47 protein-coding genes are annotated in these 53,575 nt (G+C 71.0%); 29 read left to right on the top strand and 18 right to left on the bottom strand.

Annotation, left to right across the window (positions count from 1 at the left end):
* Positions 1-252: 252 nt before the first annotated feature.
* The 3 genes from F6X51_RS08940 to F6X51_RS08930 form a co-directional block, all read right to left on the bottom strand.
* Entirely contained in the window at positions 253-1,722 is a 1,470-nt protein-coding gene (locus F6X51_RS08940; RefSeq protein WP_150962866.1) for an FAD-dependent monooxygenase, read from the bottom strand.
* A gap of 202 nt (positions 1,723-1,924) precedes the next feature.
* The gene (locus tag F6X51_RS08935; RefSeq protein WP_150962865.1) at positions 1,925-2,611 is read right to left on the bottom strand and encodes a phytochelatin synthase family protein; all 687 of its coding nucleotides are present in this window, start codon (positions 2,609-2,611) and stop codon (positions 1,925-1,927) included.
* A gap of 415 nt (positions 2,612-3,026) precedes the next feature.
* Positions 3,027-3,701, bottom strand: a complete 675-nt coding sequence (locus F6X51_RS08930) for a sensor histidine kinase (RefSeq protein ID WP_246696698.1) — start codon at positions 3,699-3,701, stop codon at positions 3,027-3,029.
* 565 nt (positions 3,702-4,266) lie between these two features.
* Between F6X51_RS08930 and F6X51_RS08925 the strand changes: the two genes are divergently transcribed.
* Positions 4,267-5,205, top strand: a complete 939-nt coding sequence (locus F6X51_RS08925; protein ID WP_150962864.1) for a calcium-binding protein — start codon at positions 4,267-4,269, stop codon at positions 5,203-5,205.
* A gap of 152 nt (positions 5,206-5,357) precedes the next feature.
* Here F6X51_RS08925 and F6X51_RS08920 read toward each other — a convergent pair whose 3' ends face one another.
* A complete protein-coding gene (locus F6X51_RS08920) occupies positions 5,358-6,179 on the bottom strand; it encodes a S1 family peptidase (RefSeq protein WP_407658485.1) in 822 nt (273 codons plus the stop codon).
* 392 nt (positions 6,180-6,571) lie between these two features.
* On the opposite strand from F6X51_RS08920, the gene F6X51_RS08915 reads away from it, so the two are divergent.
* From F6X51_RS08915 to F6X51_RS08850, 14 genes are all read left to right on the top strand, one after another.
* A complete protein-coding gene (locus F6X51_RS08915) occupies positions 6,572-8,455 on the top strand; it encodes a methanol/ethanol family PQQ-dependent dehydrogenase (RefSeq protein WP_150962863.1) in 1,884 nt (627 codons plus the stop codon).
* A gap of 198 nt (positions 8,456-8,653) precedes the next feature.
* A complete protein-coding gene (gene moxJ, locus F6X51_RS08910; RefSeq protein ID WP_150962862.1) occupies positions 8,654-9,583 on the top strand; it encodes a methanol oxidation system protein MoxJ in 930 nt (309 codons plus the stop codon).
* A gap of 79 nt (positions 9,584-9,662) precedes the next feature.
* Complete coding sequence (moxG, locus tag F6X51_RS08905; RefSeq protein WP_407658484.1) at positions 9,663-10,259, top strand: cytochrome c(L), periplasmic; 597 nt, start codon at positions 9,663-9,665, stop codon at positions 10,257-10,259.
* 86 nt (positions 10,260-10,345) lie between these two features.
* The gene (locus F6X51_RS08900; protein ID WP_150962860.1) at positions 10,346-10,636 is read left to right on the top strand and encodes a methanol dehydrogenase [cytochrome c] subunit; all 291 of its coding nucleotides are present in this window, start codon (positions 10,346-10,348) and stop codon (positions 10,634-10,636) included.
* A 151-nt stretch (positions 10,637-10,787) separates the two neighbouring features.
* Complete coding sequence (locus F6X51_RS08895; RefSeq protein ID WP_150962859.1) at positions 10,788-11,819, top strand: AAA family ATPase; 1,032 nt, start codon at positions 10,788-10,790, stop codon at positions 11,817-11,819.
* On the top strand, positions 11,816-12,673 hold the full coding sequence (locus tag F6X51_RS08890; protein WP_150962858.1) for a DUF58 domain-containing protein: 858 nt from the start codon (positions 11,816-11,818) through the stop codon (positions 12,671-12,673). The genes F6X51_RS08895 and F6X51_RS08890 overlap by 4 nt, the downstream gene beginning before the upstream one ends.
* Before the next feature lie 8 nt (positions 12,674-12,681).
* Positions 12,682-13,608, top strand: coding sequence for a nonribosomal peptide synthetase MxaA (locus F6X51_RS08885; protein WP_150962857.1), 927 nt, complete (start codon positions 12,682-12,684; stop codon positions 13,606-13,608).
* A 7-nt stretch (positions 13,609-13,615) separates the two neighbouring features.
* Positions 13,616-14,674, top strand: a complete 1,059-nt coding sequence (locus F6X51_RS08880) for a vWA domain-containing protein (RefSeq protein WP_150962856.1) — start codon at positions 13,616-13,618, stop codon at positions 14,672-14,674.
* Entirely contained in the window at positions 14,671-15,306 is a 636-nt protein-coding gene (locus F6X51_RS08875; protein ID WP_150962855.1) for an MxaK protein, read from the top strand. The genes F6X51_RS08880 and F6X51_RS08875 overlap by 4 nt, the downstream gene beginning before the upstream one ends.
* A 20-nt stretch (positions 15,307-15,326) precedes the next feature.
* Positions 15,327-16,319, top strand: a complete 993-nt coding sequence (locus F6X51_RS08870) for a VWA domain-containing protein (RefSeq protein ID WP_150962897.1) — start codon at positions 15,327-15,329, stop codon at positions 16,317-16,319.
* A gap of 3 nt (positions 16,320-16,322) precedes the next feature.
* Positions 16,323-16,856 carry an SRPBCC family protein gene (locus tag F6X51_RS08865; RefSeq protein WP_150962854.1) on the top strand — a complete coding sequence of 178 codons (534 nt, stop codon included), beginning with the start codon at positions 16,323-16,325 and terminating at the stop codon, positions 16,854-16,856.
* Positions 16,853-17,827, top strand: a complete 975-nt coding sequence (locus tag F6X51_RS08860; protein WP_150962853.1) for a YncE family protein — start codon at positions 16,853-16,855, stop codon at positions 17,825-17,827. The genes F6X51_RS08865 and F6X51_RS08860 overlap by 4 nt, the downstream gene beginning before the upstream one ends.
* A complete protein-coding gene (locus F6X51_RS08855; RefSeq protein ID WP_150962852.1) occupies positions 17,824-18,342 on the top strand; it encodes a hypothetical protein in 519 nt (172 codons plus the stop codon). The genes F6X51_RS08860 and F6X51_RS08855 overlap by 4 nt, the downstream gene beginning before the upstream one ends.
* Positions 18,339-19,094: a response regulator transcription factor gene (locus F6X51_RS08850; protein WP_246696697.1), complete on the top strand. Its 756-nt coding sequence runs from the start codon at positions 18,339-18,341 to the stop codon at positions 19,092-19,094. The genes F6X51_RS08855 and F6X51_RS08850 overlap by 4 nt, the downstream gene beginning before the upstream one ends.
* A 129-nt stretch (positions 19,095-19,223) precedes the next feature.
* Here the strand turns inward: F6X51_RS08850 and F6X51_RS08845 are convergent, their stop codons facing one another.
* The gene (locus tag F6X51_RS08845; protein WP_150962850.1) at positions 19,224-19,589 is read right to left on the bottom strand and encodes a hypothetical protein; all 366 of its coding nucleotides are present in this window, start codon (positions 19,587-19,589) and stop codon (positions 19,224-19,226) included.
* A 165-nt stretch (positions 19,590-19,754) separates the two neighbouring features.
* Here F6X51_RS08845 and F6X51_RS08840 point away from each other — a divergent pair, with 165 nt between their 5' ends.
* From F6X51_RS08840 to F6X51_RS08830, 3 genes are all read left to right on the top strand, one after another.
* Positions 19,755-20,054: a hypothetical protein gene (locus tag F6X51_RS08840; RefSeq protein ID WP_246696696.1), complete on the top strand. Its 300-nt coding sequence runs from the start codon at positions 19,755-19,757 to the stop codon at positions 20,052-20,054.
* Positions 20,055-20,839: 785 nt separating this feature from the next.
* Complete coding sequence (locus F6X51_RS08835) at positions 20,840-23,374, top strand: TonB-dependent receptor (RefSeq protein WP_150962849.1); 2,535 nt, start codon at positions 20,840-20,842, stop codon at positions 23,372-23,374.
* 477 nt (positions 23,375-23,851) lie between these two features.
* Complete coding sequence (locus F6X51_RS08830; RefSeq protein WP_150962848.1) at positions 23,852-24,304, top strand: cupredoxin domain-containing protein; 453 nt, start codon at positions 23,852-23,854, stop codon at positions 24,302-24,304.
* A gap of 19 nt (positions 24,305-24,323) precedes the next feature.
* Here F6X51_RS08830 and F6X51_RS08825 read toward each other — a convergent pair whose 3' ends face one another.
* Positions 24,324-25,085: an AraC family transcriptional regulator gene (locus F6X51_RS08825; protein WP_150962847.1), complete on the bottom strand. Its 762-nt coding sequence runs from the start codon at positions 25,083-25,085 to the stop codon at positions 24,324-24,326.
* A 105-nt stretch (positions 25,086-25,190) separates the two neighbouring features.
* Between F6X51_RS08825 and F6X51_RS08820 the strand changes: the two genes are divergently transcribed.
* The gene (locus tag F6X51_RS08820) at positions 25,191-26,387 is read left to right on the top strand and encodes an MFS transporter (protein ID WP_150962846.1); all 1,197 of its coding nucleotides are present in this window, start codon (positions 25,191-25,193) and stop codon (positions 26,385-26,387) included.
* A gap of 24 nt (positions 26,388-26,411) precedes the next feature.
* On the opposite strand, the gene F6X51_RS08815 is transcribed toward F6X51_RS08820, so the two are convergent.
* Positions 26,412-27,587, bottom strand: coding sequence for an alpha/beta hydrolase (locus F6X51_RS08815; protein WP_150962845.1), 1,176 nt, complete (start codon positions 27,585-27,587; stop codon positions 26,412-26,414).
* A 246-nt stretch (positions 27,588-27,833) separates the two neighbouring features.
* On the opposite strand from F6X51_RS08815, the gene F6X51_RS08810 reads away from it, so the two are divergent.
* Both F6X51_RS08810 and F6X51_RS08805 read left to right on the top strand, forming a co-directional pair.
* Positions 27,834-28,133, top strand: coding sequence for a DUF6356 family protein (locus F6X51_RS08810; protein WP_150962844.1), 300 nt, complete (start codon positions 27,834-27,836; stop codon positions 28,131-28,133).
* Positions 28,134-28,334: 201 nt separating this feature from the next.
* Entirely contained in the window at positions 28,335-29,024 is a 690-nt protein-coding gene (locus F6X51_RS08805; RefSeq protein ID WP_150962843.1) for a hypothetical protein, read from the top strand.
* A gap of 66 nt (positions 29,025-29,090) precedes the next feature.
* Here F6X51_RS08805 and F6X51_RS08800 read toward each other — a convergent pair whose 3' ends face one another.
* The 5 genes from F6X51_RS08800 to F6X51_RS08780 form a co-directional block, all read right to left on the bottom strand.
* Positions 29,091-29,390 carry a hypothetical protein gene (locus tag F6X51_RS08800; protein ID WP_150962842.1) on the bottom strand — a complete coding sequence of 100 codons (300 nt, stop codon included), beginning with the start codon at positions 29,388-29,390 and terminating at the stop codon, positions 29,091-29,093.
* Positions 29,391-29,492: 102 nt separating this feature from the next.
* Complete coding sequence (locus tag F6X51_RS08795; protein ID WP_150962841.1) at positions 29,493-31,862, bottom strand: hypothetical protein; 2,370 nt, start codon at positions 31,860-31,862, stop codon at positions 29,493-29,495.
* Between the two features lie 77 nt (positions 31,863-31,939).
* Complete coding sequence (locus F6X51_RS27780; RefSeq protein ID WP_191970047.1) at positions 31,940-32,362, bottom strand: hypothetical protein; 423 nt, start codon at positions 32,360-32,362, stop codon at positions 31,940-31,942.
* Positions 32,347-34,386, bottom strand: a complete 2,040-nt coding sequence (locus F6X51_RS08785; protein WP_210250293.1) for a peroxidase family protein — start codon at positions 34,384-34,386, stop codon at positions 32,347-32,349. The genes F6X51_RS27780 and F6X51_RS08785 overlap by 16 nt, the downstream gene beginning before the upstream one ends.
* Before the next feature lie 366 nt (positions 34,387-34,752).
* Positions 34,753-35,085 (bottom strand): hypothetical protein, encoded by a 333-nt coding sequence (locus tag F6X51_RS08780; protein WP_150962840.1) that lies wholly within the window; start codon positions 35,083-35,085, stop codon positions 34,753-34,755.
* A 429-nt stretch (positions 35,086-35,514) separates the two neighbouring features.
* Here F6X51_RS08780 and F6X51_RS08775 point away from each other — a divergent pair, with 429 nt between their 5' ends.
* From F6X51_RS08775 to sorB, 5 genes are all read left to right on the top strand, one after another.
* Positions 35,515-38,685 carry an ATP-binding protein gene (locus F6X51_RS08775; RefSeq protein ID WP_191970045.1) on the top strand — a complete coding sequence of 1,057 codons (3,171 nt, stop codon included), beginning with the start codon at positions 35,515-35,517 and terminating at the stop codon, positions 38,683-38,685.
* 84 nt (positions 38,686-38,769) lie between these two features.
* The gene (locus F6X51_RS08770) at positions 38,770-40,155 is read left to right on the top strand and encodes an oxidoreductase (protein WP_150962838.1); all 1,386 of its coding nucleotides are present in this window, start codon (positions 38,770-38,772) and stop codon (positions 40,153-40,155) included.
* A 197-nt stretch (positions 40,156-40,352) separates the two neighbouring features.
* A complete protein-coding gene (locus F6X51_RS08765) occupies positions 40,353-40,586 on the top strand; it encodes a tautomerase family protein (protein ID WP_150962837.1) in 234 nt (77 codons plus the stop codon).
* 281 nt (positions 40,587-40,867) lie between these two features.
* Positions 40,868-42,079 carry a SorA family sulfite dehydrogenase catalytic subunit gene (gene sorA / locus F6X51_RS08760; RefSeq protein ID WP_150962836.1) on the top strand — a complete coding sequence of 404 codons (1,212 nt, stop codon included), beginning with the start codon at positions 40,868-40,870 and terminating at the stop codon, positions 42,077-42,079.
* Positions 42,080-42,090: 11 nt separating this feature from the next.
* Positions 42,091-42,414, top strand: a complete 324-nt coding sequence (sorB, locus tag F6X51_RS08755; RefSeq protein ID WP_150962835.1) for a SorB family sulfite dehydrogenase c-type cytochrome subunit — start codon at positions 42,091-42,093, stop codon at positions 42,412-42,414.
* Here the strand turns inward: sorB and F6X51_RS08750 are convergent.
* From F6X51_RS08750 to F6X51_RS08725, 6 genes are all read right to left on the bottom strand, one after another.
* Positions 42,408-42,857: a DUF2147 domain-containing protein gene (locus tag F6X51_RS08750; protein ID WP_191970044.1), complete on the bottom strand. Its 450-nt coding sequence runs from the start codon at positions 42,855-42,857 to the stop codon at positions 42,408-42,410. The genes sorB and F6X51_RS08750 overlap by 7 nt on opposite strands.
* Before the next feature lie 76 nt (positions 42,858-42,933).
* The gene (locus F6X51_RS08745) at positions 42,934-46,038 is read right to left on the bottom strand and encodes an efflux RND transporter permease subunit (RefSeq protein ID WP_150962833.1); all 3,105 of its coding nucleotides are present in this window, start codon (positions 46,036-46,038) and stop codon (positions 42,934-42,936) included.
* Positions 46,039-46,082: 44 nt separating this feature from the next.
* Positions 46,083-47,318 carry an efflux RND transporter periplasmic adaptor subunit gene (locus F6X51_RS08740; RefSeq protein ID WP_150962832.1) on the bottom strand — a complete coding sequence of 412 codons (1,236 nt, stop codon included), beginning with the start codon at positions 47,316-47,318 and terminating at the stop codon, positions 46,083-46,085.
* A complete protein-coding gene (locus F6X51_RS08735) occupies positions 47,315-47,953 on the bottom strand; it encodes a TetR/AcrR family transcriptional regulator (protein ID WP_150962831.1) in 639 nt (212 codons plus the stop codon). Before F6X51_RS08735 ends, F6X51_RS08740 begins: the two co-directional genes overlap by 4 nt.
* Positions 47,950-48,258 (bottom strand): hypothetical protein, encoded by a 309-nt coding sequence (locus F6X51_RS08730; RefSeq protein ID WP_150962830.1) that lies wholly within the window; start codon positions 48,256-48,258, stop codon positions 47,950-47,952. Before F6X51_RS08730 ends, F6X51_RS08735 begins: the two co-directional genes overlap by 4 nt.
* Before the next feature lie 128 nt (positions 48,259-48,386).
* A complete protein-coding gene (locus F6X51_RS08725; protein ID WP_150962829.1) occupies positions 48,387-50,138 on the bottom strand; it encodes a sensor histidine kinase in 1,752 nt (583 codons plus the stop codon).
* A gap of 834 nt (positions 50,139-50,972) precedes the next feature.
* Here F6X51_RS08725 and F6X51_RS08720 point away from each other — a divergent pair.
* The 3 genes from F6X51_RS08720 to F6X51_RS08710 all read left to right on the top strand — a co-directional run bounded on the left by F6X51_RS08720 (position 50,973) and on the right by F6X51_RS08710 (position 52,893).
* Positions 50,973-51,692 carry a cytochrome c biogenesis CcdA family protein gene (locus F6X51_RS08720; RefSeq protein WP_150962828.1) on the top strand — a complete coding sequence of 240 codons (720 nt, stop codon included), beginning with the start codon at positions 50,973-50,975 and terminating at the stop codon, positions 51,690-51,692.
* Between the two features lie 160 nt (positions 51,693-51,852).
* Positions 51,853-52,302, top strand: coding sequence for a GNAT family N-acetyltransferase (locus F6X51_RS08715; RefSeq protein WP_150962827.1), 450 nt, complete (start codon positions 51,853-51,855; stop codon positions 52,300-52,302).
* A 9-nt stretch (positions 52,303-52,311) separates the two neighbouring features.
* The gene (locus tag F6X51_RS08710; RefSeq protein WP_210250292.1) at positions 52,312-52,893 is read left to right on the top strand and encodes a 3'-5' exonuclease; all 582 of its coding nucleotides are present in this window, start codon (positions 52,312-52,314) and stop codon (positions 52,891-52,893) included.
* The last annotated feature ends 682 nt before the right edge of the window (positions 52,894-53,575 follow it).

Genomic DNA, 53,575 nt, shown 5'->3' with positions numbered 1-53,575 from the left:
ACCCAGCTTGCGAAGGGGTCCCAATTGCACGCCGATCCGGGGTCCCGTTCCAAAGCTTTTTGACAGTCTTCCTGTCCGGCGGTGACCGGCCGAGTCCTCCCGGCGTGTCCTCCCGGCGTGTTCTCCCGCATTGCCCGCCCGTCGTGCCACCGCGGATTGCCGCCGCGGGGATGCGCGCGCCGGACCCGGTCCGATGGCGTCGCTCCCCGGATCCCCGGACACGCCCCGGGGCCGCGTGGTCCGGCGGAGGCTTCAGGGGCCGCCGGGCGCGAGGCCGCGCAGGTAGGTCTCCGCCTCGTCCCAGGCGGCGGCCTGCGCCGACAGGCCGCGATAGCCGTCGGGCCGGACGAGGAAGAGCCGCGACGGATCCGGGGAGGTCCGGGGATCGGGATCGAGGAGCCTGGGAAACCGCGCGGCGAGACCTGCGCCCCGCGCCCTGTCGGCGGCGTAGAGCAGGAAACGCGGCTCCCGGCCGGCCCCCGGGGGCGGACCGTCGTCGTCGCCGGGATCCCAGCGCGCGCCGGCGCCCGGCCCGCGCGAGAGCGGGCTCGCCGGATACGCGATCTCGGTCTCGCCCATCGTCGCCGCGATCTTGTCCCGCACCGCGTGGAAGCCGAGCAGGAAGCGGAGGGCAGCGTTGCGCGCCGCCTGCGCGGCCGGATGCGACAGGGTCGCCATGTCCGTCAGCCGGCCGGCATTGCGCAGCACCAGGTCGCCGACGGCGCTCCGTTCCGGGCCGTAGCTGTCGAGCAGGGTCGCGGCGGCCCCGCCGCGCGCGACCATCGCCAGCTTCCAGGCGAGGTTGATGGCGTCCTGCATGCCGGTGTTCATGCCCTGGCCGCCGGCGGGGCTGTGGATATGCGCCGCATCGCCCGCGAGGAAGACGCGCCCCCGGCTGTACTCGGCGACCTTGCGCTCGTTGATGCGGAAGTTCGTCAGCCAGACGGGGTCGCACGCCCGGAAGCCGCCGCCGGCGCGCTGCTCGATCAGGGCCTGCACGTCCGCCAGATTGGGCTCCGGCCGCGGCCGGGCCGGGTCCGACCGGCCCAGCGTCCCGATGATGCGCGCCCGCCCGCCCGGGATCGGGAAGATCACGAAGGGCCCCTCGCGGTGCAGGTAGGTGGCGATCTCGTCCGGCGGCGGTGCGCCCGCGCCCTCGAGGCGGACATCGGCGAGGAGCCAGTCGTCCCCCTGCGCCTCCCCGCGGAACGCGACGCCGAGCCCGTGCCGCACCGTGCTGTGCGCGCCGTCGCAGCCGAGCAGCCAGGGCGTGCTCACCGTCTCCTCGCGTCCGTCGGCGTGCCTGAGCCGCGCCTCGACGCCGTCCGCCGCCTCGGTGAAGCCCGTGAGTTCCACCTCCCGCTCGACCGAGACCCCGAACGTGCCGAGATGCGCGGCCAGGAGCCGCTCCGTGTCCCGCTGCGGGATCATCAGGGCGAAGTTGTAGGCGCTCGCGATGTCGTCGAAGCGCGGGCGTCCGAGGATTGCCCCGCCGCTGCGGATGGAGGCGCCCTGCGCCCGGAGCCCGGCCTCCAGGAACGCCCGCGTGCAGCCCATCCGGTCCATCAGCTCGAGGGTGCGGGACCAGACCACGAGCGCCTTCGAGGTCTCGGTGGCGCGGGGCGCGCGGTCGATCAGGCGAACGCCGATCCCGTAGCGCGCCAGCTCCGACGCCAGGGTCAGGCCGACCGGGCCCGCGCCGACGATGAGACTGTCCGTCATGACGGATCTCCCTCGATCCCGGCCACCGGGGCCGCGTCCGCCTCGCGCGGCGCGCGCCCACGCCCACGTCCACGCCCGCGCCGGCCGGGCGCCGTCCGGCCGACGAACTCTGCGCGCCGAAGGCGTGCGCGTCAAAGTCCCGGGGGACGAAGGCCGGCCCGTCGCAGGTCCGGGGGCCGGTCCGCCCGGCCGGGTCCCGGCGTCACTCGATCAGGAGGAGGCCCCGCCTCCGGTCGCCGTCGAGCGTGTTCATCGCCGCGTAGAGGCGCGATCGCTCGATCAGCCAGGGGCGATAGCGCTCGTTGACGTCGAGCACGAGGACGAGGTCGTCGGGCTCCAGATAGCCGCCGATCGGCGCGTGGTGGCCGGCCCCCGCGCCGAAGATCTCGGCTCGGCGGAAGTTCACGATGTAGCGCCGGTCCGCCCGGTTCGAGAGCCGCAGATGCGCGCGGAACTGCTCGGCCGTGAGGTCGCGCAGGACGCTCACGGACCGGCGGGTGCGCGCCCGGGCGATCTCGGCGAGTTCCTCGAGGGTGAGGCCGAGGATGCAGAAGCCGCTCCAGCACCGGCCCGTGCCGGCGAGCACCGCCGCCTCCGTCCCGGCCGGCTCGCCGAGGGACCGGAGCACGTTGGCGAGGCTCGCCGGGCCGCAGAGCGAAGGGTTCGACTGCCAGGTCACCCACCCGCCGAAGGCCGAGGCCGCCGGCAGGCGCCACGCCCGCTCCAGGGCGGCAGGCTCGCGGATGACGGCGCGCGCGATCGCCTCCGTCGGGACCGCGTGCCGGGCCGCGACCAGCGCCCCCGCGGCCGCGAGCCCGACGAGGCCCGCAGCCGCGCCGAGAACGATCCCACCGAGACCGATCCCACCGGGACCGCGCGTGCGTCTCATGCCTGGCCCCGGGCCGGAGGCGGCGTCAGGGCCCGAGATGACCCCGGACACGGGGCTCCGGCAAGCCCCGCCCGGGGGGCGGTGCGCGCCCGGACGGTTCAGGCGCCGGGCCCACGCGCCGCGGCGGCCCGGCGTGCAGCGACGGCCTTCAGGGTCGTGGATTCTCCGTGCGGGCATGCGGGAGGGGTTCCGCCGCAGGCGGGGCCTCCCGACCGAGGCGGACAGGGTTGGCCCGCGTTGCGCGGAGGCGCGCGGGTTCCCCAGCCCCAAGGCCCCGGGCAAGCGTCCCGGCGATCGACGGGCCTCAGCAGGATCGCGCCTCTCGGCCGATCGGAGAAGCGCAGCGTTCCGATCGCTGCGATGCGGTCTTCTGCTCGATCGAGGACGACCGGCCCGTAGGCCAGCCGGCGCCGGGTCAGCCCGCGCCTTCCTGCGACGCGCGCGGCACGGTCACGGAGAACATCGAGCCGACACCCTCGCGCGAGCGGACCGTGATGGCGTGCTGCAGCACCTGCGCGGTCTGCCGCACGATCGTCAGACCGAGGCCGAGCCCAGGCTGCTGCGCGTGTTCCCGGCCGGCACGGTCGAAGGCGTCGAACATGGTCGCGAGCCGCGATGCGGGGATGCCGTCGCCGCGGTCATGGACTTCGATCGCAACCTGCCGGCCGACGCGGCGGCAGCCGACCAGAACCGTGCCGCCGCGGCGCGAATACTTGATCGCGTTCCCCACCAAATTGCGCAGAATGGTCATCAGCAGGGCAGGATCGCTCACGACGGCCAGGCTCGACCGCCGGAAGCGAAGGGTGATGCCGTAGGATTTCGCGTAGCCCTGCCAGTGGCTTGCCAGCTCCGCGAGGAGCGGATCCAGAAGCATGGTCCGGTGCGTGACGCTCGGCCCGTCGAGGAGTTGCGACGAGCGGGCGAGGTCGTCGAGTTCCGATCCGAGCCGGTGGAGCGCGCCTGCCGCGATGTCGAGGCGGGCCGCGACCTCGGGATCGCGGCTCCTCTGAAGGGCGCGCTCGATCGCCCACATGGCGACGTGGAGCGGTTGCTTGAGGTCGTGGCCCGCGACCGCAAGCAGCCGCGACATCGCTGCGCAAGCGCTCTCGGCTGCCGTTCCCGCGGAGATCGAGAGGGACGGGCCCTCGACGGACATGGCCTGAAGCATCTGCTGTCCTCGACCTTCTGAGACAACCTGAAAAATTGATTCTCGAAGGCAGGCTCAACCATGCCGCGTCGCGGGCCGAAGCGTAACTATACGGAGGTTTAGCGACATATCTCTGAAGTGGTAGTTTCCCGGAAGTAACGTCCCTCCGGGCCTGACAGCGGCCGGGCAACGGCTTCGTTCCAGACGGTGGCGTCGCGCCCGCGCTTCGGAGTCCGAACCCGTCGATGACGGGCATGGTCACGCCTGACGGCGGGGGTGAAGTCTCAGTCCTGACGATCGATTTCGGAAAACGTTCGCCGGAGACAGCGCGCATGCCGCGGCGGCGCCCTGCTCCCGAGACTCAGGCCGGCCGAGCGGGCCAGGCCGGATTTTCCAGGTAGATCGGGATTATCTGGCAAAATCAGCTGGGGAGTTTGCGCACTTAACACCGCGCTGATCTGAAACTACCTTGCTACTTTGAATTGCAATAAAGTTTGCAGGTAGAGCGATGGACGAGATCATCCAAGGCACGCCCGGATCAGACCTGTTCATCTTCGAGGCGGAGGATGACGAGCGCCTGGTCTACGGCAACGGCGGCGACGACGTGATCAACCTCTTCGGCGATGACGACGAAGACACCGTCCTCAACGTCGTGGCCGGAAGTGGAAATGACGCGCTGAACATCACCGACGGCTCCGGATTCTTCTTCGGCGGCGCGGGCGACGACACCCTGGATCTGAGATCAGCGAGCTACCAGTTCGATGGCGGTGCGGGAAACGACACCCTCAACATCGATGCGCCGCTGAGCAGTTTCACCGTCCTGTCGGCGGGCAGTGCCGCGACGATCTCCAGGGGCAGCTTCGACGACGATGACGATACGCCCGTCGAACCCGTCGGCGACGACGATGACGACGATGACGACGACGACGACGATGCTCCGGCGGAACGCGCTGCCGTTGAGAGCGACGGAGACGACGACGACGATGACGACGCGAGCGATGTCGGCAACATCTTCGTCGAGGCGCGATCCGTCGAGACTTACGTGTTCGGGGATCTTGTCATTCGCCAGAACGACGGTGACCCACTGGTCGACGACCTGTTCTACCAGAGCCAGAACCCCGACGTGGCCGCGGCGGAGATCGATGCCGAGGCGCATTTCGCGGCGAACGGCCGGATCGAGGGGCGGGATCCGAACGCCTTCTTCGACACGAAGGCCTATCTCGCGACCTACGCCGACGTGCGCGCGGCGGGCATCAATCCGCTTCAGCACTATCTCGAGTACGGGGCGAGGGAGGGCCGGGACCCGTCCGGCCGCTTCGATACACGGGCCTACCTCGCCGACAACCCGGACGTGGCGGCATCCGGCCTCAACCCGCTCCAGCACTACCTGCAATTCGGCGCCGCCGAAGGCCGGACGGTCGTGAGCGACGGCGTCCTGTACGTCTGACGGGGGGATGGCCCGGCCCGGCGCGGGCCGGCCCCCCCCGAGCGCGTCCCTCCCGGATGGAGGCCGGTTCGGCCTCGGAACAAGGTCCGGAAGACGCGGCCCGATCCGAAGGGATTCGTGATCGCTCCCGGCAGGGCCGTCTCGCCCGCCGATCAGTCCCTGCGGCCAGCCTGCGTCAGGCTCTGGATCGCCTTGAGCAGACCGCCCTCGAGCAGAAGCGCGGACCCGTAGTGGAAGTCCACGTCGAAGTCTCTTCGGGAATTCATCGACAGGGACGCGCTTTGCATCGCGATCAATCGTCCCGCTTCGTCGAACAGGCCGGACCCCGAGCCGCCATAGCCGTCGTTGCAATCATGGCGGGCGCGACGGATGCCGTCCTCGCTCGGCGGATCGATCTGGCGGATCCGGCAGGATTCGAGGCTGCTCGGCCCGCGATAGTTCTCATGGCCGGCCGGTGAAACCATGACGACGGACAGATCGGTCGGGCCGACGGCCAGGCTCGGCGGCTCGGGCAGCGGTTGCGCCGCGACGCCCTCCGCCGGAGTCGCGAGGCGCAGGATCGCCCAATCGTCGGTGATGTGGAGCGCGCGCGCCGTCGGCTCCGTGCCGAGCCGCAGGGAATCCGGCAGGAAGTCGTAGTTGCGCCCGGCGATCTGGAAGAAGCAGTCGGCGACCTCCCGCGTCTTCTCCATTTGCCGGTTCCGGAAGTTGTGGGCGTTCAGCATCACGATGGAGGGATCGCCGATCAGCCACGCGGCGGCGGCCTTCTGCGGGATGCCGTCGCTGCGCCGGCAATAGAGGGCGCCGGCGCCCGGATAGCGCCGCATGTCCGAGCCGGTGAGATCGCGGCGGCCGTCGCGCGGATAGAGCGCGGCCACCGCGCGCCCGTCCCGCGCCACCGCGGCACCCGCACAGATCGCGATCAGGATTGCCGCGACGGATCCGGCCAGCCACGGCCCGGGAGGGCACGGCACGCGTCTCCGATGATCGTTCCGGCACACCCGCATCAACACGTCGCTTCCTCTCCCGCATGGCGGCGACTGAGGCTGGCCTCCTCGGAGGAGGGCCTGCCTCGCGTCGGCCGGTCAAGCTGACAGAACGGTGAATCATCCTATGGCGATTGCCAGAATATCCCGAGCAAAAATATCCGCACATCCTGGAGACATTCAATAAATGACAGCCTACGAATAGAAAGATGTCAAGCATTAATAAGCACATCATAAGAACTAACGAAACTTAACACAATCTTATGATAGCTGGAATCTTCTGGAAAGCATTCCTGCTTCTGCTTGAGATCCAAACGGGAAATCGCCACGCAGGACCGCAAGGTCGGAAGACGGGGCGGCCAGGCTAGGAGACGCACAGGATGAGCAAAAACCTCAATTCGGTCTCGGTGCTCGCCGTGATGGCGCTCGCGCCCATCGGGCTCTCGAGCATCGCTGCGGCGAACGACAAGCTCGTCGAGATGTCGAAGAGCGACGACAACTGGGTCATGCCCGGTAAGAACTACGACTCGAACAATTTCAGCGATCTGACGCAGATCAACAAGGACAACGTCAAGCAGCTCAAGTCGGCCTGGAGCTTCTCCACCGGCCTGCTCAACGGGCATGAGGGCGCTCCCCTCGTCGTCGACGGCAAAATGTTCATCCACACCTCGTTCCCGAACAACACCTTCGCGGTCAGCCTCGACGATCCGGGCACGATCCTCTGGCAGGACAAGCCCAAGCAGAATCCGGCCGCCCGCGCCGTGGCCTGCTGCGACCTCGTCAACCGCGGCCTCGCCTACTGGCCCGGCGACGGCAAGACCCCGTCGCTGATCCTCAAGACGCAGCTCGACGGCAACGTGGCGGCGCTCAATGCCGAGACCGGCGAGACCGTGTGGAAGGTCGAGAACTCCGACATCAAGGTCGGCTCGACCCTCACGATCGCCCCCTACGTGGTCAAGGACAAGGTGATCATCGGCTCGTCCGGCGCCGAGCTCGGCGTGCGCGGCTATCTCACCGCCTACGACGTGCGCACCGGTGAGCAGAAGTGGCGCGCCTACGCGACCGGGCCGGACAAGGACCTGCTGCTGGCCGACGACTTCAACATCAAGAACGCCCATTACGGCCAGAAGGGCCTCGGCACCGCCACCTGGGAGGGCGATGCCTGGAAGATCGGCGGCGGCACGAACTGGGGCTGGTACGCCTACGACCCCGGCACGAACCTGATCTATTTCGGCACCGGCAACCCGGCGCCCTGGAACGAGACCATGCGGCCGGGCGACAACAAGTGGACGATGACGATCTTCGGCCGCGACGCCGATACCGGCGAGGCCAAGTTCGGCTACCAGAAGACGCCCCACGACGAGTGGGACTATGCCGGCGTCAACGTGATGATGCTGTCCGAGCAGAAGGACAAGGATGGCAAGATGCGCAAGCTTCTGACCCATCCGGACCGCAACGGCATCGTCTATACCCTCGATCGTACCGACGGCTCACTGGTCTCGGCCAACAAGATCGACGACACCGTCAACGTCTTCAAGTCGGTGGACCTGAAGACCGGCCAGCCCGTGCGTGATCCCGAATACGGCACCCGGATGGACCACCTCGCCAAGGACATCTGCCCCTCGGCGATGGGCTACCACAACCAGGGCCACGATTCGTACGACCCGAAGCGTCAGGCCTTCTTCATGGGCATCAACCACATCTGCATGGATTGGGAGCCCTTCATGCTGCCCTACCGGGCGGGTCAGTTCTTCGTCGGTGCGACGCTGAACATGTATCCGGGCCCGAAGGGCGACCGGCAGAACTACGAGGGACTTGGCCAGATCAAGAGCTACAACGCGATCACGGGCAAGTTCAACTGGGAGAAGATGGAGCGCTTCGCCGTGTGGGGCGGGACGACGGCGACCGCCGGCAATCTCGTGCTCTACGGAACCCTCGACGGCTACATCAAGGCCCGCGATTCGGATAACGGCGATCTTCTCTGGAAGTACAAGCTGCCGTCCGGCGCCATCGGCTACCCGATGACCTACAGCCACAAGGGCACGCAGTACGTCGCGATCTACTACGGCGTCGGCGGCTGGCCGGGTGTCGGCCTCGTCTTCGACCTGCAGGACCCGACCGCCGGCCTCGGCGCGGTGGGCGCCTTCAAGAAGCTCGCCAACTACACCCAGATGGGCGGCGGCGTGATGGTGTTCTCCCTCGACGGCAAGGGTCCCTACGACGATCCGAACGTCGGCGAGTACGAGCAGCGCGCCTCGAAGTAGGGCGACCCGGATCGGCGTGGCTCGATCCGGCCGACCCGGATCGGCGTGGCTCGATCCGGGTCCATGACGGTGCAGATCGCGGTTGCCCCGCGGTCTGCTCCAGAATTCGCAATCCAAGCATCCGCGCAATGTGAAGTTGCCTCGGGCACGCCATTCCCGATCGTTGCGCGAACAAGCAGCATCAGAGGAAATCGATCCATGCCGCTCGCCAACGGATGCCGCCGCGCGGCCCGATCGGCCGCTCTCGTCCTGGCGCTCGGCTGCCTCGTTGCGCCTGCCGCCGCCCAGGAACCGCGCGCCCAGGAACCGCGCGCCCAGGAACCGCGCGCCCAGGAACCGCGCGCCAAGGAAGCCGAGGCCCAGGCGGATCCCGGAACGCTGCGCATCTGCGCCTCCGAGAGGCAGCCGCCGCTCTCGCTGCGGGACGGATCGGGGCTCGAGAACCGCATCGCGGCAGCGGTCGCCGAGGCGATGGGGCGCAAGCCCGTCTTCGTCTGGTTGGACAAGCCCGCGATCTACCTCGTGCGCGACGGGCTCGACAAGAAGACCTGCGACGTCGTCGTCGGCCTCGACAGCGACGACCCGCGGGTGCTCACGACGAAGCCGTATTACCGCAGCGGCTACGTCTTCCTCACCCGCGCCGACCGGGACCTCGACGTGAAGTCCTGGGCCGATCCGCGCCTCAGGGATGTCGGCCACATGGTGGTGGGGTTCGGCACCCCGGCCGAGGCGATGCTCAAGGATATCGGCCGCTACGAGGAGGACATGGCCTACCTCTACTCGCTCGTGAACTTCCGCGCGCCGCGCAACCAGTACACCCAGATCGACCCGGCCCGGATGGTGAGCGAGGTCGCGAGCGGCAAGGCCGATGTCGGCGTCGCCTTCGCGCCCGACATCGCCCGCTACGTGCGCGAATCGACGACGCCCCTGCGCATGAACCCGGTGCCCGACGACACCGTGCGCAGCGACGGCCAGCGCATGCCCCAGAGCTTCGACCAGTCGATGGGCGTGCGCCGGGACGACGGGGCCCTGAGGACGGCGCTCGATGCCGGGATCGAGAAGGCGAAGCCGCAGATCGCGGCGATCCTGAAGCAGGAGGGCGTGCCCCTCGCGCCTGCCTCGAACTGACATCCGCGCAGGGATGCGGGCATCGGCCGTCCGGCGCCCGGTCCCGGCGACGTGAAGGAGAGCAACCAGAGCCCCCATGATGATGCAAACCAGAACCGGCCTTGCCGCCTGCCTCGCCCTCGCCCTCGCCCTCGCCTCGGTCGGCCTCGCGGCGCTCGCCCAGCCGGCGTCCGGGCCGCAATCCGGGATCGTCTTCCGCAACACCGTGACGGGGGAGGCGCTCGACACCTCCCAGGGCAAGGAGGGCGGTCGCGACACCCCCGCCGTCAAGGCGTTCTTCGAGTCCGGCAAGAACCTCTACATCGACGACAAGGCCTGCCTGCGCAACGGCGAGAGCCTGTTCGCCACCTCCTGCTCGGGCTGCCACGGCCATCTTGCCGAAGGCAAGCTCGGCCCCGGCCTCAACGACAATTACTGGACCTATCCGGCCAATACCGAGGATACGGGCCTGTTCTCGACGATCTTCGGCGGCGCCAACGGCATGATGGGCCCGCACAACGAGAACCTCACGCCTGACGAGATGCTGCAGGTCATCGCCTGGATCCGGCATCTCTACACCGGTCCTGTGAAGGACGCCGTCTGGCTCGATGCCGAGCAGAAGAAGACCTACAGGCCATACAGGGAAGGAGAGACCTTCCCGAGGGATGCGAAGGGCCAGTGCAAGCCGCTGGAATGACGCCCTTCGGGAAGTCACGTCGCGCCATTCGCGCGGTCAACGAGCGGCGGTCGCCGCCGCACCAGGGAGAAACGCAGGAGATGACGATGCGCAGATTGATCACGGCGGCCGTGCTGGTGGCAGGAGCCGGGCTCGCCGGCCCGGCGCTGGCCTATGACGGCACCAAGTGCAAGGCGGCCGGCAATTGCTGGGAGCCCAAGCCCGGCTTCCCCGAGAAGGTCGCGGGCTCGAAATACGATCCGAAGCACGACCCGAAGGAGCTGAACAAGCAGTCCGAATCCATCAAGGGCATGGAGGAGCGCAACAAGAAGCGCATCGAGGCTGCCAAGAAGACCGGCAAGTTCGAGTACGACGTCAGCAAGATCTCGTCGAACTGACGTCGCTGGCCGCCCGTGCTCCGGGCGGCCGTCACGGCGGCCGCGACCCGACCCCGGGGAGGTGCACCGCGCCATCCCGGGGGCATCCGCCGAACCGGGGTCGCGGCCGTGCGTCCCGTCCTCCGGACGGGTCCGAGGACCAGGAAGCAGCATGAACAGGATCCGTCCCGGAGACGCGATGCTCACCGATTGGCGCGAGGCGGCCGGTCGCTTCGAGCGCGAGGTCGGCAAGGCCGTCCTCGGGCAGGCGCAGGCGATCCGCCTCCTGACGATCGCGATCTTCGCCCGCGGCCACGTGCTGCTCGAAGGCGATGTCGGCGTGGGCAAGACCACGCTGCTGCGGGCGGTCGCCCGCGCCCTCGGCGGGGCCTACGAGCGGATCGAGGGCACCGTCGACATGATGCCCTCGGACCTGATCTACCACAGCTACCTCGCCGATGACGGGCGTCCCCGGGTCGAGCCCGGGCCCGTCCTGCGCTCCTCCGAAGATCTGGCGGTCTTCTTCTTCAACGAGATCAACCGGGCGCGGCCACAGGTGCATTCCCTGCTCCTGCGCCTGATGGCCGAGCGCAGCGTCGCGGCCTTCAACCGCGAGTACCGCTTTCCGAACCTCCAGGTCTTCGCCGACCGCAACCGCGTCGAGCGCGAGGAGACCTTCGAACTCCCGGCGGCGGCGCGCGACCGGTTCCTGATGGAGATCGGCGTGGAGACCCCGCGCGACGCCGAGGCGCGCCGCGCCCTGGTCTTCGATCCTCGCTTCCACGACACCGACCGCCTGATCGAGGAGGTTGCCGAGGGGGTCCTCGATCACGCGGCGATCGCCGGCATCGCGCGGGCGATCCAGCATACCATCCAGGCCAGTCCGGAGATCGAGGCCTACGTCATCGCGCTCTGGGAGGCGCTGGTACGGCCGGGCGAGGCCGGCATCCGCCTGCCCGGCATCGATATGGCGGCGCTCGTGCAGGGCGGCGCCTCGCCGCGCGGCGTCGCCTTCCTGGTCCGGGCCGCCCGCGTCCGCGCCTGGCTCGAGGGCCGTGACTGGCTCGTGCCCGAGGATGTGCGCGCGATCTTCCCCGAGGTGATGGCGCACCGCGTCTTCCTGGAGCCCGTCTACGAGATGCGCCGGGAGACGATCGTTCCGGACCTGTGCCGGGCGGTGTTCGCGATGGTGCCGGCCCCATGAGGCCGGGCGGGACGACGGCCGAGATCATCTACCTGCCGCGCTGGCGGCCCGCCGGCAGCCGCGTCGGTGCGCATCGCGGCCGTGATGCGGGCGGCCTCGGCACCTTCAGGGATCAGGTGCCGTTCTGGCGCCTGCCGGAGGCCCGGCGCATCGATATCCGCGCGACGCTCCGCGACCCCTTCGAGGGCACGCATGTGCGCCGGTTCGAAGCGCGCACGGCCGTCGAGGCCTGGGCGCTGGTCGACCTCTCCGCCTCGATGCGCTTCCGGGGCGCGGCGGACCGGATGATGCTTGCGAGTCAGGTCTGCGTCGGGCTCGCCGGTTCCGCCACCCGCATCGGCGACGCCTTCGGACTGATCGCCTGCGGCGAGACCCTGCGCGACGACCTGTTCCTGCCCGCGACCCGGCGCCGTGGGAGGGCCCTGGACATGGCCGGTCGCATCGCGGCGGCCGCGGGCGCGGAGACCGGCGCGGCGGGGCTCGTGACCGCCGCCCGCCTCCTGGTGGGCCGGCCGAAGCTCGTCTTCCTGATCTCGGATTTTCGCTGGCCATCGGCCCTGATCGAGCAGGTCTTCGCCGCCCTGGCCCTTCACGACGTGGTGCCGATCCTGCTCGTCGACAGCGCCGAGGACGAGGGCCTGCCGGCCTGGGGGCTTGTCGAGCTCGACGATCTCGAGGGCGCGGGCCGCCGCGTGGTCTTCATGAGGCCGAAGCTGCGCCAGCGCTGGATCGCCCGCGAGCGGGCGCGCCTGGACGAACTCCGCCGCATCGCCACGGCCGTCGGGCGGGCGCCCTTCCGCCTCGTGGATCGCTTCGACCCCGAGGCCCTGAGCCGCCACCTGTTGACGAGCTGAGGCGGCCGATGCGTCCGCTCCTCGCCCTCCTCTCGCTTCTGCTGGCCGCGTGTCCCGGCATGCTGGCGGCGCAGGTGCGCTCCGTCGAGGTGCGCACGCCGCGCCCCTTCGGTTACTTCCTCGGCGACCTCGTGCAGGCACAGGTCGACATCGTGGCGGATTCGGGCTTCTCGGTGCAGGCCGCCTCGTTGCCGAAGCCCGGCCCCGTGGCCTACTGGCTCGACCTGCGCGACGTCGGCGTCGCGCAGGTCGACCTGGCCGATGCCCGGCGGATACGCCTGTCCCTGACCTATCAGAACTTCTACGCTGCCCTCGACGCGCGTGCTCTGGAGATCCCGGGCTTCGCCGTCACCCTCGCCAACGAGAGCCACGGGGGCACCACGACGGCGATCGCGCAGGTCCCCGCCTGGATGCTCAACGTCTCGCCCCTGCGCGAGGTGCAGCCCCCCGCGCGCGAGAACCCGGTCGACTATGTCCGCTCCGACGGGCGCGTCGCGGCCCTCGACGTCGCGCCCGCGCTGCGCGCCGCCGGCACGCTCCTCGGGCTCGCCGCCCTCGCGCTGATCCTGCTCGGGTGGCACCGGGCCTGGTGGCCGTTCGGTGCGCGGCCGGGGCGCGCCTTCGCGATCGCCCTGCGGCGGCTGGCCGGGCTCTCGCGCCGGCCCGACGCCGACGCCGCCTATCGCGAGGCCCTGCTCAGCCTGCACCGCGGGTTCGACGAGACCGACGGTCGTCGGGTCCTCGCCGACGATCTCCTGGGCTTCCTCGACCGGCACCCCGCGTTCAGGCCCCTGAACGCGCCCCTGACGCGGTTCTTCGCGGCGTCCCGCCTCGCCTTCTTCGGCGGGGCGACCGCGGCCGCCCGCGGGGACTGGTCCCTGGCCGAGGTCGAGGAGACGGCCCGGCGCCTCGCCGCAGCCGAGCGGACCCGCTGAGATGCCCGTGAGCGCGTTCCTCGCCCGACTCGACGCCGCCTCGCCCCTCCTCCTGTGGCTGCTGCCGCTCGCCCTGCTGCCCCTCTGGGTCTCGGGCCAACGCGTCACGCCGGTTCCGGCGATCCGCGCCGCCCCCTCGGACGGGCTGTCGCGGGCGATCGGCCGGGCCTTGAGCCTCGCGGGCGTTCTGGCGATCGGCGGCGTGATCCTGGCGCTCGCCGGGCCCTACCGGCGTGGCGAGACCGTCACCCGCACCGGCATCGGCGCGCAGGTCTCGATGCTGATCGACCGCTCGGGCAGCATGAACGAGACCTTCGCCGGCCGGCAGCCCTCGGGGGGCGAGGAATCGAAGGCCGCCGCCTCGCGCCGCCTCCTCGGCGAGTTCGTCGGCAGCCGGGCGCACGATCAGTTCGCCGTGGCGGCCTTCTCGACGGCACCGATGCTCGTCCTGCCGATGACCGAGCGCCACACGGCGGTGCGCGCCGCGATCGACGCCATCGACCGGCCCGGCCTCGACTACACCAACGTCGCCCGTGGCCTCGCCATGGCCCTCGCGCAGTTCGGCACCGGGACGGCCGAGGCCTCGCGGGTGCTGCTGCTCGTCTCCGACGGCGCGGCGGTGATCGATCCGCGGGTGCAGGGGCAGCTGCGCGCCGATTTCGCCAAGGTCCGGCCCAATCTCTACTGGCTGTTCCTGCGCACCAAGGGCTCACCCTCGATCTCGGACCGGCCTGCCGGCGAGGACACGCCGCAAGCGGCGCCCGAGCGCCACCTCGACCTGTTCTTCCGGAGTCTCGGCGTGCCCTACCGCGCCTTCGAGGTGGAGAGCGCGGAGGCGGTGGCGGACGCGATCCGCCGGATCGAAGGGCTGGAGCGCGACCCGATCCCCTACACCGAGCAGCGTCCGCGCCGGGATCTGACGCCCGTCGCCTACGCCCTGAGCGCCCTCGGCCTCCTCATCCTGATCGCCGGCAAGCTCGTCGAGGCGGATCTGCGCCGCGGACGCGCGGCGGCGGCCGAGGCGACGCCGGCCCGTGGCGTCTCCCGCGAGAGGAGGGCCGCGTGAGCGCAGCGACCCTCGATCGATCCTGGAGCCGGACCGCGCCGGGTCGGCCGACCCGGCTTGGCCGGGCCGGCGCCCTTGGGCGCCGCGCATGGCCGGCGCTCATCCTCACGCTTCCGATCGCGCTCCTCGTCGCGGCTCTCGGCTTCGGCGTGGCGGCATGGCGGACGGCCTTGACCAACCGCGCGATCGCGGCCCTCCAGGACGGGCGGGACGTTGCGGTCGCGCCCGCGGCCGACGGGGCGCTGCTCCTCGCCCGCACGCAGTTCCTGACCCTGAGAGGCAGGACCGAGGAGGCCGAGGCCGTGATCGAGGCTCTCGAGCGCCGGGGCGATCCGGACCGGGTCGCCCGCGCCCGCTACGCCCTGGCCAATGCCCGCCTGCGCGGCGCCTTCGGCCATCTGGAGCGCAACGACCTCGATCCGGCCGGTCCCCTCGTGACCCTCGCGCGCCAGGATTATCGCCGGGCGCTCCAGGCCAAGCCCGATTTCTGGGACGCGAAGTTCAACCTCGACGTCGCCTCGCGCCTGATCCGTGATTTCCCGGATTTCGACCGCAAGAGCGGCGACGAGCTGAAGGCCGAGCCGAAGAAGATCTGGACCGATATCCCGGGCCAGCCGCGGGGCGCCCCGTGAGGCGGCCGTTCCCGACCCGGATGCTCGCCCGCAATCTGCGGGACCGCCGGCTGCAGCTGCTGTCGGGCGCCCTCGCGCTCGTCCTGCTCACCTTCGCGGCCGCTCCGCTGCCGCTGACGCGGACGGGCTACGAGATCCTCGCCGTCGTCGACATCACGGGCAGCATGAACGTGCGCGACTACCGCGGCGCGGAGGGCGGCCCCGCGAGCCGGCTCGACACCACCAAGGCGGCCCTGCGCGCCCTCGTGGCGGGCCTGCCCTGCGGCTCCCGGCTGGCGCTCGGGATCTTCACCGAGCGGCGCCCCTTCCTCCTGTTCCTGCCGATCGAGGTCTGCGGCGACTTCGCGCCGCTCGACGGGACCTTGGCCGCCCTCGACTGGCGCATGGCCTGGGAGGGAGACAGCCGGATCGCGGCGGGTCTGTTCCGGGCGATCGAGATGGCGGAGAGCCTCGGGACCGATCTCGTCTTCGTCACCGACGGCCAGGAAGCACCGCCGCTGCCGCGGACCGGCGGCCCGCCCTTCCCGGGAAAGCCCGGGGCCGTGCGCGGGCTCATCGTCGGCGCAGGGGGGTACGGCCTCTCGCCGATCCCGCGCTACGACGACCGCGGCCGCGAGGTCGGCTTCTATGGCGAGACCGATGTCCAGCAGGAGAACCGCTTCGGACCTCCGCCCGCCGATGCGGAGAGCCGCGAGGGCTACAACCCCCGCAACGCCCCCTTCGGCAGCTCGGCGGCGCGCGGCAGCGAGCATCTGTCCTCCGTGCGCGAGCCCTACCTGAAGGCGCTCGCGGGCGAGACCGGCCTCGCCTACGCCCATCTCGCGGGCCCGGGCGGCCTCCTCCCCCCCGTTGCCGCCGCGGCGACGCCGCGCCCCGTCCCGGCCGACCTCGACCTGCGCCCGTTCCTCGGCGCCGCCGCTCTGGCGCTGCTCCTCGCCGTCTTCGCCGCCCCCCTCCTGCGCGCGCCCGGAAGCACGAGCGCGCATCACGTCCCGCGAGGGAAGAAAGTCTGATTCATGCGTCTCGTCACATCGACCGCACTCCTCGTGCTCGCGGCAACGGCCGCCCTCGCACACGGTCCGACGCCGCAGAAGATCGACCGGGCGATCACGATCAAGGCCAGGCCCGAAGCCGTCTGGAAGGTGGTCGGGGACTTTGCCGGGATCGGCAGCTGGCATCCGGACGTCGCCAGGAGCGAGGGCGCGAACGGCAACCGGGAGGGCGGGACCCGCACGGTCACCTTCAAGCGCGGCGGCACCCTAAAGGAGGGTCTCGACGAGTGGAAGGCGGACGGCCTCACCTATTCCTACCGGATGTCGGATCCCGATCTGACGGCGCTGCCGGTCTCGTCCTACTCCGCGACGCTCACGGTCACGCCGGACGGCGAGGGCGCGAAGGTCGCGTGGATGGGCCGCTTCTATCGCGGCGACACCGGGAACGAGCCGCCGGAGAACCTCAGCGACGCTGCCGGCCGGGCCGCCATGAGCCGGTATTTCGAGGATGGCCTGAACGGCCTGAAGGCGAAGGTCGAGGGCGCCGCGACGCCATGATCCGCCGCTGCGCGCCCTTCGTCCTCGCCTGCCTGATCGCCGCTCCGGCCCCCGCCCAGGCGGGCGGCGCGGCGGTCTACGTGGTGAGCCAGGAGGCGGGGATGCTCGCGCGCGTCGGCGCCGGAGCGGCGGCGGCGGATCCCGCCCTGCTCGTCGGGCCGAGGCCGGCCGGCATCGCGGTCGGACCCGGCGGGCAGGTCTATCTCAGCCATCCCGATCATCGCGCCATCACGGTGGTCGGCGGCCGGGACGGGCCCGCGCTGCGGCGCCTCGCCTTCGCGGGCCAGGCCTTCGGGATCGCGGTGTCGGACGACGGCGCCAGCCTCTTCGTGGGGGATTGGCGGGCCGGCACCGTGAGCCGCCTCTCGACGGCAAGCGGCGGCGTCGAGGGGATCGCCGGGGTCGGCCGCGAGCCCGCGGGGCTCGCCCTCGACCGGGCCGGCCGTCTCTTCGTGGCTGACCGCGAGAGCCGGCAGGTCAGCGTCGTCGATACGCGCTCCATGGTCCGGATCGCCACCGTGGCCGCCGGGGAGGCGCCCTTCGCCCTGGCCCTGAATCCCCGCCAGGATCGCCTCTACGTCGCCAACGTGCGCAGCAACACGCTCACGGTCATCGACACGCGGTCGCTCGAGCCCGTCGCGACGGTGCCGGTCGGCGCCATGCCCTACGGCGTCGCGGTCAGCCCGGATGGCCGGCTCGTCCTCGTGACGAACCAGCACGCCGGCACGGTCTCGGTGCTCGACGCCGATCGGCTGACGCTCGCGGGCACGGTCGCGGTCGGGAAATATCCCGAGGGCATCGCGGTGCTCGGGGGCCGGGCCTACGTGGCGAACTGGTTCTCGGACGACGTCTCCGTGATCGACCTCGCGACGCTTCGCGAATCCGAGCGCATCCGCGTCGGCGCGGGACCCCGCGCGATTGCGCTGGGCGCTCCCGAAGCGCCGGGCACACCCGACGAGAGGGTCCGATGAGGCTGCGCGTACTCCTCGCGCCGGTGCTCGCCCTGGGGCTGGGTGCCTGCGACGGCGGCCCGACCAATGCCCGCGACGAGGAGCAATCGGTCGTCGCCACGAAATCCGACATGGATGTCGCGACATGGCTCGCGCCGACCGACGCCATCGACACCGCGCGCTGGCTGGCCAGCCGCGAGGCGGATCACCTCGTCGGCGCCGACGACCCGACCGCCGCGCGGCTGCATCGCGTCCTGGCCCGCGCGAAACCCTACTTCATCGAAGATCCCCGCATGATCGCCAACCGGACCGCACAACTCGGGCAGATGCTCGCGGAGACGGGCCAGCGGGAAAGCTACGGCGACCTGATCGAGAGCCTCACCGCGATCGCCGCCGCCGGCAGGGGCAAGCAGCTCTATGGCGAGATGTGCCAGCACTACCTCAACACGCGCAATGCCGGCTCCGACCGTGCCGCCGCGCGCGCCAGGCTGATCGAGCGCTACGGAGCGCAGCGCACGGGGGAGACGCAACCATGATGGCGCACGCACCTCGCGCCGGGCGCGTGCGGCAGCGCTCCGGCGATCCGGCGGGCGATGCGCGGGAACAGGGCGCGGGGACCAGCGTCCTGATCGCGGACGATCACCCGCTCGTCCTCCACGGCCTTCGGATCCTGCTGGAGGATGCCGGGATCGCGACCATCTACGAGGCCCGGGACGCGGTGAGCGCTCACCACGCCTTCGATCGCTTCCACCCCCAGGTCGTCGTGACCGACCTGAGCTTCGAGGACAGGGGCCTGTCGGGCCTGTCTCTGATCGAGCGCATCCGCGCGCATGATCGGCGGGCGCGAATCCTGGTGTTCAGCATGCACACCGACCCCGTCGTCATCGCGCGCGCGGTCGAGAGCGGAGCGATCGGCTACGTGTTCAAGGATGCTCCGGCCGCGACGTTCCACGCAGCCTTCGACGCTGTCCGCGGCGGATGCGCCTACCTCGATCACGACGTCGCCACGCGCCTCGCCTTCTTCAATCTCACCAAACATCAGGTGCCGGCGACCCGGCTGAACAACCGCGAGCTGGAGATCTTCGCTCTGCTGGGTCAAGGCATATCGAAGCACAACATCGCCACGAAGCTATCGATCAACTACAAGACGGTCGTCAGCCATTGTTCCAGCATGCGCCAGAAGCTCGAGCTCGCGACCGACAAGGACCTGCTGCGGATTGCCATCGAACAAGGTCTGATCTCCGATCTCAACATGCCGGCCCGTCAGAAGCCCACCGAAGCGCGCTGACCCGGTGGCTCTGCGGGACCGCCGGATGTGCCCTGATGGCTCGGGGAGCGGATCGGAAGATCGAGCCGGGGACGCTCGATCGCCGCCGATCGCGCGTCTCGGCGTGCGTCGCGGGCGGAGATCCGACGTTTACTTGGGCAGGACGATGTTGGGAAGAATTGTTCCGTTTGGGCCGAATAGCTCGGCCGCCCGCGTGCAGCTCGCCGGCACATCCTTCCGGTAGGCTTCGAGGTAGGATCGGGCGCGAAGCAGGAGTTCCCCGCGCTCGAGTTCATCGAGGTTCACGCCCATCCGCTCGATCGCTGTCTTGAACAGGTTCTGGTTGCTGCGCAGGTCGGGGCAGGACGTATTTACGAAACCGACCAGGCCCGCCAGTTTCGCAGCGCCGTTGCGTGGATCTGAACTGCTCTTCCCCGGCTCTGCTTCGGCTCCCGCGGCCGTGATCTGACCAACGAAGGCGATGCAGAGGATGCCGGTGACGAATGTCGATTTCATAGGGGTTGTCCCACGCTGTGACGCATTGAGGGCGGTTCTGCGAGCCCCGACGGGCGCCAGCGCCGATGGAAATCTGGATGGGTGCGGGTCTTGCTGAGAGATGTCGTAAACATCTCTTCGAGACGTCACAGGATAACGATGTCGAAAACAAAAGGAAGACGTCTCATGAAACGAGCCGCGGCCCTGTTCTTATTAATTTCTGCGTATGACTTCTCTCCGGCACACGCGGCTGGGCTGAGGCTGGACAGCAAGGCCTCGCTCTGGCCGCGGGCGAGCACGAGCGAGAAGGTCGACTTCACGAACCGGATGGGAAAAGCGTTCGTCGGTCTCTCCGGATCCCTGGATCATCGGTACTTCATGCGATGCCTGGAGGAGACAGCCAATATCGGAAACACCGGCGAGCTTCGTCTCGAGGACATGGTCAAGACGTGCGTCTCGCTGAACAAGGACGGACCGGCAGAATAACCGCAACCTGTCGATGCGTTTCAGAATTCGAGCTGTCTGCTGGGACGCATCGCATCTCGCCTCCTCCGAGCGCGGCCGGACACTCGTGGAGAGCGCCGCCGCGAAGGGCACATGCGTGACGCGCTCCGGCAGAGCGATTTGGCAGAGGCGATTTCGGCCGTCGGGCAGGCCAAAAAGAAGGCGCTGCGTCTCCGCAGCGCCTCGCAGTGTCGGCCAATCATTGAGAGCGGAAGGCCTTTGGAAGTTCCCGACGGTAACGCGCGGACTGCGACTTTGAAACTGCCAGTATTGCCTGATTGCTTTAGGCATTCGTCCCGGGCGGGCGATCCTCTGATCGATCCTGCCTGCCGATGCATCCGGGCCGGTCGCGGCACGCTCGCACGCGACGCGCCGGATCCTCGACCGAACCATCGGGCGTCGCGGCCTCGGCGGCATGAGGCGCGCGCTCCCGCGAACGCTCAGGGAGCAGGGCACCGGTCAAGCGTGAACGGCCGAATCCACGGGCAGGGACGGCATCTGCAGGCGGACGCTGCCCTGACGGGGCGCGGCGCGCCGGCCGATTGCCAAATGCTCCCGGACCGGTTGCCACTTTGTCTCACTAACGCTCTGAGCCTAAAGCAAAAATGTGGCGTACGCGTCACGCTGCCCGCCAATTCGATGCCACATTCGCCGCGCGCGGGAGAACCCGAGCTTCGCTGTATTGTCTCTTCGATCGCCCCGTCACATGAGTGCTGGACTGCGCCCCACCAGGGGCGACAACAAACATCAGCTGGGTCGAGGGAAAAATGCGCTCGCTGCGTTACAGTCTGTTCGCGTCGGTGGCGCTGATGCCATGGGCGGTTCAGGCGCAACAGTCTGTCACGCTGGGTGAGATCAGCGTCGTCGCGACGACCCCGGTGGGTACGTCCGCAGGCAGCGGAGCGCCGAACACCTCCCTGTACAACGCGCCGGTGCTTCAGGTGCCGAGCACCGAGCGGCTGCGTGGCGGCGCTCAGCCGCTCTACAAGATCCCCAGCACCGTCGAGACGGTGACGGCGTCCGACCTGAACTTCGACCGGGCGACCTTCAACGCGGTCGACACCCTGGCCCGGCGCGTTCCCGGCCTGAACCTCTCGGACTCGCAGGGCAACAGCAACCGCGTCGACATCAACTATCGCGGCTTCCAGGCCTCGCCGGTGACCGGCGTGCCGCAGGGTCTGGCCGTCTACCAGAACGGCGTCCGCATCAACGAGGCTTTCGGCGACACCGTCAACCTCGATCTGATCCCGCAGGTCGCGATCAACCGCATCGACATCGTCACGGGCAACCCGGTCTTCGGCCTGAACGCGCTCGGTGGCGCCATCAACATCCAGATGAAGAACGGCTTCACCTGGCAGGGCACGGAGATCACCGCGCTCGGCGGCTCGGACGCACGCACCGCCGGCTCGCTCCAGTACGGCAAGATGATCGGTCCCTGGAGCGTCTATTTCGCGGGCGACGGCCTGAACGATCGCGGCTGGCGCTACGAGAGCCCCAGCACGATCGGCCGCGTCTACGGTGACCTCGGCTACCGCACGCCCGACTCGGAGTTCCACCTGATCGGCCAGCTGGCGCGGACCTATTTCGGCGCCGCCGCCGCGACGCCGACCGACTTCACCCACCGCGATCCGCGCGCGATCTTCACCTACCCGCAGACCACCACGACCGAGCTCGGCACCCTGCAGCTGACCGGCCGGGTCGACATCTCGCCGACCTGGGATCTCGCCGGAAACGCCTATTTCCGCCGCTTCAGCCAGCAATATATCGACGGCAACGACGGCAATTTCGAGAACTGCAGCACGCGTTCGAGCTTCCGCGGCCGGCTCTGCTTCGAGGATGACGGCTTCAGCCCCGCGGCTGGTCAGTCGCAGCTCGACTTCCGCAACCAGTTCCTGATCCTCGGCCGGGGTGCGGGCGCCACGGGCGTGCCGTTCACCGCGGGCGTGCCCTACGGCACCCTCGACGTGACCAAGACCGAGGCGACCGGCTACGGCGGCTCGCTGCAGGCCGCCAACCGCGACCGGGTCTTCGGCTTCAACAACAGCTTCGTGGTCGGCGGCTCGATCGACGTGGCCGATTACAGCTTCAAGTCGTCGAGCACCCTCGGGGTGATCAATCCCGACCTGTCGGTGACCACGAACCCGGCCAACCCGTTCTACGGCAACATCCCGGGGCTCGGGACCGACTTCCTGCGCACCGCGGGCGCCCTCGGCATCGCGCCGAGCTCGGTGACCGGCTCGAACCTCTACATGGGCCTCTACACCACCGACACGATCGACCTGACCGACGCCCTCTCGCTGACCGCGGGCGCCCGGCTCAACTTCGCCCGCATCTCCACGCAGGACCTGACCGGCTTCTCGCCGGACGTGACCGGCACGCACTACTTCAACAAGATCAATCCGCTGGCCGGTCTGACCTATCGCTTCAGCCCCGGCCTGTCGCTCTACGGCGGCTACTCGGAATCGAACCGCGCCCCGACGCCGCTCGAACTCGCCTGCGCCAATCCCTTGCGGCCCTGCCTCCTGCCGAACTCGCTGGTGGCCGACCCGCCGCTCAAGCAGGTGACGGGCCAGACCTACGAAGTCGGCTTCCGCGGCACGCTGCCGAACTTCTACGACGGGGGGCTCGTCAACTATAAGATCGGCGCCTTCCGCACCGACCTGGCGAACGACATCCTCCAGCTCGCGACGCCCGGCAATTCGGCCCGCGGTTACTTCGTGAACGTGCCGGCCACGCGCCGTCAGGGCTTCGAGATCGGCACGGAATACGTGGCCGATTGGCTCTCGGTCTATGCCAACTACGCCCTGATCGACGCCACCTTCCAGTTCAACGGGACGCTGTCCTCGCCGAACAACCCGCTCTCCGACGACGGTGCCATCTCCGTCACCCCCGGCAACAAGGTCCCGCTGATCCCCGCCCACCAGTTCAAGGTCGGCTTCGACGTCGAGGTGCTGCCGCGCTGGCGTGTCGGCCTCGCGCTCCAGGCGTACTCGTCCTCGTACTACCGGGGTGACGAGTCGAACCTGAACCGGAAGCTGCCCGCCTACTACGTGATGAATCTCAACACGAGCTACCGGGTGAATCCCAACCTGGAACTCTTCGGCTACGTGACCAACCTGACCAACAACCGCTACGCCACGTTCGGCACCTTCTTCGAGCCGGGACTGGTGGCGAACCGTTACCCGGTCAACGATACCCGTACGACGACGCTGGCTCAGCCGCTCTCGATCTACGGCGGCATCCGCTACACCTTCGGCGAGGCTCCGGCACCGATGGCGGAACCCATCATCCGCAAGTACTGAGTTCGGGCCGCGTCACGCGCTTCGATGCCGGTGTAGCCTCCATCGAAGCGGGCCCGCGTGCAGGATCGAGCCTGCCCCCCGTCATCCGACGATGACGGGGGGCAGGGCAATTCCGAGTTCCGAGATGCGGCGCGGTCCCCTGAGGTCCGCGCCGCATCTGCCGTTTGTCGACTCCGCTTGTCGTCCCCGCACGCGAAGGCGCGGGCTCACCGACGCGGCCTTCGATATGCGGATCAGGTCGGTGACGCGCGCAGGGTTGAGCGTCCCGAGCGGGTTCGCCGCGACAGGATCGGCTGCGCAGATCGCGGGAGGCACGCATCAGGCGCGGCGTTGGGCGCGAGCGTCTGCGGACGGCACGGCGGAGGTAGGCGGGCGTATTCCCCCCGCAATCGCGGCAGGGCGTCACGTCCCGGAACTCCATGATCTTGGTCATCCTTGTTCTCGGACCACCGCAGAACCTTCGGAGACCGAAAGATCGTGAGACGCACCCTGTTCGGGCTCGGTACGTTGGCCGCCCTCCTGTCCGCCCAACCGGCCTTCGCGGAAGGCAAGCCGCTCGCCCCACCCGCGAGCGACGCCATGCCGCCGGTGGAGCTGACCATCACCATGAAAGACGGAAAGCCGGTCTGCGCGCCGGCCGAGCTGCTCCTGCCCGCCGACACCAACGTCGCGTTGCACGTGATCAGCCGCGCCGACGCTCCCATCACCATCACCATGGGCGAGCAGTTCGAGAACGGGCGCGTCCTGCACGCCGACGGCGACCTCGTCCACGTGATGAGCGAGAAGGGCTACAGCGTGAAGCGGAACGGTCAGGGCACCCTGCGCCTCAGGACCATGAAGGCCGGCACGCAGGATTATGCCTGCACCAGCAACCGCAACCAAGACGCGCCGTTCACCGGCAAGCTGACCTTGTCGCCGCCCGCCGGCTGAGGTGAGCGTCCTGCTCGAGTCAGTCGGCGGCGGGGCGCGCGGCGGGCATCACGCGGTCCATCCGCGCGCGCAGCGCCTGGACGCTGCGATAGCCGACCGCCGCCGCGACCTGGCGTGGTGCCTGCCCGTCGGCGGCCAGGGCCATGGCCCGGATCACCCGTGCCCGGGCACGCCACTCCCCCAGGCTCAGGCCCGTCTCCTGGCGGAACCCCCGCGTCAGGGTCCGGCGGCTGAGACCCGCCTGCCAAGCCCAGGCGTCGAGATCGAGGGGCGAGGCAGGATCGTCGATCAGCCCGACGCAGACCCTTCGGAGCCGGAGATCGTCCGGCAGCGGCAGGGTCAAGGGCGTCTCCGGCGCCCGCGCGATCTCGTCGAGCACCAGCGCCGCGAGGTGACCGCCGCGCCCCGCCTCGTCGTAGAGCACGGGCTCGCCGGTCAGCGCCGCCAGCGCGGCGGCGAGGAGGGGCGAGACCGCGATGACCTGGGCCCGGGTCGGGAAGCCCGAGACGGCATCGGCCGCGAGGTAGGCGGAGCACATCGAGACCGCGCCGTGCATCACCACCGCGTGGGGCAGGCGCGGCGGGATCCAGAGGGCGTGGCCCTCCGGCACCACCCAGGTGCCGTCCTGGGCGGTCGCCATCATCAGGCCCGCCGTCGCGTAGAGAAGCTGCGCGCGCGGGTGGAAGTGCCGGCCCGTGCGGCTCCCGGCCGCGAAGGTCTTGGGCATCACCGCGACCCGGCGCGGCACGTTCTGGTAATCCTCGGCCCGGATCGAACGCATCGCGGCTTCCGCATCGTGTCGTCTTGGCCCGATTGCGTACACCTTCGGCCCGACGCCGTTCAACGGGTCAGGTAGACAGAGGCATACCTGCGGAGAGCCCGCCCGATGGATGCCGACACCCTCTCCCGCCGCACGCTGCGCTTCGTCAACATCGCGCACGCGCTCGACCACTTCGTGCTGCTGATCTACCCCACCGCCGTGCTCGCCATCGCGGCGCAGACCGGCCTCGGCTACGGCGAGCTGATCGGGCTCGCCACCGGCGCCTTCGTGGCCTTCGGCCTCTGCGCGCTGCCGATGGGCTGGCTCGCCGACCGGTTCGGGCGGCGCACCATGCTGGCGATCTTCTTCTTCGGCTACGGCCTGTCCTGCCTCGGCGTGGCGAGCGCCGCGAGCCCCACGGCCTTCGCGGTCTGGCTCTGCGTGCTGGGGCTCGCCTCGGCGATCTACCATCCGGTCGGCTCGACCATGCTGGTCACCCATGCCCGCCGGCTCGGGCGCGACCTCGGCGTGAACGGTGTCTGGGGCAATTTCGGTGCGGCGACCGCCTCGGGCGTGACGGCGCTGCTGGCGGCGGGCGTCGGCTGGCAGGCGGCCTTCGTGGTGCCCGGCCTCGTCTGCCTCGCCTGCGGGGCCGCCTTCCTGGCCCTGGTGCCGGGCGACGGCCAGGGCGGCGCCGGCAAGGCCGGCGGCGCCCCGCTCATCGCGGTCTCGCGCCCCCTCGCCCTCCTCGTCGTGTTCGGCTTCGCGATCGTGGCGGGGGGCATGACCTTCAACGTCACCACGATCGCGCTGCCCAAGGTCATCGACGAGCGCGTCGGCGACGGGCTGCCGCTCGCGCTGATCGGCTCCCTCGCGACCGTCGTGTTCGTGTTCGGGGCCCTCACCCAGCTGCTGATGGGGCGCCTCATCGACCGCTACAGCCTGCCGACGCTCTTCCTCGGCCTGTCCGTTCTGCAGCCGGTCGGGCTCGGCCTCGCGGCGGTGAGCTCGGGCCTCCCGCTCCTCCTCGGGCTCGTCCTGACGATGGCGGCCCTCTACGGCCAGGTGGTCATCAACGACGCGATGGTGGCCCGCTACGTGCCGCCCGCCTACCGGGCCAGGGCCTACAGCGTGCGCTACTTCCTGGGCTTCACGGTCAGCGGCTTCGTGGTGCCGATGATCGCGCTCCTGCACGATCGCGGCGGGTTCGGGCTCGTCCTCGGGCTGGCGGCCGCCTTCGGCCTCGTGATCTTCGCCGCCGCCCTCGGCTTCTTCGGACTGACGCGGCGCGACGGGGCGCATCGGCTCGCCCCCGCGGAGTAGGCGCCCGCCCGCCGGGGCGCAATCTCAGCGCGCCCGGCCCTCGATCCACCCGATGATCGCGTCGGCGACCTCGCGGTTGTTCGACTCCAGCATCATCATGTGGCCGTTTCCGCGGATGCCGTGCTCGGCGAGCGGGAGCCGGTCCGGCTTCGCGCCGGCCTGCTCGAGGAAGGCGGCCGTGCAATCGTCCATCGTCGCCCGGAACGAGGCCTCGCCCGTGACGATCACCGCCGGCACCTTGGCGAGGTTCGGCAGCCGTCGCGCCGGCTCGGCCTGCAGCCAGCACCGGATCCGGTCGGGCCGCGCCGGCGCCTCGGCCTGGACGACCGTCAGGTCCGACGGCGCGGTCACGGGCGGCTCGAAGCGCAGGGGCACGCGCGTGATGCCGTAGGGCCTCGCCCGCGCCTCGCCGACCCGCTCGTACCAATCGGCCCCACCCTTGAAGCGGATGTCGAAGAAGGTCGGCCCGTTCGGCTCGACGGCGACGTGCGCCTTCACGAGATCGGGCCGCTGGTCCGAGACCGCCCAGCCGAAGACACCGGCCTGCGAGTGGGTCAGCAGGATCGCGGGACCGAGCTTCTCCAGGAGGGTGATCAGGGCGGGATCGACAAGCTCCTCGCTCCTCAGCGCGCTCGCGATGGAGGGCACCTGCGAGAGGAAGAACTGATCGAAGGCGGCGTTGCCCTTGAGGCCCGGCCCGCCCGGCCACTGCGTGTGCAGCTTGGCCTGCGGAAACAGGTCGAACGTCTCCTGCCCGGTGAAGACGCTCTCGAGATCGCCGGTCGTGAGGCGGGCATACGGGCCGTAGACCTCCGGGTTGTCGCCCGAACGCCCGCGCCCGACCTGATCGACGACGTAGACCGCGAAGCCCCGTTCCACGAACCGGCTCACCCAGCCCGGCCGTCCGTCCGGCGTGCCGAGGAAGTTGATGCCGGTCTGCGCCGTGCCGTGCACCATCACGACGGGATAGGGTTGCGAGACCCGAGCCGGAGCGTGGTACTGCACGAACATCTGCCCGACGGCGATGTCCTTGCCCGCGACGGTCTCGTAGCGGCCGCCGACGAAGAAGTAGCCCTCCCGCTGGGCCGGCTTGAACATCGACGGGGCTGTCGAGGCCGGATCGGTCCTCACCGGGTCGGCCGGCGCGCCGAGGGAGAGGCCGAGCAGGGCGCAGGCGGCCCCCAGGACGGACTTGAGCATGCGTTGAACCTCCCGAGGACGTCTGACGCGTCCCTCCGGTCGCATATCACCGGCAATGGGCGGCAGCGTCCAGCCGCCCGGGGCGGCGCCCCTGCGGGCGCGGGTCCCCTCGGGTGCCCTTGACGCCGCGTTAACCCTGCCGGCCCAGGGTTCGCGTGTGTGCGGATCGTCTCAGACGGGCCGGCGGATCCGATCGAGACTGGATGCGGGCGATCCGGCCCGGTTGGCGATCGAAGAGGAGAGATCATGAGGCTGCGGCATCTCTTCACCGAACATCCGTCCTCGCTCGGCGAGACCTATCCCGAACACATGCGCGCATCCCTGGGCTATGCCGTGCCGCTCCTCGGCGCGTCGATGGCCGCCTTCGTGCACGCGCTGTTCCCGTTCCTGTTCACGACGACCGCGAGTGCGACCGTGAAGCGCCTGTACGAGCGCATGACGCGGCGCTGCGCCACCTGCCCGTCGGGGCGCATCCACCGCCCCGACCTGTTCGCCCGCAAGCCCGAGCCGAAGGCGTACGAGGCGGGTCTGGTCTACGAGATCTGAGGCGCGGCCCCCTCCCCGCCGCGCGGCGCGCGCCTGTTGCGGTCTCCACGGGGGCCCCATCGCACGGGCTTGCGGGGTGCTTGACCTCTTCCGCGGGGTCGGCCCAAGCCATGCGCTCACGGAGATTCCAGCCGATGGGGGGCCGGTGTCATGATCCGATCGATGCGCCCCCGGCACGGGCACGGGCAAGGGAGGGTCACGATGACGCGCTTTGGGCAGGCAGGGTGTCTCGCGATGACGATACTCGCCCTCTCGCACGGTCCTGGCCGGGCCGACGAGGACGCGAAGGCGGGCTGGCGCGGCGATTTCGTCGCCCGCCTGGAGGCCCTTGCGCTCCTGCAATCGCTCAATGCCGATCTGCTCAGCCACGACAGCGCGACCCTGACCCTCGACCGCTGGTGCGCGGCTCACGGCCTCGCCTCACCGGCCCGCATCGTCGCCGAGCGCATCGGCGACGACAAGCCGGCGACGGAGGAGGTCCGTCACCAGCTTCGCGTCGACCCGTCCGAGCCCGTCCGCTATCGCCACGTGCGGCTGCGCTGCGGGACGCACGTCCTCTCCGAAGCGGACAATTGGTACGTGCCGGCCCGCCTCACGCCCGAGATGAACCATCAGCTCGACATGACGGACATCGCCTTCGGGCGCGCCGTGCAGGCCCTGCGCTTCCAGCGGCACACGCTGTCGGCGAAGCTGCTCTGGTCTCCGCTGCCGGACGGCTGGGAGGTCGCCCCGGAGGCGCAGGTCCCGCCGGGCGAGGCGCCCCTCACGCCACCGGCGCAGGTCATCGAGCACCGGGCCGTGCTGAGGCTGCCGGACGGGACGCCCTTCAGCGAGGTCGTCGAGACCTATACGGGCGCGGTCCTCGCCTTCCCGGAGCCGCGCCGGCCGTGATCACGCGGGTCCCCGGCGCGGCGACGGCTCGGCTCGAGCGCCGGAGCGCCCTCGGTGCCTCCGTCCTCAGCAGCTGAGCCGCCGGCCCTCACGGCGCCCGAACACCCGGTAATGCGCGGCGCCGGATTCCATCTGGCCGCGGTTGACCGCGCGGCGAACGTCGGGATTGCAGCGCAGGTACTCGCCCTCGTCGAACGCGAACTCGCGGTCCCGATCCCGATAGCCGCGATCCCGGTATCCGGAATCGCGGTCCCGGTATCCGGAATCACGGTCCCGGTAGCCGTATTCCGGGCCGCCATAGGGTTGGGCCAGGGCCGGGCCCATCAGCCCCAGGCCCAAGGCCGCCACTGCAATAAGCGCCTTCATGTCGCGTGTTCTCCTCATCGGCAGCTAGGAACGCCCTGGGACGGCATTGGTTCGATCAGCTTGGCCATTTGGTCCGCGTAGACTGCGCAGGCGCCGGCCGGCTCACCGCCCCCCCGCGTCGAGCACGCCCGTGAGGGCCTCGAAGCGGGCGATGTTCTCGGGGTGGCAGAGCTGCCGGTCGAGATAGCCCTGGACCGCGCCGGACAGCCACCAGCTCATGGAGAGGTCCTTCATCGGCGCCGCCGATGGGCTCACGGTTCCGGCCGGGCCGCGCAACGAGCAGGGCTCGTGCGGCCCCAGCAGCGGGACCCGGTCGTAGACCTTGAAGGTCAGCGTCAGGAAGGCGTGGCTCGCCCGATAGGCCGCCTCGGCGGCGTGGCCGTCCCGGGTGCTGGCCAGCGCCGCGACCGGAGCCGTGAGTCCCTCATGCCAGGAGGATCGCGGCGGGGCCGGGAGGGCGGCGTTCGGAGCGTCCCCGCGCACGGCCTCCTCCGGGTTGTTGGTGATGTGAAGGATGACCGGATCCAGGCCGAACGCCTGCAGGGCCTGCGCCAGCTCGCGCGCGGTGGTCAGCCCGTCATTCTCGAAATAGCCGCCATCGACCAGGAGGTCGCGCAGCGCGGAGCCGCCGGCATCGCGAATGCCCGCCTGGGGTGAGATGACGGGAAAGCGCGCGCTCGCGGTGGCGGCGGTGGAGAGGCGCACGCCCCCGGTTATCGCCACCGGCCCGGTCTCGCAGGTGCCGTTCCGGCCGGCCACGGTCTCGAACAGGTCGAACGCCACCGGGGAGAGCCGGCTCGTGGTGCCGTCCCGGCAGTGGAAGGGCTGCAGGTCCGTGATGATGGACCGCCGGCCTTCCCGGACCGAGGTGGTATTGAGAAGCAGCCTCGGGACAACGGCCGATCCGGGAGCGGGGGCGTCCTGCCCGACGAACCGGGTGAGGCCCGAGCCCTCCCGCACGGCCTCGTCCCGCGCGATCAGGGCGTAGCGGCGCTCGAGGGCTTGCTCGAGCAACACGGCCCGGTCCTGCGCGATGAGGAAGCCGAACAGGTCACGGAAGGCGAGGCCGATGAAGGCCGGCGACAGGAAGTCGCCGGCGGCGAGGGTCTGAAGGCAGGTCTTCCAGGTGAGCGCCCGCTTGCCCGGCCCGCTGCCGTAATCCTCCGCGGGTCCGAACCACCGGTTGTCGAGCCTGGCGCAGGGCGGAGCGTCGGCAGCGGGGTGATCGGCCAGGAGACTGCGCAGCATCGCGGCGCCGACCGCCCCGCCGGAGACGCCCGAGACGGCGAAGAGCCGCTGGCGGAAGGCGGCCGGGGCGGTGTCGAGGAGTTCGCCGACGACCGTTCCGGTGAAGAAGGCCGCGCGGCTCGCGCCCCCGGCGCTGGCCACGATCACCGGATGTGCGCCGCACGCCGCCACGGGGCCGGCCGGACAATTCGCCTTCGTCCAGGCGCCGACGGCCTCGGGAAGCGCGGCCTGCCGCAGGTTCGTGGCCTCCGCCACGCTGCGCAGGTCGTGAAAATGCTGCGTCAGGCCGGTCGCACCGATCAGGCCGGCGAGGAGCAGCGCGACGACGGGGACCCGCCACTGGTGCGACAGGGCCGAGAGGAAGGACAGGATCGAGACCGGAAGCGCGAGCATCAGCACCACGAACGGCGCCCGGGACACCCATTCGGCGAGCGTCAGCGGAGCGCTGAGCGCGGCGATCCAGGCGAGCGCCTGCGCGACCAGGAGGGCGAGGGCCACGCCGTCCCAGCGGACGCGCCCGCGCCGGCTCGCGTCCCGCGCCGCCCGCCCGCGCGCGGTGGCGAGATCCGCGAACCAGAACGCCCCGGCCTCGGTCAGCAGCGTCGTGGAGCGGCCGGTCAGGGCGTCGCGCAGGAAGGTGCCGAGCGGCTCGGCCGCCGCCGCGCCGCCGAGGAAGCGGCGGCGGAGGATGACGTAGCCGAGATAGAGCGCGCCGCACGCCGCCGTCGGCCAGAGCAGGACGATCGGATCGCGCAGCGCGAAGGCGTCGCGGATCGGCTGGATGTCGCGGTGCGCCCCCCAGATCCCGATGCCGAGCGCCGCGAGGCAGAGCAGCCCGAGGAGGCGCGGGATCCAGGTCGCCGGCAGGACGTAGCGGTGGCGGAGCTCGGCCAGGCGAACCGCGCTCAAGGGGAGCTCCGCGCCCCGCCCGCCCCAGGCCTGCTGCTCCAGGACCTTTCGTGCCGCGAAGTGGACGATCACGGCCCAGAGCAGGGCCAGCCCGAACAGGGCGGTCCAGTACGCGGTGTAGCTCTGCGATTCCATGAAGAGATCGCGGGCCGGCTCGGCGAGCGAGAACAGGGCGATGCCGAGCCCGGCGCTGAGCGCGGGGATGCGGCAGACCCACAGCACCCGGAGCCAGCGCAGGACCGGGCTCCACGCGAACCACCAGAGGGCCGACAGCGCGAGCGCGACGCCGATCCCGACGAACCACCCCGACTGCATCTCAGCACCTCGCGCGTGACGGTGACCTGTGATGGGCGGCGGCGCCGCTCAAGCGTTCCGCTCGGGTTGCGCCGCGGTCACGGCCGGCTCATCAGCACGGCCCGGAAGAGTCCGAAATAGAGAATCGAGAGGAGCAGGCCGAGGCCGCCCTCGAGGGGCGCGAGCCAGAGGAACCGGCCGCCCAGGCACAGGCAGAAGGCCGCGAGGACGAACCGGCCGCCGATGCCCAGGATGTTGCCCAGGCGGCGGTTGACGGGGTCCAGCAGCCCCGGGATCTGGAGATAGACCGCCAGGAGAACCAGGCCGCCGCAGGCTCGGACCCACCCCAGGACCGGAGCGCCCCCAAGCTCGAGGAGCGAGGCGATCCAGGCCGGGGCGGTCACGGCGACCGAGCCCCAGGCACCCTCGGTCATCAGGGCGATGAGAAGCAGGCGCCGGAAGGCCGCCTCGCGGGATCGCGCCTCCGCCTCGGTCCAGGCGAGGCTCAGGGCTTCGTCCACGGCGCGCCTCCGCGGCTCGAACGCTCGGACGCGGCCCCGGTCCGGGCCTCTCCCGCCCCCGCCCCCTTCGCCCAGGGGAAGAACAGGTTGCGCGCGTCCGCGAAGTGAGGCCGCAAGGCCGGACAGTGCCGCTCCATGACGCTGCGCAGCGCGTTGTCCTGGATCCAGGCGAAGCCGGCCGGCGTGTAGATCTCGGGCCGGAAATCCTCGGTGTAGAAGCGGTCGCTCTTGAGGCGCCGGGACGCCATCAGGATGAAGATGCGGAAGGCCGTGTCGGAGAAGCCGAAGGCCGGCGGCGTGCCGTACCGGACCGACCGGCTCTCGGCCAGGGTGCCGACCAGGAGATCCACCGCCTCGATATTGCCGCCATAGACCTCGTCGAGCTCCTTCTGCCAGGTCACGTCGTCGGTGAGCTCGGCGAAGGTCCTCGGCACGTGCGCGTTGATGTGCCGCCGGAAGGCGCAGTAGCGCGGCACCCCGCGCTCGCGGTCGCGCAGGATGTCGACCGCCGCCATGTCGAGATAGACGCCGTTCGCGTCCAGCCGGTCGAGCCGGCGCAGCCCGTTCGGGTAGTTGTGCAGCACGAGGGCGCCCGGCTTGCTGGTGGCGAGGGAGTACACCACGTCCGCGAAGGCGACGCGCTCGTGGATCTCCCGGGCCTGGCCGCCCGCCACCTTGGCGAGGTCGCGCCGCAGGATCTCGGCATCGTCGGCGTGGTGCCGGAACGAGAAGACATCCGGCATCAGGGAATGCATCCGGTAGACGGCGGCGAACTCCTCCGTCATCGCGTAGGGTGCCGCGTGGTGCTCCGTCGGCGAGCCCGGGATCCCCGAGAGGATCTCGCCCGTCCCGACACGCCCGAAGGCGCGGGCGTAGTGCTCGCCGAGGAGGCCCCAGAAATTGCCGCGCATCACCATGCGGCCCTCCGGCGAGTTCATCAGCGCCGGGGTCCACTCCACCGTGTGGATCTTCGCCGTGAGCGCGGCATTGACGAGCCGCGCCTTCTGGAACAGCCACTCGCCGCAGGCATCCGGATACGCGTCCCGCAGGTGGTCGACGATGGCGTTGTGCTCGCGCGCGAACAGCGTGTGCATCACGGACAGGCCGATCCACCAATTGCCGTTCACCCCCGCGAGTTCGAGGTTCCGATCCGCCTTGCCGCGGGCGGTCCGGTGCGCGAGCGGCAACAGCCCGTCCGCGGTCAGGCCGAGCTTCCCGTCGGACAGGACGCGGCCGGTCGCCGGGTCGGTGCGCACGGCACGCTGCCGCTCGAGCGAGGAGCCGTAGATCTGCGAGCCGTCCCACCAGCCGGTCTCGGTGTTGGCATAGGCCGCGGGCCGTCCCGCATCCGCCGCGGAGCGCCGGTCCGGCCGCGTCGGCAGGACCGTCATCCGCCCCTCCGGCCAATCGTCCCCTTGCGGGAGCGGGATCTCGTGCGGCGCGGCGCAGCGGTCGCCCGATTCGTGGCTCAGCCAGTCGTGGATCATGAACTGGATCCACGCCGCCGCGAGGACGTTCAGGTGCGGGACCTCCACGAAGTCGCCCCGCGCCAGCAGCCGGTTGCTGATCAGGCGCGGGCTCGGCGCGAACAGCGTCGGCGGCGTCTCCCCGAACGTCCGGTCGAGCGGCATGTTGCGGCCGAAGCGGGCCCCCGCCATGCCCATCCAGGGCGTCCCGAGGTCGTTGAAGCTGCCATCCGCCGTTCGGGCGCCGCGCATGTCGAACTCGGGCGGCAGCGCCGTCGGCGGGGGCACCGTCTGGGTGTCCGTGAGATTGAGCCGGCGCATGATCGTGCGGTGGCCGACCACCATCGGGACCGCGATCAGGAAGGGCCAGCGGTGCCAGGCCTGGATGCGGCTCAAGCTCAGGGTCATCCATCCGACGAGGCGCTCGGAGGCCGGGATGCGCGCCGGAGCCACGTCCGGTCGCGGAGCGCGCTCGCTTGCGTCGGCGGGACACGGGAGGACGAGACTGGAGCCGGAGGGTGGGGCCGGGCCGTCCGTCAGGTCGAGCGAACGCTTCACGATCGAGCCCTCCGCGCATGGATCGGTGAGACGACGATCAGGTCCAGGCCAGCGCCATGTCTCCGGCCAGGGGACGAGGTTTCACCAAGTCTCCGACCGTCGGTCGGGACCGGCGCGGGCGGCCGACCCGACCTGCCTCTCGACGCCGCGAGTAGAGCGGTTCCGGCCGGCCTTCTGTGATCCACATCACAGTTCGCCATGTGCGTGCAGGATACAAGCCGTCGTCGATCCCGATGGGCCGACGCCGGTCCGGCGGGCATCCCGCTTTTCCTCGGCCTGCCGGGCCGGGTCCCCCGATCATGGCCGACCTGCCCCCGCGGCGCCGGGCCCCCTGCCCGCGACGCGCCGAGCGGCCGGACCGCGCTCTCAGCGCGCGCGAATCCACGCCAGCAGCGGCCATCGACGGCGCCTGCCCGATGCCGGGATCACGCGCGGAATCACCGCCGCACCCCGGACCGCCGCGTCGCGCTGCGCCTCGATCATGCGGTGGATCCGCTGCATCGCGGCGACGAGATCCGCCGTCGTCTGCCGCACGCTCTCGAAGGCCTCGTCCCGATGGATCTGCAGGAGCCGTATCTCGGCTTCGCGGAGCAGGCGCGTCGCCTCGTCGTGGTAGCGGTCGACCTCGTCGAGGTCGTGACAGGGCACCCTGGCCAATCGCATGGCGACCGCCTCGTGACGGTGAAGATCGGCCTTCATCACAGAGGACGCGGACGGGTTCTGTGACGAGGATCACACTCGCGCCGGCGGCCCCGGACCCTCGGCCCGCCCCGCGGCGGGGCCGCTTGCGCGTCCTCACGCACCAAGGCGCAGGTTTCGAGCTCGTATTCGGCGCCTGCGAATCCACGCAGGCCACGAAGCATCGGCTTCGTCACAAGTACATTTGTTCGTCATGCGGAAATTTCTTCGCGCGTCCGATAGCGTACGGTGATTAAAGCCTGCCTGCGTTGGAGTTTGGTGGATTAGGCCTGTTCAACTCCCGACAAATGAGCTTCTTGGTGGCGCTGTTGAACGCTATGTTGTGCCGCACACCGGACGTTCCCGGCGCGGGCTCTGTTCTGTCGAGCCCGCTTCCGGACGCGGCGCATGCGGGGTGCGTGCGGTGCGGATCACCGAAGGGTCACTGTCTTGGGACGACAAGGGCGCCGAACGATCGAGCCGGGGATCTCCCTTCGAGGCGAGCGCCGCGAACTCACGATCGTCTTCAGCGATCTCGTCGGATTCACGAAGCTGTCGGCGTCGCTCGACCCGGAGGACCTGAACGAGGTCATCGGCGCCTTCGAGGAGCAATGCCGGCAGGCGCTCCGGCGGTTCGGCGGCTACCTCGAGGGCTTCCACGGGGATTGCGTGCTGGCCTTCTTCGGGTACCCGGCCATCCGGGGGGACGAGGCCGCGCGTGCCGTCATGGCCACCCTCGCCATCCATGAAGGCTTCGAGAAGCTGCGCTTCCCCGATGCCGGGCAGGTCCGGGTTCATTCCGGCATCTCGACCGGCGTGACGGCGGTGTTCCTCGATGCCGGCACCCCCCGGTTCGTCGGGGAGCCGGTCAACCTCGCGGCGCGCCTGCAGAAGATGGCGGCCCCCGGCGAGATTCTCGTCTCCGAGGCGACGCGCTCCCTCGCGGGGGCGGCCATCGAGACCGAGCATCGCGGGGAGCGCTTCATCCGGGGCGTCTCCGACAAGCGGCCGATCTGGCGGGCCGTCCGCCTCAAGGAGGATCACCGCAACCCCGAGCCGACGGCGAGGGGCCGGACGCCGCTCATCGGGCGCGAGCCCGAGCTTCGCGCGCTCGCGGAATGCTGGGCCCGGAGCCTGCGGGGCGAGGGCCAGAAGGTCGTGCTGTGCGGCGAGCCCGGCATCGGGAAATCCCGCCTCGTGCGGCATTTCTGCGAATCGCTGATCCCCGCGCCGCGGACGATCCACCTGCGCTGCGACGCCCGGCACGCCAGCACGGCGTTCCATCCGTTCACGGAGTTCCTGCGCACCCTCGCGCGCCGGGACGGGGACGCCCTGCCCGGCGCGCGCGAGCGCGCCCAGGCCCTCGACCCCAGCGCGCGCGAGCGCGCCCAGGCCCACGTCCCCAGCGCGCGCGAGCGCGCCCAGGCCCTCGTCGCCCTGATCTCGGGGGAGGAGACCGCGGGCGGCCACTCCGCCCCCGCGAGTGCGGCGCCGTTCCGCGACCCGGCATCCGTCCGGCGCGCCATCCTCGAGCGCCTGATGGCCGTCGTGACCGGCATCGCCGCGCAGGGACCGACGCTGATCGTGCTGGAGGACGAACACTGGATCGACCCGAGTTCGCTCCAGGTCATGAACGATCTCGGCCGGGCGCTCGCCGACAGCCGGGCCCTCATCCTGGTCACGAGCCGGACCTCGACGCCGCAGGAGCGCGGGCCGATCCGCGACCGGGTCCTGCGCCTGAGCCGCCTGAGCAACGCGGAGACCGCCGACATGCTGAGCGTCCTGCTCGGCGAATGCCGGACCTTGCCGAGCCTCGCCCGCGAGATCTGCGCCCGGGCGAGCGGTCTGCCGCTCTTCATCGAGGAGGTGGCCCTCGCGGTGAAGCAGGAGGGCGGCGCGCGGCGGAACGGCAAGCCGCGGTGCGGGGACTCGGCCCAGGCCCTCACACGTCTGCCTCGGAGCGTTCAGGAACTCGTCCTGATCACCCTCGACCAGATCTCCTCGGCCGATCCGATCGCGTCGGCCGATGCGATCGGGTCAGCCAGGCAGGCCTCCCCGGCCAAGAAGGTCGCGCAGATCGCGTCGGTGATCGGCAACGAGTTCGACCTGGAGACCCTGCAGCGCCTCGTCGCCGAGACGCCGGGACAGGTCCGGCGCGCGATCCTGCTCCTTCGCCATGCCGGCATCATCAAGCCCCTGCTCACTCCCGAGCGCTTCGCGTTCCACCACGCCCTCGTCCGGGAGGGCGCCTATGACAGCCTCCTGAAGAAGGACCGGATCGAGCTGCATCGCCGCATCGCCGCGATCATCCAGCGCGGCGAGGCGTCCGGAGGGCAATCGGGGCCGGAGATCGCGGCCTACCACTACGCCGAGGCCGGCCTCGTCGACGAGGCGGTGAAGTGCCGGATCGCCTCGGCCGGACACGCGCTGGAGCGTGCGGCGAATTTCGAGGTCATCGCGCATGCCTCGGAGGCGCTGGCCCTGCTCGAGCGGCAGCCGGCCCGCACCCGCGACCGGAGGCTCGAGCTCGCGGCCCACCTCCTGCTCGGCACCGCGCTCTGGTCCGTCGAAGGCTTCGCCTCCACGGAGGTCGAGACGGCGTTCAAGCGCGCCCGGATCCTGGCCGAGCAATGCGGCGACGCGCAGCAGATCTTCGTGTCCTACCGCGGCCTGTTCGGGTGCTACTACGGTCGCGGGAAGCTCGATCGCGCCTCGCAGAAGGCCAACGAGGTCAAGCTCCTGGCCGAGCGCATGCGGGAGCGCAGCGCCCATTGCATCGGGCACATGTTCGCGGGCCAGACCGCGCTCTGGCGCGGACGGCTCATCGAATCCCAGACGCAGCTCGAGCTCTCCCTGCTCGAGTACGACGAGGTCGACCAGCGGCGGCGCCTGCTGTCGTTCCAGATCGATCCCGCCGTCAATGCCGGCCTGCATCTCAGCTGGGGGCTCTGGCTCCAGGGACATTCCCTGCAGGCGAAGACCTGCTCCGACGCCGCGCTGAGCTCCGCGCGGGAGTTCGGGCAGCCCTTCGGGCTCGCCATGGCGCTGTTCTGGAAGGCGGTGCTGCACACGTGGCTCGCCGAGCGGGAGGTCGCGCGCACGCTTCGACGCGAATTGCGCGAACTCGTGGCGCACCACACGATCTCCTATCTCAGCGCCCCCGCGACCATCCTCGAGGGCGAGGACCGGATCGACCAGGGCGACCATCAGCACGGGATCCATCTCGTGCTGTCCGGCCTGCGGGAATTCCAGTCCCGCAGGGGCGGGCTCGGCATGCCCTGGTCCATGTCGATCGTGGCCGAGGGCTGCCTGCGCAGCGGCCAGCTCGAGCAGGGCTCCCGGGCGATCGCGACGGCGCTCGCCGCGGCGCGGCGCAATCAGGAACGCTACTGGGAGGCGGAACTCTACCGGCTGAATGCCGAGCTGATCTTCGCAAGGCCGGTCATCGACCATCGGGCGCTGTCCCGGAGCCTGTCCCGTGGCGTCGCGGTCGCACGGTCGCAAGGCGCCCTGGCCCTGCAGCGCCGGATCGAGCGATCCGTCCGCCAGATGTGCGCGCGTCACGATGACGATGTGCGCGTATTTCGGCGGATCAGGGAAAGCTTCCAGATTTCCAGTTAGGCTCGTGGGCGCGCCGGCAGAAGGCCTGTCGCTCACGGAGAGATTTTCGAGCGAATACCTGCAATCCCTCCCGGAGTTGCGCCGATGATCTTCGAGCCGCGCACGATCAAGGGCGTCACGTTCCGCAACCGCGTCCTCCGCTCGTCGGTCGGCGGGCGGATGGCGGCCTATGACGGGACCGTCACGGATGTCTGGAGCAATTTCGAGCAGACCTTCGCGGATGGGGGCGTCGGCGGGATCATCTCGACGACGTTCAGCACGAACCGGAGGCGGCAGACGCCGTTCGAGTACCCGTCCCTGTCGGAGCAGCGCTTCGTCCCACCCCTGAAGCGCCACGTTGCCGAGATCAGGGCCCGCGGATGCCCCTACATCATCCAGATCGGGGATCCGGGTGCGGCGACCCAGCTGAGCCTGTTCGGGGAGGATGCGGATGCGCTGTCGTCCTCGTCGGGGTTCGAGTTCCTGTACGGCTACGCGAATCGCCGGGTCGCGATGTCCGCCCGGGAAATCCGCACGGTCATCGAGGAGTTCCGGGTGGCGGCCGGCCGCGCGCGCGAGGCCGGCGCCGACGGCATCGAGATCACGGCCGAGAAGGGCTACCTCATCCACCAGTTCCTCAACCCCGGGCTCAACCGGAGGCAGGATGAATGGGGGGGCACCGACGAGGGCCGGTTCCGGCTTCTCGAGGAGATCGTCACGCGTGTGCGGGAGGGGGTCGGGGACGATTTCCTGCTCGGCATCCGGCTCGCGGCGCGGGACTTCAACTACCTGCCCTACGCCAACTTCATCCTGCGGTTTCCCTGGACGTTCCCCCTGCGTCACCACCTCTTCGGGAACGACCTGCCGACCACGCTGGGCTTCGGGGCCCGCCTGAAGCAGCTCGGCGTCGACGTCCTGCACGTGGTGACCGGAACGGGGTTTCCGGGGCCAAAGGGCAATCCGGGGGCGTTTCCCCTGCGGGAGATCAAGCTGTTCTTCAACGCCACCCGGCATCTCAGCCGGAAGGCCGCCGCCCGCGCCACCCTGCTCAATCTCGTGCCCGAGCGGATCGCCCTGCCGCTCCTGTCCATCGGCTGGCGTGAGCAGGCCGGCGTCAGCCTGGAGGAAGCGGAGGCGTTCCGGAGGCAGGTCGGTCTGCCGGTGATCACGAATGGCGGCTACCAGAGCCGGTCGGACATCGATCGGGGTCTCAGCACCTGCGATTTCGTCTCGATGGCCCGGGCGCTCATCGCGACGCCGGATCTGATCAGCCGATACCGGGACGGTGCCGGGCAGCCGGAGGAGGCCTGCACCTTCTGCAATCGATGCTGCGCGCGCTCGGCGACGAGCCCCCTCGGATGCTACGAGCCGGAGCGCTTCGGAGGGGATTTCGACCGCATGGTTCAGCAGATCCTGGCCTACAACACGCCGGTGCGGGTCCCCCCGCCGCAGATCGCGCCAGCTGGCGCCGCGGAGGCGGCCTCGCGCTGAACCGGCCGTCACCTCCGGTCGAGGGCATGGGCCGCCGGGCGGGACGCGCCGGCACGGGGCGACCTGCGCCACGGCGACGCGCCGCATCGGCGCCCGGGAAGCGCTCGACGGCAGCCCCGTCGACGGGCTGGAGAAAGTCAGCGAGGCGCAGTACCGGAGCGGATTGGCCGGTTCGTCCCCCCCCCGAGAGCACCCGCATGCCCCACGTCATCGTCAAACTCTACGCCGGCAAGTCCGAGGCGCAGAAGGCCAGGATCGCCGACGAGGTGACGCGGGCCGTGATGGCGAGCACGGGCTGCGGGGAGCAGGCCGTCTCCGTGACGGTCGAGGACGTGGATCCGAAGGACTGGGTGGAGACGGTCTACAAGCCCGATATCGTCGGCGGCGCGGACCGGCTCTACAAGAAGCCGGGCTACGACCCGCTGCGGTAGCGCGGCGCTTCGACCAGCAGGGCGACGGTTGACGCGGGCCGGCGCCGGCCCGGATCGTGGCGGCGGTAGCCCGGGAGGGGCGCGCACCGCTCGGCCGGCACCCGCACAGCCGTCCCTCGGCGAGGCCGGCCCGCACCCGATCCCCGGACAGGGACCGTACGTCCCGGCGGCGATGTGCTAAGAGGCGGGGCCCGGGAGGGGCCGCGGATCCTCCCGGGCACGATCGAGCGATGGCCGGAGCGCCCACCCCACGGGCCCGGTCGTCGCCGGGGAGGGACGGGATGCTCGACCGGCGGGACGTCATCAGGCGCGCGGGGCTCGCCGCGTTGCTGGGCGCGGGCGGAGGAGCCCTCTCGCCGCTGCGCGCCCTGGCCGGCGAGGCGGCCGCCCTGCCCTTCGGCAACGGCGAGCGGCCGCTCGTCGCCTATCCGGGCAAGCGGCCGCTCCTGCAGATGACGGCCCGGCCGCCGCAGCTGGAGACCCCGTTCGCGGTTTTCGACGAGGGCGTCATCACCCCGAACGACGCCTTCTTCGTGCGCTACCACCTCGCCGACATCCCGACCGCGATCGACCCCGAGACCTTTCGGCTGGCGGTGAAGGGGCTCGTCGACACCCCGATCTCCCTCTCGCTGGCCGAGCTCAAGGCCATGCCCGCCGCGGAGATCGTTGCGGTCAACCAGTGCTCGGGCAATTCGCGCGGCTTCTTCGAACCGCGCGTCGCCGGCGGCCAGCTCGCCAACGGGGCGATGGGCAACGCGCGCTGGACCGGCGTGCCCCTGAAGGCCGTGCTCGACCGGGCCGGCGTGAAGCCCGGCGCCGTGCAGGTCGTCTTCGAGGGCCTTGACGGCCCGGTTCTCCCGGAGACGCCGGACTTCGCCAAGGCCCTCGGCATCGATCACGCCCGGGACGGGGCGGTGATGCTGGCCTGGGCCATGAACGGCGAGGACCTGCCCTGGCTCAACGGCTATCCGCTGCGCCTCGTGGTGCCGGGCTATTACGGCACCTACTGGGTCAAGCACCTCAACAGCATCGGCGTGCTCGACAAGCCCTATGACGGCTTCTGGATGCAGAAGGCCTACCGCATCCCGGACAATCCCTGCGCCTGCACCGAGCCCGGGCAGGCCGCGAGGGCCACGGTGCCGATCGGCCGCTTCACCGTGCGCTCGTTCCTGACGAACCTCGCCGACGGCGCCCGCATCAAGGCCGGCCGCACGACCCTGCGGGGCATCGCCTTCGATGGCGGCTCGGGCATCGGGTCCGTCGCGGTCTCCCTCGATGACGGCCGGACCTGGGCGGAGGCGCGGCTCGGACCGGATCTCGGGCGCTACTCCTTCCGTCCCTGGAGCCTGGAGGTCGGTCTCGGCGCGGGGACGCACCCGATCCGGGTCCGGGCGACGGGCAATGACGGCGTGAGCCAGCCGATGGAGGCCTCGTGGAATCCGGCCGGCTACCTGCGCAACGGCGTCGAGACCACCCGGGTGCAGGCCGCGTGAGGGGGGCGAGGATGACGCAGCGACGGCTCGGTCTCGCCCTGATGGCCTCAGCCCTGGCGGGCGGCGCGGCGCTCGCCGCACCGCGGACCTACGACCTGCCCGATCCGACGGCGCAGCTCAGGCCCCCGAAGGACCGGGCGCAGCAACCCGGCTTCGAGGCGGCGCAGGCCAATTGCCAGGTCTGCCACTCGGTGGACTACATCGCGATGCAGCCGCCGGGAAAAGGAAGGGCGTTCTGGGAGAGCGAGGTGACCAAGATGGTCACGGTCTACCACGCGCCGGTCGCCGAGGCCGACGCGAAGGCGATCGCGGCCTACCTGGCCGACACCTACTGAGCCGGAGGGCGCCGGCCCGGTGCCCCCGCGCGAGCCACGGACCGGCCGACCCGCGGCCAGGTCCGCGTGCCGCACGGGACCGCCAGCCTGCAGCCCCGCACCGACAGCGCGGAGGGCGTCTCGCTCCAGATCGTGACGTCGTCGGACTTGCCGTTGTCGCCGTCGGAGATCCGGCCCTCGTGGCGGCCCTCCGCATTCGGGCTCGGCCCGAGGCTCGTCGGGTGGCCGAGGGGCAGGCGGCCCTGCTTGCGCGGATCGGGATTGACCGTGTCGCGGCGCGCCTTCCCGCCCTCGTCGAGGGACTTGCCGCCCCAGACGACGGAGCCGCAGAGAGGCGCGGGGCCGGCCGGATCGGGGCGGGCGTCGTTCAGGCCCGCACAGCTCGGTCCGCACCCGGGCGCAGGCTCGCGAAGGCCGCGAGGCCGACGAGGGCGGCCGAGCACGAGCGGACGAGGATCGGGGTGATTCGGCCTCCTTCCTGTGGACTGGGACGGGTGACCGGCAGCCTTCAGGCCGCCGCTAGGGGACCGGACTCGCGGCGGCCTGCGGCGGCAGCGCCTCGGCCGGCTCGTCGCGGGCGCCGACGCAGCGCCCGAGCAGGCGCCCGAGGAGGCTGCCCAGGCTGTCCATCACCAGGAACACCGCCGGCACGAAGACCAGCGAGAGCAGCGTCGAGACGATCAGGCCGCTGATCACCGCCACCGCCATCGGCGCCCGGAACTCGCCGCCGACACCGAGCGCCATCGCGGAGGGCACCATGCCGGCCGCCATCGCGATGGTGGTCATCACGATCGGCCGGGCGCGCTTGCGGCCCGCCTCCACGATGGCGGTGACCCGGTCGACGCCGCGCGCCATCTCCTCCACGGCGAAGTCGACCAGCATGATGGCGTTCTTGGTCACCAGCCCCATCAGCATCAGGATGCCGATCACCACCGGCATCGAGATCGGCATGTTGAGGATGAGGAGGCCGAGGATCGCGCCCCCGATCGAGAGCGGCAGCGAGAACAGGATGGTCAGCGGCTGCAGGAACGAGCCGAACAGCAGCACCAGCACGGCGTAGACCATCATGATGCCGGCGCCCATCGCCATCAGGAAGCCCGAGAAGACCTCCCCCATGATCTCGGCATCGCCCGTCTGGCGGATCGTCACGCCCGGCGGCAGCGACTTCGCGGTCGGCGTCTCCAGGGCCCGGGCGATCAGGGACCCGAGGGCGTCGGATCCCTCCATGTTCGCCTCGACGGCGACGCGCACGACGCGGTCGTAGCGGTCGATCGCGCCCGGGCCCTGGTCGAGCTCGATATCGGCCACCGCCGCGAGGGGCACGGCGGACCCGTTCTTGGCCGGCACCTTCAGGTTCTCCAGCCGCGAGACCGCGCCGCGGGCGCTCTCCGGCAGCTGCACCCGGATCGGGATCTGGCGGTCGGCCGCGTTGAACTTGGCGAGGTTCAGGCCGATGTCGCCGAGGGTGGCGACCCGCACCGTCTCGGCGAGGGCGTCGGTCGAGACGCCGAGATCGGCGGCCACGCCTTCCTTGGGGCGGATGCGCACCTCGGTCCGGTTAAGGGGGGCCGTCGACATCACCGCCACGAGGTGCGGGATCGCCGCCATGTCGCGCTGCAGGCGCGCGGCGACCTCCGCCACCACCTCCGCATCGGGGCCGCCGACCACGAGGGCGAGGTCGCGCTGGCCGCTGTCGCGCAGGCTCCAGGAGCGGATGTCGGGCTCCTCGGCGAGGAGGCCCGCGATCTCGGTCTCGACCGCCGCCTGCTTCTTCGCGCGGCTGCTCTTCGGCGTCAGGTTGACCGTGAGGGTCGCGAGCCGCGTCTCCTTCTTGCCGCCGACCTGCCGGCCGCCGTCGACGAAGACCGAGGTCACCTCGGGCAGCGCGCGGATGCGCGCGACGACGCGGTCGGACACCGCGACGGTGTCGGCGAGCCTGGCGCCCGGGGCGAGCTCGACCATGAACAGGGTGCGGGCGTTGTCCTGCTTCGGCACGAAGCCGGACGGCAGCAGGCCGGTGGAGGCGAGCGATCCGGCAAACAGGGCGAGGCCGACCACCAGGGTGATCACCCGGTGCCGCACCGACCAGCCGACGAGGCGGCCGTAGGCGCGCATCACCGGCCCCTCCCGCTCCTCGGTGTGGGCGTGGTCGCGCAGGAAGTAGGCGGCGAGCATCGGGGTGATCAGGCGCGCGACGAGCAGCGACATGAACACCGAGACCGCGATGGTCAGCCCGAACTGGATGAAGTAGCGCCCGGCGATGCCGCCCATGAAGGAGACCGGCGCGAACACCGCGATGAGCGTCGCCGTGATGGCGATGACCGCGAGCCCGATCTCGTCGGCCCCCTCGATCGCCGCCCGGTAGGGCGACTTGCCGAGGCGCATGTGCCGGACGATGTTCTCGATCTCCACGATGGCGTCGTCGACCAGGATGCCGGTCACCAGGGTGATGGCGAGCAGGCTGATGCCGTTGAGGGTGAAGCCGAGGGCGTCCATGGCCCAGAAGGTCGGAAAGACCGAGAGCGGCAGCGCGACCGCGGCGATCAGCGTGGCGCGCCAGTCGCGCAGGAACAGGAACACCACCAGCACCGCGAGGAGCGCCCCCTCGATCAGGGTGTGCATGGCGGAATCGTAGCTGCCGATCGTGGCCGAGACCGAGGAATCGATCGGCTCGAACTGGATGTCGGGATCGCGTTCGCGGAACTCGGCGACGCGCCTCTCGACGCCGGCCGCGACCTCGGCGTCGCTCGCCCCCGAGCCGCGCGAGACCGTGAAGGCCACGACCGGCGCGCCGTTGAAGCGCGCGAAGGTGCGGGGCTCCTCGATGGCGTCCTCCACGGTCGCGAGGTCGTCGAGGCGGACCTTGCGCCCGCCCGGCAGCACGATCGAGGTGGCCTTGAGGTCGCGCACCGTGCGGGAGGCGGCGAGCGCGCGGATCGACTGCTCGCGTCCGCCGACCTCGCCGCGCCCGCCCGCCATGTCGGCGGAGGTGAGGCGCAGCTGCCGGTTCACGTCCGCCGCCGTGATGCCCAGCGCCAGCAGCCGGTCGGGCTGGAGCACGACCCGCATCTCGCGGGCGACGCCGCCGACCCGCTCGACGCCGCCGACGCCCCTTACGCCCTGGAGCGAGCGGGCGACCTTGTCCTCGACGAACCACGACAGCTCGGCCGGGCTCATCGCGGGCGCCTTCACGCCGTAGGTGAGGATCGGCAGGCCCGCGATCTCGACGCGGCTGATGACGGGCTCGTCGATGGTGCGGGGCAGGTTGATGCGGATCTTCGAGACCGCGTCCTTCACGTCGTTCACGGCCCGGTCGGAATTCACCTCGAGCTGGAACTCCACGGTCGTGACGGAGGAGCCCTCGGTGATCGACGAGGTGATGTGCTTGACGCCCCGGACGCCCGCGATCGAATCCTCGACCCACTTCGTCACCTGCGTCTGCAGCTCGGAGGGCGCGGCGCCGGACTGCGTGATCGCCACCGAGACGATCGGCAGGTCGACATTCGGCATGCGCGTGACCGCGAGCCCCCGGAAGCTGACGAGGCCGAGCACGATCAGCACGAGGAAGAGGACGAGGGGCGCGATCGGCTTGCGGATCGCCCAGGCGGAGACGTTCAGGCGCATCGGGGCAACCCGCTGGTGGGACGCAGGAGGGTGGCGCGGCCGGCTCAGGGCAGGCCGGCCTCGGCGGTGTCGTGCGGCGCGGGCGCGGCGGCGACCGCGGGGGCCGGGGCGGCGACGAGGACCGGGCGGACGCGGTCGCCGTCCCGCAGGAAGCTCCCGGCCCGGGCGACCACGCGCTCGCCCGGCGCGAGGCCGGTCCGGATCTCGATATCGTCGTCGTCGCTGAGGCCGGTCCGGACCTCGCGGGCCTCGACGACCTCGCCCGCGACGACGAGGACGCTGCTGCGCTTGGGCCCGCCGTAGAGGACGGAGGCCTGCGGCACCGTCACCCCGCGGGCGCGGGCGAGCTCCACCGCCCCGCGGGCGAAGGTGCCGATGCGCAGGCGCGGATCCGGCTCGAGGCGGACCCGGACCTTGCCGAGCCGGGTCGCCCTGTCGACCTCCGGGTAGACGGCCCGCACGCTGCCGGGCACGCGGGCGCCGGCCCCGATCTCGATCCAGGCGGGGCTGCCCTCGCGCAGGAGCGGCAGCCTGGTCTCGATGACCTCGCCCTCGAGCTCGATCTCTCCGCGGGCGATCAGGCGGAACAGGGGCTCGGCCGAGGCGGAGGCCGCCATGCCGACGCGGGCGGTGCGGCGGCTGACGATGCCGCCCTCCGGCGCCCGGATCTCGGTGCGGGCGAGACGCAGCTCCAGCTCGTCGCGCACGGCCTGGGCCTGGGCGAACTCGGCTCTGGCGATGACGAGGCCGTTGCGGGCGAAGGCGAGCTTGCCCTCGGCCTGGCGCAGGGTGGCCGTGCGGCCCTCCATCACCACCGCGGTGGCGTTGCCGGTCTGGATCAGCTGCTTCGCCCGGTCGAAGGCGAGGCGTGCCTCCGTCTCGGCGGCCTCCGCCTGCTCGATGCTGCTCTGGGCCTGCGGCACGGCGGCCCTCGCCTTGTCGACCAGGGCGCTCTGCTGGGCGAGCTGGCGGTCGATCAGGTCGCGCGACAGGCGCGCCAGGACCTGCCCGCGCGCGACGCGGGCCCCTTCCTCGACCAGCACCTCGGTGATGCGACAGCCCTCGATCTCGGGCGTCACCAGGATTTCGTCGCGGGGCACCAGGGTGCCGGTGACGACCACCGTCTCGACGATCTCGCGCCGCGACGCCTCGACCACGCTGACCGACGGCGCGAGGCTGGCCCTGGGCGCCGGCGCGGTCTCGGCGCGGGCGTGCCCGGCGGGCAGCCCGAGGGCGAGCGCCAGGATCGCGGGGCCGGCCACCTTGAGGGCGGGATTCATCGGGCGGTCTCCAGAACCGGGACGGAGGGGGCCGGCAGGCGGCCGGCCAGGCCCGCATCGAGCAGGGCCTCCAGCTGAGCGGCCGCCGGGGCCGGGTCGTAGTTCGGCCGCAGGGCGCGGTTGACGACGAGGCCCCGCATCAGCGCGTCCAGGGCCTCGTAGAGCGAGGCCGGGTCGCAATCCGGCGAGGTGGCGAGCGCCGCGATCGTGTCGATGAAGAAGCCGCGTCCTTCCTCGTCGAACCGCTCCGTCATGGCGGCGATGGCCTGGTTGCGGGTGGCCTCCGACCAGAGGTCGACGCGCAGCACCGCGGTCTCGCGCGAGACCGCCACGAAGTACTGGTTGATGATGCCCATCAGCACCGCGCGCCGGTCGCCCCCGCTCGCCAGCTGGCCGACGAGCGCCGCGCCGCGTTCGCGCTCCCGCTCGGCGAGGCCGAGGACGAGGGCCTCCTTGGACTCGAAGTAGTGGTAGATGTTGCCCGCCGTCATGCCGGCCGCGCGGGCGAGGTCCTGCATGGTGGTGCGGTGGAAGCCGTTGCGGACGAAGCAGGCCTCGGCGGCGTCGAGGATGTGCTCGCGCCGCGCCGATTGTCCGCTTCGCGCCTCGATGGCGCTGCCGGTCGCCGCGGTCACGACTGCGCCCTCCACGCCGCGTCCACGGGCTGAACGGCGCCGCAGGACCGGGGCTGCAGGTCGAGATCGGCGCAGAGGCGCGCCTGCCAGCCCTCCGGCCCGGCTCCGGTCCAGCCGACGAGCGCCAGCCAGCCGGCCAGCAGGACGCCGCCGAGCAGGAGGTTCGACGGCCGAAGGATCCAACGTAGCCCGTCCGGCGCGCGGGCGGCAGGCCGGGCGGAAGCCCGAGCGGACCGGAAGGCGGCCGCGCCGGCTTCGCCGGATCGACTGCGACGAGAGGAACGCATCACCGCCTCCTTGTGCATCCGGAGATCCTATTGAACGTTCATTCAGGAGTCAATGAACGCTCATTCAATCGCCGGTGCCGCGGCGCACGATCCGCGCCGAGGCGGTCAGGCCGGCCCTTCGCGCCCGCGGCGCGGAGCTGGGCTCCCTAATGGGTCCGGTCGAGCGCCCGGGCCGCCACGATGCCGGGCGCGGCCTGCTCGAGGGGCACGTCGAGCCGGAGGCAGACGCCGCCCGGGTCGAAGCTCATGTGGATCTCGCCATCGAGCTCCCGCTTGATGGCCCCCGTGATCAGCCGCGTGCCGAAGCCGCGGCGCTGCGGCGGGGCCACCGCGGGGCCGCCGCTCTCCTGCCATGTCAGGCGGAGGCGCGTCTCCTCGCCCGCACGGGCCGTCCCGCTGTCGCGACTGTTCCCGCCCTCGTGAGCGGACACGCTCCAGGTGATCCGGACGCGCCCGTCGGGGCGCGTCAGGGCGCCGTACTTCGCGGCGTTCGTCGTCAGCTCGTGCACCATCATGCCGATCGCCAGGACGTAGCGCGGCGCCAGGATGACGGGCGGTCCGTCGAGGACGACGTGATCGGCATCCCGGCGATAGGGGCCGAGCTCGTTCTCGAGGACCTCACGCAGAGCGGCGCCGCTCCAATCGTCCCGGGTCAGGAGGTCGTGCGTCTTCGACAGGGCGAGCAGGCGGGATTCGAGCTGGGCCGCGTCCTCCTCGCCGCCGCGGGATTGCCGGGCGAGCGCCTGCACGGTCGCCAGCGTGTTCTTCACCCGATGGTTCAGCTCGTGCAGCATGGTGGTCTGCTGATCCTGCAGGGAGCGGCTGCGGGCGAGCTCCTCCCTGAGGTGGTCCTGGTTGGCCTGGATCGAGCCGGCCATCGCGTCGAAGGCCTCGCCGAGCTGCCCGAACTCGGAGGGGCCGGCGATCCGCGTGCGGGCCCGCAGGTCCCCCGCGCGCCAGGCGGCCACGGTGCGCAGGAGCCGGTGCATCGGCCGGCGGATGAAGACCCGCCCGCCGACCAGGGCGCCGAGCCCCGACAGCACCGCGCCCGCGAGGATCAGGATGATGCCCCGCCGGGTGGCGGCATCGACATCCGCGAAGGCCAGCGCCCGGTCCCGCCCGATGACCACCGTGACGCCCTCCAGAACGCCCTGCGGACGCACGACGCCGACCACCCGCTCCCGGCCGTCGAGCCCCGCCACGATCCGGGCGGCATCCCGGTCCCGGGAGAGCCGGGCCAGCCGCTCCGGAGGCAGGGAGCGGCCGAGCCAGAGATCCTGGTCCGGTCGACGGACGAGGACGATGCCGTTCCGGTCGGAGACGGTCAGCGAGGTGCTCGCCTGCTGCACGAGCTGGCGAAGCCGTTCCGACAGCCAGGCGAGATCGATGCTGGCGACGAGCACGCCGACCGGCCGCGCATCGTCGTCGCGCAGGGGTTGGGCGAAATGCACCGATTCCCGCTCCGTCGCGACGCCCTGCGCGAAGCCGCCCATCGCGAACTCGCCGGTCGCGAGGACGCGCTGGTGGTAGTCGCGGCCGGCATTCGTGTAGGCGCCCGGCGCGGAGCCGAGGCTGTTGCAGAGGAGCCGCCCATTCGTCTCCGTCACCGCGATGAGGATGATCTGCGGGAGCTTGTCGATGATGCGATGGAGGTATTCGGTGCAGGATTCCGCGTCGCGCTGCCGGATCGCGGGCGTCTCGGCCACGATGTCGAGGGTCTGGTGGATGCTGTCGGCGAGCTGATCCAGATCCGCGGCGACGACGCGGGCGGTCGCGAGGGCGTCGGCCCGGACGGCCTCGTCCCGGTCCCTGCGCTGCGCGTACTCGTTGTAGCCCTGGATCGCGAGCGCCGGGGTCAGGGCGAGAGCCACCAGCGCCAGGACCCGGCTTGTCAGCATCTCAGGCCTCCCCCGCACCCGGCGCTCTGCAAGCACTCAAGCCGATGCCGCGTCCAAGTCGGCCAATCTGCGCGGAGTTGCGCCGCAAGGCAAGATCCTCTGCTGGGCTAAGCTCCCGGCGAATGGGTGCTGGCCTTTACAGGGTTCAGTATCGGCCCGGCACGATGATGCTCGATCATCCGTTTGTCCGATGAGCCGTGCTGTTCTTGTTGGAATTCTTGGTCTTTACATGAGGATTTCGTGAATGAAGACGCTCGGATCACATGGGCTGCTCTCAGATCTCAGGCCCCTGCCCCGCCGACCTCCCGGCGATTGGTCAAACCCGCGCGGGCAGGATCGAAGGTCGATGCCGGCGTCGCGTGTCCCCCGAGGCCCTGTCCCGCGCGGGTGACCGCCCTGAACCCTCGCCCGAGTCCGGGCTCGGGATGCGCGGGCTCGGGATGCGCGGGCTCGGGTTGCGATCGAGACCTGGCGCGGCGTCCTGCTCGGCGCGGCTGCCCCGATCGACGGCGATGACCGCCCGCACGAGAGGCTTGGTCCTCCGGCGGCCTCTCGGACAGGGACGGCCTTCGAGACCCGGAATGCGCCCGGCGGCCCCCGGGCCCAAATCTCCGGAGGATCCGCAATTCCTTCCCGCGGCCCGAGCGCCTACCTGTAGAGGATGCTCCGACCGAGGTGCCGGGGCACCGCGAGAGGCCGAGGGATCGAACGCCGTGAGACCGCTGAGGATCCTGTCCCCACGCCCGTCCTGGCCCCTCGGCGCTGCGGCCGGCGCGGTCCCGACGCCCCGGCCGGGGCGGGGCGACACCCGTTCCGACCGGGGCTCCTGAGCCGATGGCGGTCCAACTCGGCCTCGCCTTCGCGGCCGGCCTTCTGTCGGTCCTCTCGCCCTGCGTGCTGCCCCTGCTGCCCCTGGTTCTCGGCGCCGCCGCCTCCGAGCACAGGCTTGGTCCGGCGGCCCTCGCGGCGGGCCTCGCCCTGTCCTTCACGGCGATCGGCCTGTTCGTCGCCGCGATCGGCTTCGCGATCGGCCTCGACATCGATGTGTTCCGCAGGGTCGCGGCGATCCTCCTCGTCGGGGTCGGGTTCGTGCTGATGGTCCCGGCGGCGCAGACCCGCCTCGCGGTCGCCGCCGGCCCGGTCGCGAACTGGGCCGAGCACCGCTTCGGCGGACGCTCGGCGGCGGGCATGTCCGGGCAGTTCGGGGTCGGGCTCCTGCTCGGTGCGGTCTGGAGCCCCTGCGTCGGGCCGACCCTCGGGGCGGCCTCGCTGCTCGCCGCGCAGGGGCGCGATCTCCCGGCGGTCGGCCTGACGATGCTGGTCTTCGGTCTCGGCGCGGCCCTGCCCCTGCTGGCGCTCGGGACGCTGTCGAGGGGCCTGCTCCTGCGCGCGCGCGACCGGATGATGCGCCTCGGCAGGGGGCTGAGATTCACCCTCGGGGCGGTCCTCGCGGCGACCGGCACGGCGATCCTCCTCGGCGTCGACAAGGCGCTCGAGACCGCCCTCGTGAACGCCTCGCCGGATTGGCTGACCGCGCTCACCACCCGGTTCTGACGCTCGGGCTCCCCCGATCCCCGAGGCCGTGCCGGAGCCGGCGTTTGACGCGCCGGTGCAGGCTCGGATACGCGATGGCAGCCTCATCGGCGCGGGGCGCGGCGGCGCGGGAGCCCGTCGGCGGCGCTCCGGGGGCCGCGGCCGGTGATCGGAGACGCTGTTGGGAAGCCGCTACGGACTGGAGATTCGCACGGCCGTGGCGGCGGATGCGCCCAGCCTCTCCGCCCTGATGGAGGCGGCCGGCCACCCGGTGCCCGCGCATGCCCTGGCGGACCGGCTGGACGCGCTCCGCGACGGCCAGGGCACGGCGCTGCTCGCGCTCGAATGGGGGCCGCCGAGCGGGATCGTCGTGCTGCACTGGTATGCGGTCCTCGACCAGGATTCGCCGGTTGCCCAGGTCACGCTGCTCCTCGTCGGCCCGGAGGAGCGCCGGCGCGGGATCGGCCGCCAGCTCCTGAAGGCGGCGTCCCAGGCCGCCCGGATGGCGGGCTGCGGCGTGCTGCAGCTCCTGGCCCCTGCGGACCAGCCGAGCCTGCTGGACTTCTGCGGTGCGACCGGCTTCGTGGAGGCCGCGGGCTGCTTCGTCAGGCCCCTGCGGAAGAAAGGCTGAGGACGCCTCGTGAGACGGCTGGCTTTCCTGGACTTCGAGGCCTCTTCCCTCGGCAAGCAGGGCTACCCGATCGAGGTGGCCTGGGTGTTCGCCACCGGAGAGGCCGAGAGCTTCCTGATACGGCCGGCACCCGGCTGGACGGACTGGGATCCCGGGGCGGAGGCCGTGCACGGCCTCTCGCGCCCGCACCTGGCCCGGGAGGGCGCGCCGCACGATTGGGTCGCCCTGCACATGCTGACCGTCCTCCGGGACGTCGCGCTCTACGCCTCGGCGCCGTCGTGGGACGGCAAGTGGCTGAGCCGGCTGCTGCGCGGATCCGGGCTTCCGCGGCACGCCCTGCGGCTGCGCGACACCGAGGAGGCGCAACGCTGCAGCGTCCTGGAGATCCTCGACGCGGGCGGAATCCCACCCGACCGCCGCGGCGGCCTCGCGGCCAAGATCCTGGCTTCCGTCGGCAAGGACGACAGCGCGGCGGGGCCGCCGGCGCACCGGGCCCTCGCCGATGCGCGGCAGGAATGGCGCCTCTGGCAGGCCGCCTGCGACCGGGCTCGCGCCGAGACGGCGCGCCCCGGAACGAGGATGCCGGCCTGAGCACCGGATACGTGACGGGCTTCCCGGGCCAGGACCCGGCCGGCGACGACGAGATCGGCTGGGGCCGGCCGATCGCCCGGAGACGAGCTTCTCGCAGCCCGGCACGCCACCGACGCCGGGGGATTGCGCCGGGGGCCCTGCCGGGCCAGGACCGGACGCGGCCCCTCCGACGCGGTTCTGGGGCCCGGCGTCACCGGAGCCGACGTCACCACGGGGCGCTCGCGCGGGCGCAGCGCCCGCACCGGCGCGCCGTCCGGAGCGCGCGCCGCTCCACGGGAACCACGGTGTCTCGCTGAAGGCAGGATCCTCGGCGCGCCGGACGGTCCACCGACGCGGTCGGCGTTCGCCGCAGTTTCGGGAGATCTAGGCCCGAATCTGAAGATTGGGCTGCTCGTCGCGCCTGCGCCAATCCCGGAACAGCATCACGGTGAGTCCCGCCAGGACAGAAATGTAGCCGTAGAAAATAATGGCTTCAGGCATGGCGCGGTGCCCTACGATGCAGTCACTCCTTCGAAGCACAGTTTGTCGTCAGGCCGCAACTGATTTTCCGCGTTCTCCCAAATGTATATATTTCGCTGTATAGATGACGCCGCGATTTCCGATGTGTTGCCCGGACGCGGTGCGTTGTCGTTCTGCGCGGAAATCTTGGGATCCGACCTGCGCCCACCCGCCCGCTCGGAGG

This window comes from Methylobacterium planeticum (genome assembly GCF_008806345.1).
In the GTDB taxonomy this organism is placed as follows: Bacteria; Pseudomonadota; Alphaproteobacteria; order Rhizobiales; family Beijerinckiaceae; genus Methylobacterium; species Methylobacterium planeticum.
The sequence above is the reverse complement of the archived record's forward strand: the minus strand, read 5'-3'. Positions and strand labels throughout refer to the sequence as shown.

Excerpts from the sequence above, each read along its gene's own strand:
- F6X51_RS08940 (WP_150962866.1), bottom strand. The coding sequence starts at position 1,722 with ATGACGGACAGTCTCATCGTCGGCGCGGGCCCGGTCGGCCTGACCCTG.
- F6X51_RS08935 (WP_150962865.1), bottom strand. The coding sequence starts at position 2,611 with ATGAGACGCACGCGCGGTCCCGGTGGGATCGGTCTCGGTGGGATCGTT.
- F6X51_RS08930 (WP_246696698.1), bottom strand. The coding sequence starts at position 3,701 with ATGTCGCGGCTGCTTGCGGTCGCGGGCCACGACCTCAAGCAACCGCTC.
- F6X51_RS08925 (WP_150962864.1), top strand. The coding sequence starts at position 4,267 with ATGGACGAGATCATCCAAGGCACGCCCGGATCAGACCTGTTCATCTTC.
- F6X51_RS08915 (WP_150962863.1), top strand. The coding sequence starts at position 6,572 with ATGAGCAAAAACCTCAATTCGGTCTCGGTGCTCGCCGTGATGGCGCTC.
- moxJ (WP_150962862.1), top strand. The coding sequence starts at position 8,654 with ATGCCGCTCGCCAACGGATGCCGCCGCGCGGCCCGATCGGCCGCTCTC.
- moxG (WP_407658484.1), top strand. The coding sequence starts at position 9,663 with ATGATGCAAACCAGAACCGGCCTTGCCGCCTGCCTCGCCCTCGCCCTC.
- F6X51_RS08900 (WP_150962860.1), top strand. The coding sequence starts at position 10,346 with ATGCGCAGATTGATCACGGCGGCCGTGCTGGTGGCAGGAGCCGGGCTC.
- F6X51_RS08895 (WP_150962859.1), top strand. The coding sequence starts at position 10,788 with ATGAACAGGATCCGTCCCGGAGACGCGATGCTCACCGATTGGCGCGAG.
- F6X51_RS08890 (WP_150962858.1), top strand. The coding sequence starts at position 11,816 with ATGAGGCCGGGCGGGACGACGGCCGAGATCATCTACCTGCCGCGCTGG.
- F6X51_RS08885 (WP_150962857.1), top strand. The coding sequence starts at position 12,682 with ATGCGTCCGCTCCTCGCCCTCCTCTCGCTTCTGCTGGCCGCGTGTCCC.
- F6X51_RS08870 (WP_150962897.1), top strand. The coding sequence starts at position 15,327 with ATGCTCGCCCGCAATCTGCGGGACCGCCGGCTGCAGCTGCTGTCGGGC.
- F6X51_RS08865 (WP_150962854.1), top strand. The coding sequence starts at position 16,323 with ATGCGTCTCGTCACATCGACCGCACTCCTCGTGCTCGCGGCAACGGCC.
- F6X51_RS08860 (WP_150962853.1), top strand. The coding sequence starts at position 16,853 with ATGATCCGCCGCTGCGCGCCCTTCGTCCTCGCCTGCCTGATCGCCGCT.
- F6X51_RS08855 (WP_150962852.1), top strand. The coding sequence starts at position 17,824 with ATGAGGCTGCGCGTACTCCTCGCGCCGGTGCTCGCCCTGGGGCTGGGT.
- F6X51_RS08850 (WP_246696697.1), top strand. The coding sequence starts at position 18,339 with ATGATGGCGCACGCACCTCGCGCCGGGCGCGTGCGGCAGCGCTCCGGC.
- F6X51_RS08845 (WP_150962850.1), bottom strand. The coding sequence starts at position 19,589 with ATGAAATCGACATTCGTCACCGGCATCCTCTGCATCGCCTTCGTTGGT.
- F6X51_RS08840 (WP_246696696.1), top strand. The coding sequence starts at position 19,755 with ATGAAACGAGCCGCGGCCCTGTTCTTATTAATTTCTGCGTATGACTTC.
- F6X51_RS08835 (WP_150962849.1), top strand. The coding sequence starts at position 20,840 with ATGCGCTCGCTGCGTTACAGTCTGTTCGCGTCGGTGGCGCTGATGCCA.
- F6X51_RS08825 (WP_150962847.1), bottom strand. The coding sequence starts at position 25,085 with ATGCGTTCGATCCGGGCCGAGGATTACCAGAACGTGCCGCGCCGGGTC.
- F6X51_RS08820 (WP_150962846.1), top strand. The coding sequence starts at position 25,191 with ATGGATGCCGACACCCTCTCCCGCCGCACGCTGCGCTTCGTCAACATC.
- F6X51_RS08815 (WP_150962845.1), bottom strand. The coding sequence starts at position 27,587 with ATGCTCAAGTCCGTCCTGGGGGCCGCCTGCGCCCTGCTCGGCCTCTCC.
- F6X51_RS08810 (WP_150962844.1), top strand. The coding sequence starts at position 27,834 with ATGAGGCTGCGGCATCTCTTCACCGAACATCCGTCCTCGCTCGGCGAG.
- F6X51_RS08805 (WP_150962843.1), top strand. The coding sequence starts at position 28,335 with ATGACGCGCTTTGGGCAGGCAGGGTGTCTCGCGATGACGATACTCGCC.
- F6X51_RS08800 (WP_150962842.1), bottom strand. The coding sequence starts at position 29,390 with ATGAAGGCGCTTATTGCAGTGGCGGCCTTGGGCCTGGGGCTGATGGGC.
- F6X51_RS08795 (WP_150962841.1), bottom strand. The coding sequence starts at position 31,862 with ATGCAGTCGGGGTGGTTCGTCGGGATCGGCGTCGCGCTCGCGCTGTCG.
- F6X51_RS08780 (WP_150962840.1), bottom strand. The coding sequence starts at position 35,085 with ATGAAGGCCGATCTTCACCGTCACGAGGCGGTCGCCATGCGATTGGCC.
- F6X51_RS08770 (WP_150962838.1), top strand. The coding sequence starts at position 38,770 with ATGATCTTCGAGCCGCGCACGATCAAGGGCGTCACGTTCCGCAACCGC.
- F6X51_RS08765 (WP_150962837.1), top strand. The coding sequence starts at position 40,353 with ATGCCCCACGTCATCGTCAAACTCTACGCCGGCAAGTCCGAGGCGCAG.
- sorA (WP_150962836.1), top strand. The coding sequence starts at position 40,868 with ATGCTCGACCGGCGGGACGTCATCAGGCGCGCGGGGCTCGCCGCGTTG.
- sorB (WP_150962835.1), top strand. The coding sequence starts at position 42,091 with ATGACGCAGCGACGGCTCGGTCTCGCCCTGATGGCCTCAGCCCTGGCG.
- F6X51_RS08745 (WP_150962833.1), bottom strand. The coding sequence starts at position 46,038 with ATGCGCCTGAACGTCTCCGCCTGGGCGATCCGCAAGCCGATCGCGCCC.
- F6X51_RS08740 (WP_150962832.1), bottom strand. The coding sequence starts at position 47,318 with ATGAATCCCGCCCTCAAGGTGGCCGGCCCCGCGATCCTGGCGCTCGCC.
- F6X51_RS08730 (WP_150962830.1), bottom strand. The coding sequence starts at position 48,258 with ATGCACAAGGAGGCGGTGATGCGTTCCTCTCGTCGCAGTCGATCCGGC.
- F6X51_RS08725 (WP_150962829.1), bottom strand. The coding sequence starts at position 50,138 with ATGCTGACAAGCCGGGTCCTGGCGCTGGTGGCTCTCGCCCTGACCCCG.
- F6X51_RS08720 (WP_150962828.1), top strand. The coding sequence starts at position 50,973 with ATGGCGGTCCAACTCGGCCTCGCCTTCGCGGCCGGCCTTCTGTCGGTC.